Source organism: Streptomyces sp. NPDC088910, from assembly GCF_044749865.1.
Lineage (GTDB): Bacteria > Actinomycetota > Actinomycetes > Streptomycetales > Streptomycetaceae > Actinacidiphila.
In genome coordinates this window covers 1-55,169 of sequence record NZ_JBIVIV010000013.1, presented here as the reverse complement: position 1 = coordinate 55,169, position 55,169 = coordinate 1, and the positions used below count along the sequence as shown (strand labels likewise).

Annotated in this window: 53 protein-coding genes and 5 pseudogenes (1 of these 58 running past the window's edge); 33 read left to right on the top strand and 25 right to left on the bottom strand. The window is 70.2% G+C overall.

Features of this window, described 5'->3' with window-relative positions:
• Both ACIP4Z_RS27090 and ACIP4Z_RS27085 read left to right on the top strand, forming a co-directional pair.
• Positions 1 to 366: the 3' end of a glycosyl hydrolase family 18 protein gene (locus ACIP4Z_RS27090; RefSeq protein WP_401312385.1), read on the top strand. 774 nt of this gene lie to the left of the window's left edge; the window shows 366 of its 1,140 coding nt (coding positions 775-1,140); its start codon lies beyond the left edge, outside the window; the stop codon is at positions 364 to 366.
• Positions 367 to 520: 154 nt separating this feature from the next.
• The gene (locus ACIP4Z_RS27085) at positions 521 to 2,677 is read left to right on the top strand and encodes an ATP-binding protein (protein WP_401312382.1); all 2,157 of its coding nucleotides are present in this window, start codon (positions 521 to 523) and stop codon (positions 2,675 to 2,677) included.
• Between the two features lie 159 nt (positions 2,678 to 2,836).
• On the opposite strand, the gene ACIP4Z_RS27080 is transcribed toward ACIP4Z_RS27085, so the two are convergent.
• Positions 2,837 to 3,619: a CAP domain-containing protein gene (locus ACIP4Z_RS27080; protein ID WP_401312379.1), complete on the bottom strand. Its 783-nt coding sequence runs from the start codon at positions 3,617 to 3,619 to the stop codon at positions 2,837 to 2,839.
• Positions 3,620 to 3,939: 320 nt separating this feature from the next.
• Entirely contained in the window at positions 3,940 to 4,503 is a 564-nt protein-coding gene (locus ACIP4Z_RS27075; RefSeq protein WP_401312376.1) for a hypothetical protein, read from the bottom strand.
• 35 nt (positions 4,504 to 4,538) lie between these two features.
• Between ACIP4Z_RS27075 and ACIP4Z_RS27070 the strand changes: the two genes are divergently transcribed.
• Together ACIP4Z_RS27070 and ACIP4Z_RS27065 are read left to right on the top strand one after the other, a co-directional pair.
• Complete coding sequence (locus ACIP4Z_RS27070) at positions 4,539 to 5,237, top strand: response regulator transcription factor (RefSeq protein ID WP_355348469.1); 699 nt, start codon at positions 4,539 to 4,541, stop codon at positions 5,235 to 5,237.
• Positions 5,234 to 6,601: an ATP-binding protein gene (locus ACIP4Z_RS27065; RefSeq protein ID WP_401312373.1), complete on the top strand. Its 1,368-nt coding sequence runs from the start codon at positions 5,234 to 5,236 to the stop codon at positions 6,599 to 6,601. Before ACIP4Z_RS27070 ends, ACIP4Z_RS27065 begins: the two co-directional genes overlap by 4 nt.
• Before the next feature lie 59 nt (positions 6,602 to 6,660).
• Here the strand turns inward: ACIP4Z_RS27065 and ACIP4Z_RS27060 are convergent, their stop codons facing one another.
• Together ACIP4Z_RS27060 and ACIP4Z_RS27055 are read right to left on the bottom strand one after the other, a co-directional pair.
• A complete protein-coding gene (locus tag ACIP4Z_RS27060) occupies positions 6,661 to 7,815 on the bottom strand; it encodes a cytochrome P450 (protein ID WP_401312370.1) in 1,155 nt (384 codons plus the stop codon).
• Between the two features lie 455 nt (positions 7,816 to 8,270).
• On the bottom strand, positions 8,271 to 9,584 hold the full coding sequence (locus ACIP4Z_RS27055) for a ricin-type beta-trefoil lectin domain protein (RefSeq protein ID WP_401312367.1): 1,314 nt from the start codon (positions 9,582 to 9,584) through the stop codon (positions 8,271 to 8,273).
• A gap of 421 nt (positions 9,585 to 10,005) precedes the next feature.
• On the opposite strand from ACIP4Z_RS27055, the gene ACIP4Z_RS27050 reads away from it, so the two are divergent.
• Entirely contained in the window at positions 10,006 to 12,288 is a 2,283-nt protein-coding gene (locus ACIP4Z_RS27050) for a DUF4139 domain-containing protein (RefSeq protein ID WP_401312364.1), read from the top strand.
• Between the two features lie 3 nt (positions 12,289 to 12,291).
• Complete coding sequence (locus tag ACIP4Z_RS27045; protein WP_401312361.1) at positions 12,292 to 14,010, top strand: mucoidy inhibitor MuiA family protein; 1,719 nt, start codon at positions 12,292 to 12,294, stop codon at positions 14,008 to 14,010.
• A gap of 33 nt (positions 14,011 to 14,043) precedes the next feature.
• Here the strand turns inward: ACIP4Z_RS27045 and ACIP4Z_RS27040 are convergent, their stop codons facing one another.
• Entirely contained in the window at positions 14,044 to 15,219 is a 1,176-nt protein-coding gene (locus ACIP4Z_RS27040) for an epoxide hydrolase family protein (protein WP_401312358.1), read from the bottom strand.
• 249 nt (positions 15,220 to 15,468) lie between these two features.
• On the opposite strand from ACIP4Z_RS27040, the gene ACIP4Z_RS27035 reads away from it, so the two are divergent.
• From ACIP4Z_RS27035 to ACIP4Z_RS27025, 3 genes are all read left to right on the top strand, one after another.
• On the top strand, positions 15,469 to 17,007 hold the full coding sequence (locus ACIP4Z_RS27035; protein WP_401312355.1) for an alkaline phosphatase family protein: 1,539 nt from the start codon (positions 15,469 to 15,471) through the stop codon (positions 17,005 to 17,007).
• Between the two features lie 148 nt (positions 17,008 to 17,155).
• The gene (locus ACIP4Z_RS27030; protein ID WP_401312352.1) at positions 17,156 to 18,037 is read left to right on the top strand and encodes an alpha/beta fold hydrolase; all 882 of its coding nucleotides are present in this window, start codon (positions 17,156 to 17,158) and stop codon (positions 18,035 to 18,037) included.
• A gap of 306 nt (positions 18,038 to 18,343) precedes the next feature.
• Complete coding sequence (locus ACIP4Z_RS27025) at positions 18,344 to 18,727, top strand: PPOX class F420-dependent oxidoreductase (protein WP_355348495.1); 384 nt, start codon at positions 18,344 to 18,346, stop codon at positions 18,725 to 18,727.
• A gap of 36 nt (positions 18,728 to 18,763) precedes the next feature.
• Here the strand turns inward: ACIP4Z_RS27025 and ACIP4Z_RS27020 are convergent, their stop codons facing one another.
• From ACIP4Z_RS27020 to ACIP4Z_RS27010, 3 genes are all read right to left on the bottom strand, one after another.
• The gene (locus ACIP4Z_RS27020) at positions 18,764 to 20,572 is read right to left on the bottom strand and encodes a gamma-glutamyltransferase family protein (RefSeq protein ID WP_401312349.1); all 1,809 of its coding nucleotides are present in this window, start codon (positions 20,570 to 20,572) and stop codon (positions 18,764 to 18,766) included.
• 200 nt (positions 20,573 to 20,772) lie between these two features.
• Positions 20,773 to 21,444 carry a DUF4232 domain-containing protein gene (locus tag ACIP4Z_RS27015; RefSeq protein ID WP_401312346.1) on the bottom strand — a complete coding sequence of 224 codons (672 nt, stop codon included), beginning with the start codon at positions 21,442 to 21,444 and terminating at the stop codon, positions 20,773 to 20,775.
• A 150-nt stretch (positions 21,445 to 21,594) separates the two neighbouring features.
• Complete coding sequence (locus tag ACIP4Z_RS27010; RefSeq protein WP_391050014.1) at positions 21,595 to 22,860, bottom strand: saccharopine dehydrogenase C-terminal domain-containing protein; 1,266 nt, start codon at positions 22,858 to 22,860, stop codon at positions 21,595 to 21,597.
• Between the two features lie 142 nt (positions 22,861 to 23,002).
• Between ACIP4Z_RS27010 and ACIP4Z_RS27005 the strand changes: the two genes are divergently transcribed.
• The 3 genes from ACIP4Z_RS27005 to ACIP4Z_RS26995 all read left to right on the top strand — a co-directional run bounded on the left by ACIP4Z_RS27005 (position 23,003) and on the right by ACIP4Z_RS26995 (position 25,386).
• The gene (locus ACIP4Z_RS27005) at positions 23,003 to 23,710 is read left to right on the top strand and encodes a helix-turn-helix domain-containing protein (protein ID WP_355348507.1); all 708 of its coding nucleotides are present in this window, start codon (positions 23,003 to 23,005) and stop codon (positions 23,708 to 23,710) included.
• Between the two features lie 319 nt (positions 23,711 to 24,029).
• Positions 24,030 to 24,377, top strand: a complete 348-nt coding sequence (locus tag ACIP4Z_RS27000; RefSeq protein WP_188283376.1) for an ATP-binding protein — start codon at positions 24,030 to 24,032, stop codon at positions 24,375 to 24,377.
• A 94-nt stretch (positions 24,378 to 24,471) separates the two neighbouring features.
• The gene (locus tag ACIP4Z_RS26995) at positions 24,472 to 25,386 is read left to right on the top strand and encodes a hypothetical protein (protein ID WP_401312341.1); all 915 of its coding nucleotides are present in this window, start codon (positions 24,472 to 24,474) and stop codon (positions 25,384 to 25,386) included.
• A 75-nt stretch (positions 25,387 to 25,461) separates the two neighbouring features.
• Here ACIP4Z_RS26995 and ACIP4Z_RS26990 read toward each other — a convergent pair whose 3' ends face one another.
• On the bottom strand, positions 25,462 to 26,349 hold the full coding sequence (locus ACIP4Z_RS26990) for a LysR family transcriptional regulator (protein ID WP_401312338.1): 888 nt from the start codon (positions 26,347 to 26,349) through the stop codon (positions 25,462 to 25,464).
• Between the two features lie 88 nt (positions 26,350 to 26,437).
• On the opposite strand from ACIP4Z_RS26990, the gene ACIP4Z_RS26985 reads away from it, so the two are divergent.
• Positions 26,438 to 26,818: a DoxX family protein gene (locus tag ACIP4Z_RS26985; protein ID WP_401312757.1), complete on the top strand. Its 381-nt coding sequence runs from the start codon at positions 26,438 to 26,440 to the stop codon at positions 26,816 to 26,818.
• A gap of 94 nt (positions 26,819 to 26,912) precedes the next feature.
• Here the strand turns inward: ACIP4Z_RS26985 and ACIP4Z_RS26980 are convergent, their stop codons facing one another.
• Both ACIP4Z_RS26980 and ACIP4Z_RS26975 read right to left on the bottom strand, forming a co-directional pair.
• A complete protein-coding gene (locus ACIP4Z_RS26980; protein ID WP_401312335.1) occupies positions 26,913 to 27,548 on the bottom strand; it encodes an NAD(P)-dependent oxidoreductase in 636 nt (211 codons plus the stop codon).
• Positions 27,549 to 27,634: 86 nt separating this feature from the next.
• Positions 27,635 to 27,910 (bottom strand): annotated as a pseudogene (locus ACIP4Z_RS26975) (discoidin domain-containing protein); the annotation flags it as partial.
• Positions 27,911 to 27,994: 84 nt separating this feature from the next.
• On the opposite strand from ACIP4Z_RS26975, the gene ACIP4Z_RS26970 reads away from it, so the two are divergent.
• Positions 27,995 to 29,065 carry an SDR family oxidoreductase gene (locus tag ACIP4Z_RS26970; RefSeq protein WP_401312332.1) on the top strand — a complete coding sequence of 357 codons (1,071 nt, stop codon included), beginning with the start codon at positions 27,995 to 27,997 and terminating at the stop codon, positions 29,063 to 29,065.
• On the opposite strand, the gene ACIP4Z_RS26965 is transcribed toward ACIP4Z_RS26970, so the two are convergent.
• Together ACIP4Z_RS26965 and ACIP4Z_RS26960 are read right to left on the bottom strand one after the other, a co-directional pair.
• Positions 29,056 to 30,084: a helix-turn-helix transcriptional regulator gene (locus ACIP4Z_RS26965; protein ID WP_401312329.1), complete on the bottom strand. Its 1,029-nt coding sequence runs from the start codon at positions 30,082 to 30,084 to the stop codon at positions 29,056 to 29,058. The two genes, ACIP4Z_RS26970 and ACIP4Z_RS26965, sit on opposite strands and share 10 nt — an antisense overlap.
• 40 nt (positions 30,085 to 30,124) lie before the next feature.
• Positions 30,125 to 30,292 (bottom strand): hypothetical protein, encoded by a 168-nt coding sequence (locus ACIP4Z_RS26960; protein WP_355348527.1) that lies wholly within the window; start codon positions 30,290 to 30,292, stop codon positions 30,125 to 30,127.
• Positions 30,293 to 30,839: 547 nt separating this feature from the next.
• Here ACIP4Z_RS26960 and ACIP4Z_RS26955 point away from each other — a divergent pair.
• From ACIP4Z_RS26955 to ACIP4Z_RS26945, 3 genes are all read left to right on the top strand, one after another.
• On the top strand, positions 30,840 to 31,184 hold the full coding sequence (locus ACIP4Z_RS26955; protein ID WP_401312325.1) for a hypothetical protein: 345 nt from the start codon (positions 30,840 to 30,842) through the stop codon (positions 31,182 to 31,184).
• A gap of 217 nt (positions 31,185 to 31,401) precedes the next feature.
• Entirely contained in the window at positions 31,402 to 31,680 is a 279-nt protein-coding gene (locus ACIP4Z_RS26950; protein WP_401312322.1) for a hypothetical protein, read from the top strand.
• Positions 31,681 to 31,746: 66 nt separating this feature from the next.
• Positions 31,747 to 32,514, top strand: a complete 768-nt coding sequence (locus ACIP4Z_RS26945) for an IS5 family transposase (protein WP_401312319.1) — start codon at positions 31,747 to 31,749, stop codon at positions 32,512 to 32,514.
• 10 nt (positions 32,515 to 32,524) lie between these two features.
• On the opposite strand, the gene ACIP4Z_RS26940 is transcribed toward ACIP4Z_RS26945, so the two are convergent.
• A complete protein-coding gene (locus tag ACIP4Z_RS26940) occupies positions 32,525 to 32,692 on the bottom strand; it encodes a hypothetical protein (RefSeq protein WP_401312316.1) in 168 nt (55 codons plus the stop codon).
• 377 nt (positions 32,693 to 33,069) lie between these two features.
• Between ACIP4Z_RS26940 and ACIP4Z_RS26935 the strand changes: the two are divergent.
• Positions 33,070 to 33,258, top strand: a pseudogene (locus tag ACIP4Z_RS26935) (IS701 family transposase); the annotation flags it as partial.
• 535 nt (positions 33,259 to 33,793) lie between these two features.
• Here the strand turns inward: ACIP4Z_RS26935 and ACIP4Z_RS26930 are convergent.
• Both ACIP4Z_RS26930 and ACIP4Z_RS26925 read right to left on the bottom strand, forming a co-directional pair.
• Complete coding sequence (locus tag ACIP4Z_RS26930; RefSeq protein WP_401312313.1) at positions 33,794 to 36,601, bottom strand: RHS repeat domain-containing protein; 2,808 nt, start codon at positions 36,599 to 36,601, stop codon at positions 33,794 to 33,796.
• A 117-nt stretch (positions 36,602 to 36,718) separates the two neighbouring features.
• On the bottom strand, positions 36,719 to 37,033 hold the full coding sequence (locus tag ACIP4Z_RS26925; protein WP_401312311.1) for a hypothetical protein: 315 nt from the start codon (positions 37,031 to 37,033) through the stop codon (positions 36,719 to 36,721).
• A gap of 627 nt (positions 37,034 to 37,660) precedes the next feature.
• Between ACIP4Z_RS26925 and ACIP4Z_RS26920 the strand changes: the two genes are divergently transcribed.
• Both ACIP4Z_RS26920 and ACIP4Z_RS26915 read left to right on the top strand, forming a co-directional pair.
• A complete protein-coding gene (locus ACIP4Z_RS26920) occupies positions 37,661 to 37,873 on the top strand; it encodes a hypothetical protein (RefSeq protein WP_391053013.1) in 213 nt (70 codons plus the stop codon).
• A 105-nt stretch (positions 37,874 to 37,978) separates the two neighbouring features.
• The gene (locus ACIP4Z_RS26915; protein WP_401312308.1) at positions 37,979 to 38,386 is read left to right on the top strand and encodes a hypothetical protein; all 408 of its coding nucleotides are present in this window, start codon (positions 37,979 to 37,981) and stop codon (positions 38,384 to 38,386) included.
• Positions 38,387 to 38,502: 116 nt separating this feature from the next.
• On the opposite strand, the gene ACIP4Z_RS26910 is transcribed toward ACIP4Z_RS26915, so the two are convergent.
• From ACIP4Z_RS26910 to ACIP4Z_RS26895, 4 genes are all read right to left on the bottom strand, one after another.
• Positions 38,503 to 38,934, bottom strand: coding sequence for a hypothetical protein (locus ACIP4Z_RS26910; RefSeq protein WP_355343423.1), 432 nt, complete (start codon positions 38,932 to 38,934; stop codon positions 38,503 to 38,505).
• A gap of 251 nt (positions 38,935 to 39,185) precedes the next feature.
• Positions 39,186 to 39,590 carry a DUF6262 family protein gene (locus tag ACIP4Z_RS26905; protein ID WP_401312305.1) on the bottom strand — a complete coding sequence of 135 codons (405 nt, stop codon included), beginning with the start codon at positions 39,588 to 39,590 and terminating at the stop codon, positions 39,186 to 39,188.
• Complete coding sequence (locus ACIP4Z_RS26900; protein WP_401312302.1) at positions 39,587 to 40,696, bottom strand: tyrosine-type recombinase/integrase; 1,110 nt, start codon at positions 40,694 to 40,696, stop codon at positions 39,587 to 39,589. The genes ACIP4Z_RS26905 and ACIP4Z_RS26900 overlap by 4 nt, the downstream gene beginning before the upstream one ends.
• Before the next feature lie 13 nt (positions 40,697 to 40,709).
• Positions 40,710 to 41,354 (bottom strand): site-specific integrase, encoded by a 645-nt coding sequence (locus ACIP4Z_RS26895; RefSeq protein ID WP_401312299.1) that lies wholly within the window; start codon positions 41,352 to 41,354, stop codon positions 40,710 to 40,712.
• Positions 41,355 to 41,434: 80 nt separating this feature from the next.
• Between ACIP4Z_RS26895 and ACIP4Z_RS26890 the strand changes: the two genes are divergently transcribed.
• Both ACIP4Z_RS26890 and ACIP4Z_RS26885 read left to right on the top strand, forming a co-directional pair.
• On the top strand, positions 41,435 to 41,746 hold the full coding sequence (locus ACIP4Z_RS26890; RefSeq protein WP_401312296.1) for an HNH endonuclease family protein: 312 nt from the start codon (positions 41,435 to 41,437) through the stop codon (positions 41,744 to 41,746).
• A 117-nt stretch (positions 41,747 to 41,863) separates the two neighbouring features.
• Positions 41,864 to 42,151, top strand: coding sequence for a hypothetical protein (locus ACIP4Z_RS26885; protein ID WP_401312293.1), 288 nt, complete (start codon positions 41,864 to 41,866; stop codon positions 42,149 to 42,151).
• Positions 42,152 to 42,260: 109 nt separating this feature from the next.
• Here the strand turns inward: ACIP4Z_RS26885 and ACIP4Z_RS26880 are convergent, their stop codons facing one another.
• Entirely contained in the window at positions 42,261 to 42,434 is a 174-nt protein-coding gene (locus ACIP4Z_RS26880) for a hypothetical protein (RefSeq protein ID WP_401312290.1), read from the bottom strand.
• Positions 42,435 to 43,058: 624 nt separating this feature from the next.
• On the opposite strand from ACIP4Z_RS26880, the gene ACIP4Z_RS26875 reads away from it, so the two are divergent.
• The 8 genes and pseudogenes from ACIP4Z_RS26875 to ACIP4Z_RS26840 all read left to right on the top strand — a co-directional run bounded on the left by ACIP4Z_RS26875 (position 43,059) and on the right by ACIP4Z_RS26840 (position 49,630).
• Complete coding sequence (locus ACIP4Z_RS26875) at positions 43,059 to 44,069, top strand: DUF6192 family protein (RefSeq protein WP_401312287.1); 1,011 nt, start codon at positions 43,059 to 43,061, stop codon at positions 44,067 to 44,069.
• Positions 44,070 to 44,072: 3 nt separating this feature from the next.
• Complete coding sequence (locus ACIP4Z_RS26870) at positions 44,073 to 44,501, top strand: RacP protein (RefSeq protein WP_401312284.1); 429 nt, start codon at positions 44,073 to 44,075, stop codon at positions 44,499 to 44,501.
• A gap of 65 nt (positions 44,502 to 44,566) precedes the next feature.
• A pseudogene (locus ACIP4Z_RS26865) lies at positions 44,567 to 45,367 on the top strand (IS5 family transposase); the annotation flags it as partial.
• A 246-nt stretch (positions 45,368 to 45,613) separates the two neighbouring features.
• Positions 45,614 to 46,077, top strand: a pseudogene (locus ACIP4Z_RS26860) (DUF2199 domain-containing protein).
• A gap of 33 nt (positions 46,078 to 46,110) precedes the next feature.
• On the top strand, positions 46,111 to 46,566 hold the full coding sequence (locus ACIP4Z_RS26855; RefSeq protein WP_391053002.1) for a DUF6228 family protein: 456 nt from the start codon (positions 46,111 to 46,113) through the stop codon (positions 46,564 to 46,566).
• Entirely contained in the window at positions 46,563 to 47,036 is a 474-nt protein-coding gene (locus tag ACIP4Z_RS26850) for a hypothetical protein (protein WP_401312280.1), read from the top strand. The genes ACIP4Z_RS26855 and ACIP4Z_RS26850 overlap by 4 nt, the downstream gene beginning before the upstream one ends.
• Positions 47,037 to 47,400: 364 nt before the next feature.
• Positions 47,401 to 48,864, top strand: a pseudogene (locus ACIP4Z_RS26845) (NF041680 family putative transposase); the annotation flags it as partial.
• A gap of 73 nt (positions 48,865 to 48,937) precedes the next feature.
• Positions 48,938 to 49,630: a class I SAM-dependent methyltransferase gene (locus ACIP4Z_RS26840; protein ID WP_401312277.1), complete on the top strand. Its 693-nt coding sequence runs from the start codon at positions 48,938 to 48,940 to the stop codon at positions 49,628 to 49,630.
• A gap of 1,279 nt (positions 49,631 to 50,909) precedes the next feature.
• On the opposite strand, the gene ACIP4Z_RS26835 is transcribed toward ACIP4Z_RS26840, so the two are convergent.
• Complete coding sequence (locus tag ACIP4Z_RS26835; protein WP_391052776.1) at positions 50,910 to 51,380, bottom strand: VOC family protein; 471 nt, start codon at positions 51,378 to 51,380, stop codon at positions 50,910 to 50,912.
• A 316-nt stretch (positions 51,381 to 51,696) separates the two neighbouring features.
• Here ACIP4Z_RS26835 and ACIP4Z_RS26830 point away from each other — a divergent pair, with 316 nt between their 5' ends.
• From ACIP4Z_RS26830 to ACIP4Z_RS26820, 3 genes are all read left to right on the top strand, one after another.
• Positions 51,697 to 52,452, top strand: a complete 756-nt coding sequence (locus ACIP4Z_RS26830; protein ID WP_401312272.1) for a hypothetical protein — start codon at positions 51,697 to 51,699, stop codon at positions 52,450 to 52,452.
• 90 nt (positions 52,453 to 52,542) lie between these two features.
• Complete coding sequence (locus ACIP4Z_RS26825; protein WP_391052782.1) at positions 52,543 to 52,791, top strand: hypothetical protein; 249 nt, start codon at positions 52,543 to 52,545, stop codon at positions 52,789 to 52,791.
• Positions 52,791 to 53,081: a hypothetical protein gene (locus tag ACIP4Z_RS26820; protein ID WP_391052785.1), complete on the top strand. Its 291-nt coding sequence runs from the start codon at positions 52,791 to 52,793 to the stop codon at positions 53,079 to 53,081. Before ACIP4Z_RS26825 ends, ACIP4Z_RS26820 begins: the two co-directional genes overlap by 1 nt.
• 120 nt (positions 53,082 to 53,201) lie before the next feature.
• Here ACIP4Z_RS26820 and ACIP4Z_RS26815 read toward each other — a convergent pair whose 3' ends face one another.
• From ACIP4Z_RS26815 to ACIP4Z_RS26805, 3 genes are all read right to left on the bottom strand, one after another.
• Positions 53,202 to 54,245 carry a S66 peptidase family protein gene (locus tag ACIP4Z_RS26815; protein WP_401312268.1) on the bottom strand — a complete coding sequence of 348 codons (1,044 nt, stop codon included), beginning with the start codon at positions 54,243 to 54,245 and terminating at the stop codon, positions 53,202 to 53,204.
• A 79-nt stretch (positions 54,246 to 54,324) separates the two neighbouring features.
• Entirely contained in the window at positions 54,325 to 54,909 is a 585-nt protein-coding gene (locus ACIP4Z_RS26810; RefSeq protein WP_391052830.1) for a DUF6262 family protein, read from the bottom strand.
• A complete protein-coding gene (locus ACIP4Z_RS26805) occupies positions 54,899 to 55,069 on the bottom strand; it encodes a hypothetical protein (protein ID WP_401312266.1) in 171 nt (56 codons plus the stop codon). Before ACIP4Z_RS26805 ends, ACIP4Z_RS26810 begins: the two co-directional genes overlap by 11 nt.
• Between the last annotated feature and the right edge of the window lie 100 nt (positions 55,070 to 55,169).

The following is a 55,169-nucleotide window of genomic DNA, read 5'->3' as shown; positions in this document are numbered from 1 at the left end:
CCGCTCGCCTGGCTCAAGCAGGTCACGCGGTACGCGCAGAGCAAGATCCCGGACCCGTCGCGGCTGGTCATCGCCCTGCCCTCGTACGGCATCAGCGCGCCCGACCCGTGCGACCTGGACGCGGTCACCGGCAACATCCAGTTCAGCGACATGAAGCACAGCCCCGGCTTCTCCACCGACCCGAGCACGATCGCCGCCCGTCGCGACGCCTCTTCCGGAGAGATCCGCTGGGTCTCCGGAGGAAAGCTCTACGACTACGTGGACAGCACCGCGCTCAACTCCAAGCTGGCGGTGCTGACCTCACTGGGCGTCACCAAAGTCTCCGTCTGGTCCCTCGGCGGCGGGAATCCCTGGTTCACCGGGTGACTCTCCGTCAGTACGGGTGAAGCGCGCGACCCGCGGGACCGGCCCGAGTCCGGTTCCGCGTACGCCGCCTGACGCGCCCTCATGAGGCACTCGCGCCGAGCTTCACCACGACGGCCCGTTTCCCTCCGCGGTCGGTCGGTGTCAGGCTGTGGCCATGAAGGGGCACATTCCGCAGGAGACAACGAGTTTCGTCGGCCGTACGGCGGAACTCGCGCGGCTGGACATGGCGTTGGCACACCGCCGGCTGATCACCCTCACCGGGCCCGGCGGAGTCGGCAAGACACGGCTCGCGCTGCGGGCGGCGGCGCGCGCGTCGGTCGGCCGCGTCGCCGTGGAAGTCGCCGCGGAACAGGAGCCGGGCGCGGACCGGCGAATCGGTTCTGCGGAAGACACCGACTCCTCCCGCTTCCCCGACGGCACCTGGTGGGCCGACCTCGCCACCCTCGACAGCCCGCACCTGCTGCTCGCCACCGTCAGCGACGCCGTCGACCTCGCCGACCACTCACCGCGGATGCCCGTCGAGGCACTGTGCGAATGGCTCGCCGACAAGCGCCTGTTACTCGTGCTCGACTCCTGCGAGCACCTGATCGAGGCGTGCGCCCACCTCGTCGGAGAACTGCTGACGGCCGCGCCCGGCCTGACCGTACTGGCCACCAGCCGCCGCCCGTTGGCCTCCGCCGTGGAGGAACTGATCGACGTCGCACCGCTGTCGGCAGAAGGACAGGACGCGCTCGCCCTCTTCAACCAGCGCGTCACCGGCCGCCTCGGCCACACCCCGCTCGCGGAACCCGGCGCGGCGGAGGCCGCCGCGACCATCTGCCGCCGCCTCGAAGGGATACCGCTGGCCATCGAACTGGCCGCGGCCCAGGTCGGCCCCGCCACCGTCGCCGACGTCGCCGACCGCCTCGGCTCACGCTTCGACGTCCTGTCCCGCACCGGCTTCGTCTGGCCCCGGCGCCACCAGACACTGCGCACCGCGATCGGCTGGAGCCACGAGCTGTGCACCCCGCAGGAACGGCTGCTCTGGGCCCGGCTCAGCGTCTTTCGCGGCGCCTTCGACCTGGCTGCCGCGGAAGCGGTCGCCACCGGCGGCCCGCTGCGCGCCGCTGACGTCGCGCCGACCCTGGAACGGCTGGTCACCCAGTCGGTGATCATCAGGACGGCCCCCGCCGACGACGCGTCGAGCGGCGCAGGACACCGCGAGCGCTACCGCATGCTCGACACGATCCGCGAGTACGGCGGTGAGTGGCTGCGCGAGCTGGGCGAGTCCGCCGCGACCGCCCGCCGTCACGCCGACTACTTCACCGGCCTCGCCCGCTGGGCGGACGGGAGCTGGTCGAGCCCCGACCAGCTCCTCGGCTACCGGGTGATCGAGGACACCCACCCCGACCTGCGCTCCGCCCTCGACCACTGGCTCGTCCACGACCCGGCGCAGGCCGCCGAACTGGCCGGGCTGCTGGTCTACTTCTGGACCTGCTGCGGCCACCTCAAGGAAGCCCGCTCCTATCTGGAGCGCGCCCTGGAACTGCACACCGCGCAGGACCGGGCCCGCGCCCGCGCGCTCACCGGCCTCGGAGCCACCGTCACCCTCCAAGGGGACTACGCCCTGGCCACCGAGATCAGCGCCGAGGTGGAGGCCGCGGCCGAAGCGGGCGGCGACCAGGAGGAGCGGATCGCCGCCGCCTGCCTCACCGGCCTGCTGGGCCTGCTCATGGGCCAGCCGCGCAAGGCACTGGACGCGGTACGCGCGGCGCTCGGCGGCGCGCCCGGCTTCGCCTTCGACTCCCCGGACCGGCTGCGCTGCAACCTCGTCGAAGTGCTCTCCCTCACCGCCCTCGGGGACTTCGCCGAAGGCCGCGAGCGGGCCCTCGAACTGCGCGAGCACTGCGTACGCACCGGCGAGGAGTGGACCCGCTCCTACCTGGACTACCAGCTCTCCGTCGTCGCCCTCTTCTCCGGCGCCCCCACCGAGGCCATCGGCTACGCCCGCACCATGCTGGAGAGCAAACGCCTCATCGGGGACGCCTTCGGCATCGCGCTCGGCCTCGACCTGCTCGCCGCGGCCCTGGCCGCCGAGGGCCGGGCCGAGCAGGCCGCGTCGGTCTACGGCACCGGCGGCGCCTATTGGCGCAGCGTCGGCCACCCGCAGCGCGGCGCGCCGGAACTCCAACTGGTGCGCGAGCGCTGCGAGGAGACGGCCCGCGCGGCGCTGGGCGACCAGGCGTACGCCGCCGCGTACGCCCAAGGGTCCACCGCCCACGGCCCGACCGCCTTGGCCGCCGCCCTCCAGCCGGACAACCACACCGCGTGAGCGGCCCGTTCACCCCTGCCGGAGACCCGCGAGGGAACGGCGCGGCCGGTCGGACATCCGTCGGCCGGGGCCGGGGGGAGGTCGGCCCCGGCCGACGGGAACGTGCCGCGCTGTGGGGTTCGCGGCACCGGGCGGGAAGGAAGTAGGAGGCGGCGAAGGTCAGTTGGAGAAGTCCTGCGTCATCCAGACCGTGCCGGAACTGTCGCGGTAGACGTCGATGCCGATGTGCGTGTAGCCGCTGCTGAGGATGTTGCGGCGGTGGCCGTCGTCGGGGGCCTTCTCGTCGAGCATCATCTGCGTCAGACCGACCGCGCTCGCGGCGATCGCGGAGGCGGAGGAGCCCACACCGCCGCCCTCGCCGATGTTCTCGCCCGCCGACGTCCAGTGCACCCCGGCGGCCGTCTCGCGGTCACCGAAGGCCGGTTCGCCCGGGCACTGGTGGGACAGGCCGCAGCCGGACGCCATCACCTGATTGTGCGCGGCGGCGCTCTTGTTGAGCCCTTCGAGCAGCGTGTACGGGGCGAGGCCCTCCGCGGCGCGATTGCGGTTGATCAGGTCGAGCACCTGCCGCACGGCGTCCCCGGCGCTCGGCGGGTTCGTCGTGGCGGGCGGTGCGGGAGTCGTCGCCGAGGGGCTGGGCGCCGCCGTCGTGGGCGCGGTGGTCACCGGGGCGCCGGTCGGCGTGGCCGTCGGCTTGGGGCTCGGCCGGCCGGGGCGCGGGCGGTGCGTGGTGGAGATGGTCGCGGCGGGGGCGGTGGGCCGGAAACCGGCCGGCTTGCCGCCGGGCCTGTGCCCGGCCGACGCGCTCGTGTCGCCGGAGCCGGAGCCGGAGCCGGAGTCGCTGTGCCCGGCGGTGGGCGACCCCTGATGCGGCGCCCCGAGGCAGGCGAAGGCGGTGCCGCCACCGAGTACGGCCAGGGCCGCGGCTCCGGTCACCGCCATGCGTATCCGCGGCTTGCGCCTCGCCCTGTGCTGGCCATGGGCGGAGTTACGGGAGTGGGCACGGCGGGACGAACTCATCGCTGGCACCTCGTGGTGGGGGAGACATGTCGTGAGGGGGACCCGCTCACAGGAACGGTCCGGCGGGCACGACCCTAGGCGGCCGGAGCCGTCCGATCAGCCGCCCCAGCCCAACTTCACGTTCCCCTAAGGAAAGCCGCAGATTCCGCTGAGCCCCGCCCCCGGCCGGGCGTCCGCAGGACCGCGGACACCGCTGAGCCCCGCCCCCGGCCGGGCGTCCGCAGGACCGCGGACACCGCGCCTCACCAGGACACCTCGCTGGTGACCTCCTTGGCCTGCGGACGCAGCGTCGCCGTCAGCTCCGAGCGGTGGCGCGCCCCGGTGAAGGTGATGGTGAGGGTGTCCGGCGCGCTCTGCCGGGTGCTCGTGGTGAAGCCGATCGCGGGCACCGCCGAGACCAGGCACACCGCGTCCGCGCCGAACCGTATCGACGCCTGACCGCCCGTCGACTCGAAACTGTGCGTCCCGGCACCTCCTTCGCAGTCCGGCGGCCGGGAGGCGGTCGACGGCGGCGCGGCCGGCGCGGAGGACGGGCTGGTCGCGCTCGCCGTCGGGCGACGGGTCGAGGGGGACGGCGACACCGTGGGCTTGCGGGTCCGCGTCGGCGACTGCCGGGGCGTGGCCGTCGGCGAGCCGATCACCACGGAACTGGGCGAGTTGGTGGCGATCCCGGCCGCCACATCCCGCGCGGACGGCGGCAGCGGCGCCGTCGAACCCACCACGAAGCGCACGGTCAACGACACCGCCGTGACGGTGAGGACCGTGCACGACAGCCAGATCAGGAAATGGCGCAAGGACCGGGGCACCGGGCCATCATGGCCGATCCGTTACGGTGTGCCGCATGGCGAGCGTCCTTGTCGTAGAAGACGATCCCGGCATACGTGCCGAACTGATCGGGATACTCACCCGCGACGGGCACGAAGTCCGCAGCGCCGCCGACGGATTCAGCGGATTGCGCGAGGCGACCAGAACCCCGTTGGACGCGGTGATCCTCGACCTCGGCCTGCCCGACCTCGACGGCGGCGACGCGCTGCGCATGATCCGCGGCATCTCCCGCGTACCGGTCCTGATCGTCACCGCCAGGGACGACGAGGCCGAGATCATCCGGCTCCTCAACGCGGGCGCCGACGACTACCTCGTCAAACCCTTCTCCGGCGGACAGCTCACCGCGCGCCTCGGCGCCGTCCTGCGCCGCTCCGCGGGTCCCGACGGCAGGACCGGCGCCCCCAATCTGCGCGAGCCCGTCACCCTCGGACCGCTGCGCATCGACCCCGGACCCCGCACCGTCCACCTACACGGACACGAAGTCCCGCTGACCCGCCGCGAGTTCGACCTGCTGTCCTTCCTCGCCGCCAACGCCGACACCGTCGTGTCCAAACGGCACATCCTCACCGAGGTCTGGCGCGACCCCTACGTCGAGGACCAGACCATCGATGTCCACCTGTCCTCCCTGCGCCGCAAACTCGGCGAGAGCGCGGCGGCGCCGAGCCTGCTGCGTACGGTGCGCGGCGTCGGCATCAAACTGGTGACCCCGCGGTGAGAGGGACCCTGGCCAGGGTCGCCCTGGCCGTCACCTCGATGGTGGCCCTGTCCTTCCTCATCCCGCTGGGCCTGCTGGTCCGCTCCGAGGCCCGCAACCAGGCGATCACCGCCGCCGAGCAGCGCGCCGCCGCCCTGGCGCCGGTCCTCACGCTCACCGACGACCCGGCCGCCGTACGGCAGGCCGTCTCGGGCCTCGACCCGTCGGGAAACCTGGCGGTCCACCAGCCCGACGGCCGCTCCATCGGCGCGGGCCATGCACCCCACTCCCTGCTGGTGCGCGCACAGGACGACGGCGAGTCACTGGCGCAGGACCTGCCGGGCGGCGGCTGGGTCTACCTCCAGCCGGTCGTGCTGCCGCAGGGCCGGGTCGCCGTCGTCGAGGAATTCGTCCCCGAAGCCGAGCTGAACCGCGGGGTGAACGCGTCGCTGACCGTGATGGCGCTGCTCGCCGTCGGCCTGGTCGTCGGCTCCGTCCTGGTCGCCGACCGCCTCGCCTCCCGCGTCGTACGGTCCTCCCGCAACCTCTCCTGCGCCGCCAACGCGCTCGGCCGCGGCGACCTGGAGTCCCGCGTCGACCCCATGGGGCCGCCGGAACTGCGCGAGGCCGGGCAGGCGTTCAACGCCATGGCCGCACGCATGCTGGAACTCCTCGCCGTCGAGCGGGAATTGGTCGCCGACCTGTCCCACCGTCTCAGGACACCCCTGACCGCCCTCCAGTTGGCCACCGAACGCATGGGTACGGGACCGGACGCCGCCCCCGTGGCCGCCGCGGTCGCGCAACTCGAAACACAACTGCACGCCGTCATCACCGCGGCCCGCACACCGCTGGCCGTCGGACACATGGGCGCGCCCCAACTCGACCGGCCCGAGCAGGTGTTGTGCGCCGCCACGGTGATCGTCCGCCGCCGCGCCGGATTCTGGACGACGCTCGCGGAACAGCAGGGCCGCCCCTGCCTGGTGGAAGTGACCGGCGAGGACGCCCTGATCGACCTGCCGGAGGACGACCTCGCCGCCGTCATCGACGCGCTCGTCGGCAACGTCTTCCGGCACACCGCGCCCGGCACCGCCTTCGCGCTGCGCCTGGTGCGCGCCGCCCAGTCCGTCACCCTCACCGTCGAGGACGCGGGCCCCGGCATCCCGGACCCCGACGACGCCCTCGTCCGCGGCGCCAGCACCGCGTCCACCGGCCTCGGCCTCGACATCGCCCGCCGCGCCGCCGCCGCGACCCGCGGCGCGCTGGACATCGACCGCGGCCCGATGGGCGGCACCCGCGTCGCCGTCCGCTTCGGCCTCGCCTCACCGCCGCCCAAGCGCGGACCGCTGCACCGCAGGCGGGCCCGCCTGCGCAAGTCGCCGGTCTGACGCGGCGGCCACGAAGGAGTCCTGCCCCGCGGCCGAGGGCGTGGGCCGCGGTGGCCGATTCAGCGCTCGGGAGCCGGTACCGCTCGCGCGGTGAGCCGGGTCCAGCCGGCGGGCGGCGCCAGAAGCGTACGGACATGCGGCCTGCGCGTGCGCAGCCGCACCTCGCCCCGGTAGCCGCTCAGGATGAGGTGGCCGAGGTGTTCGAGCGCCCTGACGGCGAAGCCGCTCGCCGGACACATGCCCTCGCCCTTGCCGAACGGCAGGTAGGACCGCCGCTGTTCGTCGGTCGGCCGCTGCCAGCGCGAGGGGCGGAAGTCCAGCGGCGCCTCCCAGACGGCCGCCGACCGGTGGATCGCGTGCGTGCCGATCAGGACGTGCTCGCCCTCGCGGACCTCGGCCCCGGCGATCTCGTGGTCGGCGGCGGCCACTCTCATCAGCCGCCAGGCGGTCGGATACAGGCGCAGCGCTTCCCTGACCAGGTGGTGGACCTGCTCCCGCCGCACCGTCGGGGTGTTGTAGCCGTGCCGGACCCCGAGCAGCACCACCCATTCGAGCGTCACGCCGGTGAAGCCGACCGTGGACAGCACGAGGCGTTGCAGCACCTGCGCGCGATCGGCCGTCGACAGCTCGCCGGGCAGCCCCAGCACGAGGTCGACCAGATCCCGCGCTCCGTCCTCCTGAGCGGACAGCCGCCCGAGCTGTTCGGCGAGCCCGGCCCGGACGGCGGGCACCGTACGGTGCGAGCGTCTCAGCACATGGCCGACGACGTCGTCGGCGACCACACTCGACGTCACATACGTGTCGACGAGCGCGTTGATCGCGGTGTGGCTCCGGTCCGCGATGACGGGGGCGAAGTACCGCCGGACCACCTCGACGCCCCAGCGCTGGTGCCGCAGACGGCCGCGACCGTCACACACCTCGCCGAGAGCCGCGCCGAGGTCGAAGGACGACGCGGGATCGTGCCGGGCCAGGACCCTGAGCAGTTCACGCGAGGCTTCGCCCCTGACCGCCGGGGGCAGGGACTCCGGCCCGAGACGGAAGAACCCGGACTGGGACAGATAGTCGCCCGCCTGCTCGACCAGCACGTCACGGGCCGCGTCGGCGTCGGCCACGAACAGGGTGCCGAAGCGCAGCCGGAACGGCCCGTCACGGCCCGCCGCCTGCTCCTCCCACCGCCGCAGGTCCGGCCACAGACTCTTCCTGTCGAGGAACACGGGTCGCCCGCCTTGTCGGATACGGGACGGAACGCGCGCCGCGTACGGCCGCCCGTCCCGTCCCCGCGCGGAGAAGACGTCAGGCGTTGTGCCCGTACCTGTCGCCGTACTGGTTGCGCCGCGCACGCGCCTCACCGCTGAGCGCGCGAAGGCTCCTGACGATCCATGACATCGTGGCCGTCCTCCTTGTCGGTCCGAGTGGTGCCCGGTCCTGCTGCGGGCGTCAGTCCTGCTGCCCGTAGCCGACGAAGTACCCGTGCCACCGTGCGCGCATCTCGCCGCTGAGCGCCCGAAGGCCGCTGGTCACCCATGACATGGCGTACTCCTTGTCGGTCGGTGCTCCCGGAAGGTGACGGTACTCCCACGAGCGAACCGGGCGAACCGCCGAAACCGGCCAAAGACGGCGCGGGGCGCGCCCGGTGGACCGGGCACGCCCCACGCCGTCGGACCAGGGGTCAGCCGAAGATCCACTTCTGGTTGGCGGCCCCGCCGCACGTCCAGGTCTGCAACCGCGTCCCGTCCGCCGACGCGTTGTCCTTCGCGTCAAGGCACTTGTCCGCGCCCGTGTTCGTCAGGTCGTGGGCGTCGGTGTACTTCCACTGCTGCGCCTTGGTGCCGTTGCACGTGTAGAGCTGCACGACCGCGCCGTCCGCCGTCGAACCGCCGTCCACGTCGAGGCACTTGCCCAGCGCCCGTACCGTCCCGTCGGCGCCGAGCGTCCACTGCTGGGCCACATTGCCGGTGCAGTCGTGGAGCTGGACCGGCGTACGGTCGGCCGACGAGCCGCCCGCCACGTCCACGCACATGCCGCCGATGCCCTTGATCGAGCCGACCCGGTCGGAGCCGCCAGACCCGCCGGACCCGCCGGTGCCGCCGCCCGCCGTCGTGCCGGAGCCGCTGTCCCACTGCGACGCCCGTACGTAGTCGACCGTCATCGTCTGCGGGAAGGACGTCGAACCGTCGGGCGAGCCCGGCCAGTCACCGCCGACCGCCAGGTTGAGGATCAGGAAGAACGGGTGGTCGAACACCCACGTGTTGCCGCCCGCGTCCGACGGCGTACGCGTCTGGTAGACCGTGCCATCCACCGTCCAGGTGATCGCGCTCGGGCTCCAGTCCACACCGAAGGTGTGGAAGTCGTCCGCGAAGGCCGCGCCGCCGGGCAGTGTGTACGGGGACCCGATACCGGCCGCGCCCGAGTAGCCGGGGCCGTGGATCGTGCCGTGGACGGTGCCGGGCTCCCGTCCGATGTTCTCCATGATGTCCAGCTCACCGCTGTGGGGCCAGCCGACGCTGCCGATGTCTCTGCCCAGCATCCAGAACGCCGGCCAGATGCCCTGGCCGCGCGGGATCTTGATGCGGGCCTCGAAGTGACCGTACGCCTGCGTGAAGGTCGAGGCCGTGTTCAGCCGCGCCGAGGTGTACTTACAGGGTCCGTACCAACAGGACAGTCCGGTGTCGGAGTTGGGCCGTGCGGTGATCACCAGGTGCCCGTCGCCGTCGAGAGCGGCGTTGGAGGTGCTGTCGGTGTAGTACTGCAACTCGTTGTTGCCGTTGCCCGAACCACCCTTCTCATGCGTCCACTTGGCGGGGTCGGGCGCGCTGCCCGCGGGGCCGTCGAACTCGTCGGACCAGGTCTGCCGGCCCTCGGCGGCGTCCGCCCTCGACGTGCCGGGACCGGTCGTCGCCACCAGGACGGCGGCCACCAGAGCGGCGGCGACCAGGACGACCAGTCCGCCGAGCGACCATCTGCGTGCGCGGTGTGCAGCCATGGGGTACGTACCTTGTCTGTGGGGGAGATCAGGGTTCGCGTCGGCGGCGGCCGGGCGTACGGCGTCGGGGAGGCGGGGGCCGTGGCCGGGGGAGCGCTCTCACGGGAGCGACGACCGCCGCCGACGGCCCCGATGCTACGCACGGTCACCCTGCCCGCCAACCCGCCCGGACAGCCGCCCGCACGCCCGTGACGTGCCCGAACTGCGAGGACGCCGATCGGCCCGAGGCGCTGATAAGCCGCTCTTAACCGGCCCTTAAGACACGGCGTTCGTGATCGTCCGTCACCGGCCGGACCTCCCGCGCCGCCGGACCGGCACCGACCCTCGGCGTGCCCAGGAGGACTCGGCTAGGGTACGGACGAGTCCGGGCCCCGAGACGTGACGGGCAGACCGGCCGCGGGCCGAGCGTGGGGGAGACAAGGTGGGCGCAGCCGTTCCGAGCGGCACGGATGAGCCGAACGAGCCGTCCGCCGCTGAGTCCGAGGTGACCTCCGTCGTCGTGCACGCCTCCGGAGCGGTCGTTACCCGCCGCGCGCGCGTCACGGTGCCGACCGGAACCGCCGAGACCACCGTCCGCGTCGAGGGCCTGCCGCCCACGCTCTACGAACAGTCGCTGCGCGGCCGGGTGGTGAACGGACCGCACGGGCTGCGCGTGACCGACGTACGGCTGGACGTCGGCGCCACCGTGCACCGGGGCGAGCAACTGCCCTCACTGCGGCTGGATCTGGAGGACGCCGAGGACCAGCAGTCCCGGCTCCAGGACCGCAAGTACCGGCTGGAGAGCGAGATCGAGGAGGTGGCGGCGCTGCGCGCGGAGCCGCCGCAGCCGCGCAGGGGCGACCCGCCCCGCTGGGCGCCCGTCGAGTCCTTCCTCGCCCTGGCCGGATTCGTCGACACCCGACTCGGCGTCCTGCACGAGCGGTTGCGGGCCACCGAGGACCAACTGGCGCGCGCCGACCACGACGTGGACGTCCTGCGGGCGCGACTGCACCAGTCGTCCACCGCCCTGAGCGCCGAGCGCACCGACCCGGCCGTCGGCGCGGTCGTGACGCTGGCCTCCGAGGTGACCGACGCGACCGACGTACCGGACGCGTCGGCCGACGAACCGGACGCGCCCGAAACCCGCGAGGACACCTTCCTGACCGACGAGGCCGGGACACCCGCCGACGCCCCGGCCGAGATCGACATCGAGGTCGAGTACCACGTCCCCGGCGCCACCTGGGTCCCCACCTACCAACTCCGCCTGGACGGCACCAGCGGCGCGGGCACGCTCGTCCTGCGCGCCTGCGTCGCCCAGCGCACCGGCGAGGACTGGTCGGGCGTACGTCTCGGGCTGTCCACCGCGGACCTGCTGCGCCGCTCCGACCTGCCCGAACTGCGGTCGCTGCGGATCGGCCGCGCCCAGCAGGAACCGCAGACCCCCGGATGGCGCGAACCGCCGCTAGGGCTCGCCGAGTTGTTCACCGGCTATGACGGCGCCGCCGCGGCGCACCCCGCCGCGTCGCGCGGTCCGGCCCGGCCGTCGGGCCCGGGCGCCCCCAGGTCCATGAACGCGTGGCTCGGCGGCGTCGAGGACGACCTGGAAGAGGCCGACTTCTCGCCGGACCTGGCGGCGGGCGGCGCGTACGGACCCGCGGAGCCCGGCGGCGCGGCCGAGGCCGTCGGCTACGGCGGTTCGTTCGGCGGCCCGGTGCCCGCACCGGGAGCGGCGCCGCCCCCGGCTCCGCTCCCCGCCGCGGCGCCCATGTCCCAGGCGCACGCCGAGCCCGCGACGGACCGCGCACGCGGCAGGTCGGCGCCCGTCGCCCGCAGCGCCCGGCGCAAAACCGCCGCGCCGCCCGTACCGCCGCCGTCCACCGCGCCGTCCGTGGACATGCTCGACTACGGCCGCCTGACCGTCGCAGGGCCCGACGCGGGCGCCGAGCGCGGCACGCTGCGACCGGAAGCCGCCCCGATCGCCACCGTGGTCACCGAGTACCGGCGCAGGGCCGAGACCGTCGGCCGCCTCCCGCGGCCCGCGCACGCGGTCGACGTACGGACCTCGGCCGGCTCCTTCGACTACCGCTTCGACACCGCCGCGCCCGCGGACGTGGTGTCCGACGGCGCGTGGCACATCGTGCCGGTCAGCGAGGTGCCGGTCGTGACGGAGTCGCTGCACGTGTGCGTCCCCGCGGTGGACACGGCCGTCTTCGGCACCGTCCTGGTCACCAACACCTCCCCGCACGCGCTGCTCGCCGGTCCGGCCGACGTCATGGTGGACGGCGACTTCGTCCTCACCGCGGCCCTGCCGACCCTCGCCCCCGGACAGCGGCAGGCGGTCGGCGTCGGCGTGGCCGAGAGCGTCCAGGTGGCCCGCCGCACCCACATGCGCGAGTCCACCGCGGGACTGCGCGGCGGCACGACCGTCCTCGACCACACCGTGGAGATCGAGGTCGCCAACCGCCTGCCGTACCCCGTCGTCGTCGAGGTCCGCGAGCGCGTACCGGTGTCGACCGACAAGGACGTCCGTATCGAGGAGCACCGGGCGCGACCGGCCTGGACGGAACCCGAGGAACCGCTCACGGGCCAGGACGGCTCGTACGTCCGCGGAGCGCGCGTGTGGCGCGTGGAGTTGGCACCCGGCCGGACCACGACGCTCACCGGAGGGTTCGAGGTCCGCCTCCCCGCGGGCAAGTCGGTCGTCGGCGGAAACCGGAGGAAGTGAACCGTGACCACCCCGGAGACCCTGACCGACGGGACCGGCGCGCCCGGCGCCGATGACCCGCCCGCCGAGCCGGACGCGCTCTTCCTCCCGGTCACCACCGTGACCTGCCTGGAGGACCGCGCCCAGGTCGAACGCACCGGCACCGCGCGGCTCACCGCGGGCGTCCAGCGCCTGCGGATCGGCCCGGTCACCCCGCTGACCGTCGACCGCTCCCTGCGCGCCGAGATCTCCGCGCACACCGAGGGGGACGACGACACGGACCTCGGCGCGGACGGTCCGCGCGTGTTCGACGCCCGCGTCATCCGCACCTACACCCCCGCGCCTCCCGGCGGGCCGGGCCCCGACGCGTCCGAGCTGCGCCGCGAAGTCGACTCCCTGGAACGGGAGATGCGCGAGGTCGGACAGCTGCGGCAGCGCCTGGAGAGCGCGCTGGCCGTGGTCCACCAGGCCAAGGCCGATCTGCACCGCGACATCGTGCAGGGCGCGGGAGCGGGCGCCGCCGACCCCGAGCGCTGGGCCGACCGCCTGGAGCGCGTGGACGAGGACGCCGAGACCCGGATCGGCGAACTCCACCGGCTGCGCCGCCGCGAGCACGACCTGAACGAGGAACTGCGCACGGCGCGTACGGCGTTGGCGGCCACCGAGACCGAACCCCCGGTGCTCACTGCCTTCGTGGAACTCGTCGTGGAGGCGCCCGAGGCCGGTTCCGCGCGGATCCGCGTCGTGAGCCTCGTCCCGTGCGCGCTGTGGCGCCCCGCCTACCGCGCGACGCTCGCCGCCGACCGCGACAGCGTCACCCTGGAGACCGACGCCTTCGTGTGGCAGGACACCGGCGAGGACTGGAACGGCGTACGGCTGTCCCTGTCCACCGCGCGCCCGACGCTCGCCGCGGCCCCGCCGGAGCTGACCGAGGACGTCCTGACCCTCAGGGAACGCACCGTCGAGGAGCGCCGGACCGTCGAGGTGGACCTGCGCGAGGAGGACGTCACGACCGTGGGCGGCGACTCGACCGCCGACACCGCGGGCGGCGCGGGACCGCTGCCCGGCCTGCACGACGGCGGCGCGGTCCGCGTCCTGCACGCGCCCCGCCCCGTCACCGTCCCCTCCGACCGGCGCCCGCACCGCGTCCACCTGTCGGCCTTCACCGCCACGTGCCGCACCGAGGAGACCTGCGCCCCCGAACTGTCGCCCCTGGTCGTGACCACCGCGCGGTTCCCCAACGCCGCGGGCCACGTCCTGCTGGCCGGCCCCGTCGACCTGGTGCGCGACAGCGGCTACACCGGCCGGGCCACGATGCCCTTCGCCGGTACGGGCGAGGACGTACGCCTGTCCTTCGGCAGCCAGGACACCTTCCGGGTCGTCCGCCACACCGAGGAGCAGCGCGACACCACCGGTCTCGCCGGGATCAACCAGCGCACCGTGATCACCCGTCAGGTGCGGCTCTTCGTCTCCCGCCTGGACCAGCCGAGCGCCGAGCACCCCGGCGACACCGACCGGCCGGGCGCCGACCTCACCCGCGAGGTCGTGATCCGCGAACGCGTCCCCGTCTCCGAGGTCTCGGCCGTCGAGGTCCGCACCCTGCCCGACCGCTGCCGCCCGGCGCCCGACGAGACCGACGACGACGGCATCGTCCGCTACGTCCAGCGCCTGGATCCCGGCGAGCGCCGCGAGATCACCCTCGTCTACGAGATCAGCGCGTCGAGCGCGGTGACCGGTCTGTGACGCGGCCCTGACGCCCTTACGCAGGACCGCCGTTCAGCCCGCCGCCGCCCGGTAGGGGCGGAAGAATTCGCGCAACTCCCGCGCGTACAGCTCGGGTTCCTCGAACGCCGCGAAGTGGCCGCCGCGCGCGGGCTCGGTGACGCGTACGGCGTTGGCCGTACGCTCGAGCCAGGCCCGCGGCGGGCGGGCGATGTCGCCGGGGAAGAGCGAGAAGCCGGAGGGCACTTCGACGCGGCGGGTGAGCTGGGCCGACGGGATCGCGGAATTCGCGTGGTACATCCGCATCGACGAGGCGATCGTCCCGGTGAGCCAGTAGATCGTCACGTTGGTGAGGATCTCGTCCTTGGTGAAGCTCCGCTCGATGTCGCCGCCGCAGTCGCTCCACGCCCGCAGTTTCTCCACGATCCACGCGGCCAGCCCCGCGGGCGAGTCCTGGAGCCCGACGGCCGCGGTCTGCGGCTTCGTACGGTGCATGGCGGCGTATCCGCCCTCGGCCGCGCCCCAGGCGGCGGTCTGCTGGAACCAGGCGCTCTCCTCGGGTGTGAGCTCCGCCGGATCGCCCGCGAAGACGGGCAGGCCGCCGTCGGTGCGGTGGACGGCCACCACCCGGTCGGGGTGGTCGAGCCCGAGATAGCGGCTCACATGGCTGCCGATGTCCCCGCCCGCCGCGCCGAACCGCGCGTAGCCGAGGACGTCCATCAGCTCCGCCCACAGGCCGCTGACGGCGACGGAGTCGAGCGGCCGTCCCGCGGCGGGGCGGTCGGAGTACCCGTAGCCCGGCATGTCGGGCACGACCACGTCGAAGGCGTCGGCCCGGTCGGCGCCGTGCGCGGCCGGATCGGTGAGGAGCGGGACGACCTTCGCGTACCGCCAGAAGGAGTCCGGCCAGCCGTGGCTGAGGACCAGCGGCAGGACGGGCCCCGTGGGCGCGACGGCGCGGGCGTGGACGAAGTGGATGCCGAGCCCGCCGATCGGGGCCCGGAACCGGGGGAGCCGGGCCAGCGCCGCCTCCTGCGCCCGCCAGTCGAAGCCGTCCGCCCAGTAGGCGACCAGTTCGCGGAGGTAGTCCAGGTCGGTTCCGAGCGACCATCCCGCGTCCTCGGGCGCGTCCGGCCAGCGCGTCGCGCGCAGCCGGGTCCGCAGGTCGTCGAGCGCGGCGGCGTCGGCCCGCGGGGCGAAGGGTTCGGGGCGGGGCGGGGCATCGGGCATGGGACGCATGTTAACGCCGCGTACCCCGGCGGCCCCGGAACGGGGGAGCGTGGCGAATCCGGACGTCGGCCACTGGTAGCCGACCGTTCAACAGGTCGTCTCCCGCAGGGGTCTGGCCTCCGCCCACGCGTCACGGAAAGATAACAGGTATGGACCGAACGGCCTCGATGTTCCGGGGTGTTCGGTCCCACTGGTGCTCTCCCGCACCGCCCGTCTCCGCCACCTCCGCCATGTCGAACGGAGCAACAGATGTCCGACCACGGGATCTCCCGCCGCAGCGTCCTCGCGGCCACCGCCGCCGTCGGCGCGACCGTCGCCGTCAGCGGCGTCACCGCCGCGACCCCGGCCGCCGCCGCGGCCCCCACGCTGCCGAACGGCACCAGCAAGGACAAGGTCCTCGTCGTGGGCATGGACGGCCTGCGCCACGACAGGATCGACGCGGCCACCGCCCCCCACCTCAAGTCCCTGATGGCGAACGGCACCTACGGCACCAGCCTGCTCTACGCGAGCCCGATGGCGGCCACCGTCTCCGGCGCCGGCTGGTCGACCATCGCCACCGGCGTGTGGCCGGACAAGCACGGCGTGAAGGACAACACCTTCGCGGGCAAGAACTACGGCGCCTACCCGGGCTTCATCAAGCGCATCGCGTCCGTGAAACCGGCCCTGTCCACCTACGTGGCCGTCGACTGGAAGCCGCTCGACGCGCAGGGCACCTTCACCGACGGCGCGGACGGCAAGGTCGTCTACGACGGCGACACAGCCGACTACACCGTCACCGACGCCCAGATCGTCGCCGACTCCGAATCCGTCCTGCGCGATCAGAACCCGGATGTCGCCTTCGTCTACTTCGGCAACACCGACGAGGTCGGACACGCCTCGGGCGCCGCCAGCCAGGCGTACCTCAAGGCCATCGCCACCCAGGACGGCTACCTCGGCCGCCTGCTCGCCGCGGTCAAGGCCCGTCCCACCTACGCGAGCGAGCGCTGGACGGTCATCGTCGCCACCGACCACGGACACCTGGACGCGGGCGGCCACGGCGGCTCCACCATCGAGGAGCGGCGCACCTTCGTGCTGGCCCAGGGACCCGGCATCGCGGCGGGCCTGCGGCCCATCGACACCCGCCTGGTCGACGTGGCCGCCACGGTCTTCAAGCAGCTCGGCATCGTCCCCGCCGCCTCCTGGGGCCTGGACGGCAAGCCCATTCAGGAGCGCTCGACCGATCCCTTCGACACGCTGACGCTCTCACCGCGCACCGACGAGACCGGCATCCCCGCCGGGGTCCTGGGCTATACGCACACCACGCCCAGCGGCTGGTCGATCATCAACTCCGCGATGGGCACCGGCGGTGTCACCGAGTGGCGCGGCTGGTCCTTCGCCACCGACGAGTTCTGGTCCCGCGCCCAGGCCGACCAGTCGCGTGAACTCAACGTCCGCTCGCGCGGGGTCTTCGCGGTCGCCGACTCCGACGAGTGGGCCGACAAGTCCTTCTCCGGCACGTTCGACTCGACGCTCGTCACCCCCGCCCACGCGGTCACCGCGGGCTCCAAGGTGACCCTCGACTACGTCACGCACTACCTCCAGGAAGGCAGCCAGAAGGCCGAGATCCTCGCCTCCTGGAACGGCGGCACCCCGACGGTCGTCAAGACCTACACCGCCGACACGGTCGCCAAGGTGGAGTCCCTCACCCTGACCGCGCCCGCGGGCGCCTCCAGTGTCAGCTTCCGCTTCCACTACACCGGTTCCAACAACTGGTACTGGGTGATCGACGCGGTCAAGATCACCGCCTAGCCGCCCGATGTCCGGGCAGGGGGCGCCGCCACCGGCATCCGCGCCCCCTGCCCGCCCGGCCCGGCACCTGAAAGTGCGGGAGAAGACGCAGGTCAGCCCTGGCCGAAAGCCGGATGCGAGGCGATCGGCCGAATGGCAGACTCCGCACATGCCCCATGCAGACGTCGCGCCCGGAGTGTCCCTCGCCTACGAGACCTTCGGCGACCCCGCCGATCCCGCCGTCCTGCTCGTGATGGGCTTCGGCGCCCAGATGATCTCCTGGCACGAGGACTTCTGCCGCGCGCTCGCGGACCGTGGCCGCCACGTCATCCGGTACGACAACCGCGACTGCGGGCTGTCCACCTCCTTCGACGCCCACCCCGTCGACATGGGCCGGTTCATCGCCGCGGTCAGCTCGGGGGACATCGCCTCCGCCCTGGCCATGGTCCCCTACACGCTCCAGGACATGGCCGACGACGGCCTCGGCCTGCTCACCGCGCTCGGCATCGACCGGGCCCATGTCTTCGGCTCCTCGATGGGCGGCATGATCGCCCAGACGATGGCCATCCACCGGCCGTCGCGGGTGTTGACCCTGACCTCGATGATGTCCTCGACCGGCGAGTCCGAATACGGTCGGCCGACCCCCGAGGCGCAGGCGGTGCTCTTCGCCCCGAAACCGGCCGACCGCGAAGGCTATGTCGCCGCGGCGGAAAGGGAGTTGGTGTGGGCCTCCCGGCGCTACGGCGACGCCGACGCCCTGCGCGACCTGGCCGCCCGCAGCTATGACCGCGCCTATCACCCCTCCGGCGTCGGCCGGCAGCTCGGCGCGATGATCCTCGGCGGCTCACGCGCGGACGCACTCCGGAAGCTCAAGGTGCCGACCCTCGTCATCCACGGCCTGGACGACACCCTGATCAGCCCCAGCGGCGGGGAGCGCACCGCGGAGTTGGTGCCAGGGGCCGAACTCGTCCTGATCCCCGATATGGGCCACGACCGCCCCCGTGAGCTGTGGCCCGAGATCATCGGCCTCGTGGCGGAGCACACCGCCTGAGCGATGACCGCGCCGCGGTCGCGCAGCGTCCGTCAGGTCGCGGAGCCCCGGCGGACCGGCCTCGCCCCCGGCGGCCGTACGGGCGCCGCTCCAGGACGCCCTCGTCGACGAGGCGGTTCAGCCGCTCGGCAGGCGCCTCGCGCGGGATGCCGAGGGCCCGCGGACCTGGCAGGGTTCTCAGTGTGCACGCGTGTCGGTCCACGGATACGTCCCCGGACGCGGCCCTGGGCGGCCGTCCGCGTACACCACCAGAGCCGCCGACCCGTTCACCGGCGCACCCGCACAAGCCATCAGGAGCTGACCACGATGCTCGACCCCGACGTCCGCCGCGTCCTCGACGGCACCTCACTCGCCCACATCGCGACCGTCCTGCCCGACGGCGCCCCGCACACCGTCCCCGTCTGGATCGGCACCCACGGCGACCGCGTCACGATCTTCACCGGCCCGCGGTCCCGCAAAGCCCGCAATCTGCGCCGCGACCCGCGCGTGGCGCTCTCCCTCACCCCGGCCGACAACCCCTTCCAGCCGGTCGTCATCCGCGGCAAGGTCGTCGAATGGCTGGAGGGCGACGCCGTCTGGGAGATCATCGACCGGATGGCGACGAAGTACACCGGCGGCCCCTACTCGCGCGACAACGAGCTCGTCGTCGCGCTCATCGAGCCCGAGCACCAGAGCGTGGGCATGGGCTGAGGATTCCGCAGGGCCGCGCGCCGCCGTCCGGACGCGTCAACGTCCCACGGCGTAGCCCTGCATGCCGCGCGGATTCGCGGCGGCCGACAGCACGCCCGTCTCCGGATCGCGCGCGACGGCGGAGATCCGCCCCTCCGACCAGGCGTCGCCGACGCTCACCGCGTGCCCCCGGCGGCGCAGTTCGGCCACGACATCGGGACCCGTCCGCTCCTCGACGGTGAGGCTGCCCGGCGCCATGGCCCGCGGGTAGAAGGAGCCGGTGAAGCTGTCGGTGTGCCAGTTCGGCGCGTCGACGGCGCCTTGCAGGTCGTAGCCTCCGCGCACCCGGTCGCGGAGCGCCACGGCGAGGAAGAAGTGCACCTGCCACTGGTCCTGCTGGTCGCCGCCGGGGGTGCCGAAGGCGAGGACGGGCACCCCGTCCCGCAGCGCCAGCGACGGACTGAGCGTCGTGCGCGGCCTGCGGCCGGGGGACAGGGAGTTGGGCAGACCCTCCTCGACCCAGGTCATCTGGAGCCGCGTGCCGAGCGGGAAGCCCAGCTCCGGTATCACCGGATTCGACTGGAGCCACCCCCCGCTGGGCGTCGCCGAGATCATGTTGCCCCAGCGGTCCACGACATCGATATGACAGGTGTCGCCGCGCGTGCCGCCGTCGACCGCGACCGTCGGCTCGCCCGCCCCGGCCCCGGCCGGCGCCACCCGCGCACCCGCGCCCTGCCCCGCGGCGGTCGCGTACGCGCTCAGCTTCGGCGTCCGACCCTCGGGGCCGCCGGGCCGCAGTTCGTACGAGGCCCGGTCACCGATGAGTGGGCGGCGGCCGGTGTTGTACGCGGTGGACAGCAGCGCGTCGAGCGGGACGTCCGACGCGTCGCCGTACCACGCCTCGCGGTCGGCCATGGCGAGCTTCGTGCCCTCGACCAGCCGGTGGACATACGCGGCGGACCCGTACGCGGGCAGGTCGGCGGCGCGCGACGGCAGCAGGGCGAGCTGCTGGAGGAAGGCCGGGCCCTGACTCCACGGACCCGCCTTGCAGACCGTCCAGCCGTCCCACTCATACGTGGCGGGCTCCTCGTACGACGCGGACCAGCCCGCCAGATCGGCGGCCGTGAGGGTCCCGGTGTGCCGCTCGCCGCTGGTGTCCATGGTCGGACGGGCGGCCTGGGCGACGATCGCCTCGGCGACGAAGCCCTCCCGCCAGATCCGGCGCGCGGCCTCGATCTGCGCGACCCGGTCCCCGCCGCCGTCCGCTTCCGCCTCGGCGATCAGCCGCCGCCAGGTCGCGGCGAGCGCCGGATTGCGCCACAGCTCGCCGGGACGCGGCGCCTCGCCGCCCGGCAGATACAGCTCCGCGGACGTCGTCCACTCCGTCTCGAACAGCTCACGCACCGTCTCGACGGTCGCCGTGACCCGCTCGACCGGCGGATGACCGTCCGCCGCGTACCCGATCGCGTAACGCAGCACCTCGGCGAGGGACGCGGTGCCGTAGTCGCGCAGCAACGTCATCCAGGCGTCGAACGCGCCGGGCACGGCGGCGGCCAGCGGCCCGGTACCGGGCACCAGGTCCAGGTCGAGCGAGCGGTAGTGGGCGACGGTCGCGCCCGCGGGCGCCACCCCCTGCCCGCACAGCACCCGTACCTCCCCCTCGGCGGGCCCGACGATGATCGGCACCTCGCCGCCGGGACCGTTGAGGTGCGGCTCCACGACGTGCAGCACGAAAGCACCGGCCACGGCGGCGTCGTACGCGTTGCCGCCGCCCTCCAGTACGGCCATCGCGCTCTGGGAGGCGAGCCAGTGGGTGGAGGCCACCATGCCGAAGGTGCCTTGGAGGGTCGGCCTGGTCGTGAACATGCGCTGCGCCTCTCTCGGGTCGGACAACTCCCGTCAAGGCGCGTCCCGTTGCCCGCGTCGAGGGCCGTCCGCCGCCATGACCTGGCACATCACGGTGCCGCGTCCTTGCACGCAGGCTAGCGACCGGGAAGCGGCGGGTCCGCGGCGGTCCACCATCCGGGCCCGCGCGGGCCCTTGACGGTGCGTCAGGCGACCGGCCGTCAGCGCCGCACGGCGCCTATGGTCAGCGGATGGATGCCCGTACCGGCGCAGTGCTCGGTCTTGTCGGCGAGGAACAGCGCCGCCTTCTGGTTCGGCGGATAGATCCGCAGCCCCTCGACCTTCGTCAGCTTGCACTGGTCGGCGCTGTAACCGCCCTGACCGTTGCTGTCGTGCAGCTCCGCGTACGCGGTCGCCTTCGGCGCCAGCGAGACGGTGCCGTGCGAACCGCCGTCACGGTCGGCCGCGGGACCGGCCTGCGCCCCGGCCGTCCTGACGTACGAGACGCCCGGATAGCCCGTCAGCGTGCACGCCGTGCTGCCGGTGTTGGTGAAGACGACCTTCGCGTGGTACTGCCCGGCGCCGACCTCGGCGTCCTTCAGCGCCACGCTGAGGTGGTCGCTGGCGCACGCGCTCGGCCCCGCCGCCTCGGCCGACGCGCCGCCGGAGCCGTCCGCCGACGACGTGGGCGTACCGCCCGGCGCGCTCTGCGTACCGTCGTCCGTCGTGGACGGCGCACCGGCGGACGGGGAGTCGGACGGCGCCGCGCTGACCGAGACGGACGAGCCCGCCGGAGCGGCGGACCCGCCGTCGTCCGAACAAGCCGTCAAGGTCAGGGCCGCCGTGGCCAGAGCCGCGGCGGGCACCATCACGCGTACGGACAGGCTGCGCATCGTGGGACCTCCGTGCGTCCTGGGGCCGGAAGACCGACCCCGTCGTACTCAATCACCGTGTGATGCCACGCCTGCCCCTGTCCTCCCTGGCTACACAGGCGCCCCAGGTCCGGGGGCACCTCGGGGCATCCGCCCCGAGGGCGGCGGTGGCTACGCGTTCGGCGCCGGGGCCGCGTCCCGATCCTGCGCGTTCCCGGCCTGTTCGCGCATCGCCCACGGGGACCCGTACGCGACGAGCAGGTCGAGGAAGGGCCGCGCGTCGAACGCCTCGGGGCCGAGGACACCACTGCCGCTCCAGGTGCCGTCGGCGAGGAGTTCGAGGGCGATCACCGGATTGATCGCCGTCTGCCAGACGACGGCCTGGGAACCGTACTCCCGCATCGACCACTGGTTGTCGACCACGTGGTAGAGGTAGACCTCGCGCGGGCGGCCGTCCTTGGTGCCCTTCACCCAGGTGCCCGCGCAGGTCTTGCCGTGCATCCGGTCGCCGAGCGCGGCCGGGTCCGGCAGCACGGCGGCGACGACGTCCCTGGGGGAGACCCGGGCCGGACCCCGGTCGGTGGCGACGGTGACCGGGTCCGTACGGTCCAGGCCCAGGTCGTGGAGGGTCTGGAGCTTGTCGATGAAGTCCTGGCCGAGACCGTATTTGAACGTCACCCGGCGGGCGTCGACCCAGCGCGGGATCAGCAGCACCTCCTCGTGCTCGACGTTCACGCACTCCACCGGGCCGATGCCCTCGGGGAAATCGAAGATCTCAGGCTGGCTGAACGGCGCCGTGGTGTACCAGCCGCGGTCCTTCTCCCACACCACCGGCGGGTTCAGACACTCCTCGATGGTGGTCCAGATGCTGAACGACGGCGCGAAGTCGTAGCCGTCCACCGTGAGATTCGCGCCGTCGCGCACCCCGATCTCGTCGATGCCGTCGAAGAGGTGGTCGGCGGCGTAGCGGGCGAAGACATCGGACATGCCCGGCTCCACGCCCATGCCGACCAGTGCCAGCAGCCCGTCCTCCTCCCACGCCTTCGCCTGCGCGAACTGGTCGTCGCCGAGCTTCGTGCCGCACTCCTCGTGGGGCCGCCGCGCGTGCGGCACCGACAGCGACATCGCCATGTCCATATACGTCGCCCCGGCCCGGTGCGCGGCCTGGAACAACGGCATGACGAAACGCGGGTCGGTCGCGTTGAGCAGCACGTCGCACCGCCGCTCCCGCAGCAGATCCTCCACGGAGAGCTGGTCGGAGGCGTCGATCCTGGCCGTGCTGAACCGGTCCGCCGCCTCGCCCAGTGCCGCGACGGCCGCCTCGGCCCGGCCCGGGTCGTAGTCGGCGACGACCATGTGCTCGAAGAAACCGCGTCGGGCGGCGATCCGGGTGATGGCGCTTCCGACGCCTCCGGCTCCGATGAGCAGTACACGCATGGCGGGGTTCCTTCCGCTGGTCGAGTGGGTGAGCGGGTGAGCGGTGCGGCCGGGGCCCTCGCACGGGGGGTGCTCGCGCCGTGGAGTGATGGAACCGCCGGCGGCGCCGTAAGGTCAATGCCGTTGGCGTAAGCTCCCGGCCGTGGCCAAGAAGGTGGTGGACGGAGCCGCGCGGCAACGACGTCGGCCGACGCGGCAGGGCGAGGTGCTCAGCCACGAACTGATCGTGGAGACCGCCCTGCGCATGCTGGCGGAACACGGCGCGCAGGGGCTGACCGCGCGGCGGCTCGGCCTGGCACTCGGCGCCGACCCCAGCTCCCTCTACCGCTACTTCCGGGGCATGGACGCCCTCGTCCTGGCCATCGCCGACGAACTGATGGGCCGGGCCCTGGCGGGCTGGACGCCCACCGGCCAGTGGCGGCGCGATCTGCGCGACCTGGGCCTGCGGATCCACCGCGCGTATCTCGCCCACCCGCAGGCGGCGGTGCTGACCGCCAGCCGGGTCAGCGGGGGGAAGCGCGAACTGGCCGCGGACGAGGCCATCCTGGGCATCCTGCACCGCGCCGGATTCACCGGCCCCGGCCTCGTACGCGTCTACCACGTCTTCATCGACGGCTGCCTGGCCTTCGCCGCCCTGGACGCGGCCTCGCTGGCGCTGCCCGCCGCCGCCCGCGCGGCCGACGAGGAGATCTGGCAGGACACGTACGCGGCCCTGTCGCCCCGCACCCACCCGCACATCGCCGCGACCGCGCCCCTGCTCGCCGCCCGGATGACCCGCAGCGCCTATCCCGACGCCCTGGACATGCTCATCGCGCAGGCCGCCCGCGAACTGCCCCCGGCCACGCGCTGACCGACCCGGCGTCCTTCCCCGGATCCGGTCCCTTACCCCTGTATCGAAAGAACGCGGTAGACCGGTCCGAGCCGGGCAAGCGACCTGAGGAAGCAAACCGCCGGACAATCTGGTTCAGGAGCGTCACATGTACATAGGTATCGGAACCATCGTTCTCATCGTCGTCGTCGTACTCGTCGTCATGATGCTGCGGCGCGGCTGACCTCAGGTCGCACGCGCCGCGGGATCTCCTCCAGAGGTGATTCACGTGAGCGATCCGTCCGATGGCGGGGCACCGGCGGCAACGCCGGTGGCCCACGCCGTGACTGTTTCCCGGCCCATGAGCGCGGCGGAAGCACGCGTCGCCGCCTCGGAGTTCGCGGACACCCTCCACCCTCCGCTGGCCGTACGGACCCTGCAGAATCTGACCCTCGTGGTCTCCGAGCTGGCCGCCAACGCCCTCCGGCACGCCGGAGCGGTACGCGAACTGCGTCTGAGCGCCGCCGCGAACACCCTTCGCGTGGCGATCGACGACCCCAGCGACACCCCGCCGCAAGGCCGCGCGCCCGACTGGAACGGCGCCAGAGGCGGCTTCGGCTGGATGATGATCCAACGGCTGGCCCACTCACTGGCGGTGACCCGCCGCCCCGGAGGCGGCAAGACCGTCCTGGTCACGCTGGCCCGATAGGGCCGCCGGGACCTCGCGCCCGCACCCCGCACGCCCGTGACCCGACCGGCATCCCGGTGGGGTTCGGGCGTGGCCCCCGGGGCAGACGGGCGGCATGGAGACCGCTGACCAGCCCGTACACCCCGCAGGACGACGGAGCGCCCGGCCGGGCGTCCTCATCGCCGTACTGGTGATCGCCCTCGCCGTGACCGCCGCTCTGGTCCTCACCGGACACGGCCGCGACCACGGCGGAGCCGGAGCCGGTGGCCCGGCGGACAAGGGCGCGCCCGGCGCGGGAAGCGCTGACCAAGGAAGTGCCGACCAGGGAAGCGCCGGATTCGGCAGCACCGATCCCGACGCCACGGCCCGTCTGCACGCCGACGCCGCCGACTTGTTGGTCCTCGAAGGAGTCTCGGGTCGCGTGCGGATCACCGCCGACGCGAGCGCCCACACGGTCTCGGGCACGTATCACCGCCCCGACGGCGGTACGGCGCGGGTGCGCGGTGTCGTCGACGACGCGGCGGGCCTGCGCACCCTCACTCTGGTCTGCGGTACGGACACCGGTGACGACGGCGGTGACGACGACGGCGGCGACGTCGGGGGCGACGTCGGGGGCGACACGGCGGGCTCGTGCGACGGCGATCTGACCCTCACCGTCCCCGAGAAGACCGGCCTGCGGCTGCGGCAGACCTCGGGCGAGACGCTGCTCGAAGGACTCGGCGGCCGACTCACCGTCAATGTCGCCTCCGACCGCCTCACCGCCCACGCGCTGCACGCCTCCCACGCCGACTTCGCGGTGACCTCCAGCAGCGCCGACCTCGGCTTCAGCGCGCCGCCGGACACCCTCGCCGTGGTGACGACCTCCGCCTCGACCGCCGTACGCCTCCCGGTCCCGTCGGGCGACGCCTACGCCGTGACCACGGCCGCCACCTCCGCCGACGTCCAGGTGAAGGTCCCGAACCGGGACGGCGCCGCCCACCGGGTCGCCCTGACCGTGCACTCGGGATCGCTGGCCGTCCTGCCCGCCTGACGTCAGGTCAGATCCCTGAACGGCGTTCGGCGGTAAGGCCCTTGAGGCGCCGTACCGCCGTCCACGAAGCGTTCCTCACGGCCGGTCGGTGCAGCAGCTGACGAAGTCCCGGACCACGGGATTGGCGTCGTCGGCCGGTGCCCAGGCCACGCCGACCTCGCTGTCGCTGACGCCGCTCACCGGGCGGTAGGCGATACCGGGCCTTGCGTAGAAGCGGGCGGCGGACGCGGGTGCGAGAGCGACGCCGTAACCGTTGGCGATGGCGCTGAGCCAGTCGTCGGGCAGATCCGTGACGGCGCCGATCCGTACCGGACGGCCCTCGCGCTCCCCGGCGGCCAGCCATTCCTCCCGCCACCGGCCGGTCTCCGCCGGAGCGGCCACGAACGGCTCGTCCCACAGGTCCCGGAACGCGATCGTCTCCCGCGCGGCCAGTGGATGCGCCTCGGGCAGCGCGACCCAGCGCGGCTCGGTGAACAGCGGCACCACCCGCAGCGCCTCCTGGCCCGGGAACGGCAGCCGTACCAGCGCGACGTCGACGTCCCCGTCGGCGAGCCCGGCGGTCGGATTCGCCCAGGACGCCTGCCGCATCTCCACCCGCCACCGCGGACGGCGACGCGTGAACTCCGCGATGATGTGCGGAGTCGCCTCATTGGCCGCGCTGGCGAGGAAGCCGACCCGCAGCAGCCGCAGGCCCCGGCGCTCCGCGCTCCTGGTCTCCGTCAGCACGCGGTCCCAGTCCGCCAGCAGCGCGGGCGCGCGCTGCGCCAGCAGACGGCCCGCGTCCGTGGGTGTCATGCCGGTACGGGACCGGGTGAACAGCCGCACCCCGAGTTGACTCTCCAACTGCTTGATCTGCTTGGTGAGCGCGGGCTGCGACACGAAGAGCCGCTCCGCGGCGCGGGTGAGGGTCCCCTCTTCCGCGACGGCGACGAAGTAGCGCAGCAGCCGGGTGTCCACATCCATGCCCCCAGGTTATAGGTGCAGGTATTGGACGGGAAAGTTGAGTGTCACGAGGCTGGTGGTCGCGGGCGCCCGCACCTTCTTCGAGCCCATGACGTTTCCGACCCCGAGGACATGCATCGTGTTCACCGCGTATGTGATCATCACCGTCGTCACCATCCTGGCCAACGCGGGCATCGCCGTCGCGGACCTCGCCCGCGCCGAGTTCGTCCTGGCGAACTCGGCGGAGGTGGGCGTCCCGCAGAGCTGGCACATCTGGCTGGCCTCGCTCAAGGCCGCCGGCGCCGCCGGTCTCCTCCTCGGACTCCTGGGCGTCCGGCCCGTCGGTGTCGCCGCCGCCGCGGGACTCGTCGTCTTCTTCGTGGGCGCTGTCCTCACCCATGTGCGTGCCCGTGTGCTCTACAACATCGCGTTCCCCGGCGGCTATCTGGCCCTGGCGGTCGCGTCCCTCGCGCTCACTGTCGCCTACTAGCGGGTCGGCGGCCCGGAATCCGTTCCTTTGCGCGGGCCCGTGCCGCGCTCACCGGCGCGCGTGCGGTCCGGCCCCGACGCAGCTGTGGAGCGGGTCAGTTGGCGAGCTGGACAGTGGTGTGGAGGTGGGCCGGGTAGGCGGCCTCGCGGAGCATGAAGTGGGCGACGTCGGCGCGGGAGATACGGGGGATGCCGCGCAACGGGAGGCGTTCGCCGGTTCGGTAGCGGCCGGTGAGGGGTCCGCCGACGAGCATCACGGGATAGACCAGGGTCCAGTCCAGGCCGCTGGCGCGCAGGATCTCCTCTCCGGCCGCCTTGTCGGCGAACATCGGTCCGAGGGCCTTGTAGACGGCCCAGTACACCGCCGGCGCCTGGTCGGCGGTGTCGCCGACGCCGTGTGCGGACAGGTGGACGATCCGGTTGACTCCGGTGTCGCGCATGGCCCGCACGATCCGCGGGATCGCGGTGACGGTCAGGGTGGGCGAGGTCAGGCCGTGCCAGGTGGTGGGGCTGCCGAACGTGGTCAGGACCGCGTCCTGCCCTTCGACGGCGGCGCGCACCGCGTCCTGGTCCCCGGTTACTTCCCCGGTCGCGACGCGGAGCCGGGGCCGGGGTTCCGGCGGGGTGGCCCGAGGGCGGACGAAGGCGGTCATCTCGTGGCCCGCGGCCAGTCCCTGGGCGAGGAGCTGCCGCCCGGTCCTGCCGTTGGCCCCGAACACGAGGAGCTTCACGTCGGCCTCCCGGACCGGTGTGCGAGGGCGCGGTCCGCGGTGGTCCCGCGGACCGTCACCCGGCCTGTGCGCATTGTCGCCCGCGGCTACCCGGTATAGACCTCAAGACTCACCACATGGGGCGCCGCCGGGCCCTGCGCGGTGTATCCGACATAGCGGGCGGTCACCGGTGTCGCGGTGACCGTCGAGGTGGCGGGGCCCGACGCGGCGACGGGGTCGCCGAAGGGCGTCCAGGCGGCGCCGTCGGATGAGACGTCGATCCGGTACGCGGTCGTGGCACCGGACGCCTGGACCACTGTGCGTCCGACGCGCGTGACCTTGCCCAGGTCGACGGTGAGCGCGGCTCCGGGTGCCGTTGACCGGGCCGGATGCCAGGGGTGTCAGGGCTGTGGGTTTGGCGCTGTTGGACCTGTCGTCGTCGCGGTTTCTGTGACCGCCGGGAAAGGGTGACGGGGGTTGTCACCTTTGGGGTGGAGGTTGGGGGGATGGACAAGAACACGAACATTCAGGATCCCGGCCGGAACGTCTCTCCCGCCGGTTCTCCCGCCGTCTCTTCCACGGTCTCTTCCGCCGTCTCTTCTGCTGGTTCTTCCGCAGGTTCCTTGGACGGGAGGATCGCTCTGGTGGCGGGGGCCACGCGTGGTGCGGGGCGGGCGTTGGCCGTTGAGCTGGGCCGTGCGGGTGCGGTGGTGTATGTGACGGGCCGTACGACGCGCGGGCGCGTCAGCGAGGTCGGCCGGGCGACGGAGACGATCGAGGAGACGGCGGAGCTGGTGACGGCGGCGGGGGGTACGGGCGTGGCTGTTCCCACTGATCATCTGGTGGTGGAGCAGGTCCGTGCTCTTGCGGCGCGGATCGGGCGTGAGCGGGGGCGGCTGGACATCCTCGTGAACGATCTGTGGGGCGGTGAGCATCTGCTGACCGGTTCGGTGTTCGGGAAGAAGAGCTGGGAGACGCCGCTGGAGGACGGTCTGCGGATTCTGGAGCTGGGGGTGCGCTCGCACGTGATCACCGCGGCGTTGGCGCTGCCGTTGCTGGTGCGGTCGGCGGAGCCTTTGCTGGTGGAGGTGACGGATGGCACGGCGGTGTCGAACCGTCGTTACCGGGAGAATCTCTTCTACGACCTGGCGAAGAACGCCCCGATCCGGATGGCGTTCGGGCTGGGTGAGGAACTGGCGGAGTTCGGCGGTACGGCGGTTGCGGTGTCGCCGGGTTTTCTGCGGTCGGAGCAGATGCTGGCGCACTTCGGCGTGTCGGAGGAGAACTGGCGTGACGCTGTCCTGACGGAGCCGGATTTCGCGGTCGCGGAGTCGCCGTACTATCTCGCGCGGGCGGTGGCGGCCCTGGCGGCTGATCCGGAGAGGTCGGCGCGGTGGAACGGCACGTCGACGTCGAGCGGGGAGTTGGCGAGGGTTTACGGTGTGCGGGACGTCGACGGCAGCCAGCCGGACGGGTGGGGGTATTTCGAGGATGTGCGGTACGGGGGGAAGGCCGGTACGGCGGACGACTACCGCTGATCCGGCGGCGGCGGGCCGTAGAGGTCGCTGAGGGCCTGCGCGTGGTCGCGAAAGCGGGCGCGCAGGCCCTGCGGGGCCAGCACCTCGGCGTCGGCGCCCAGTTGGGTGAGCTGGGTGAAGGCGACCTCTTCGCTTTCGGCGGGCAGGCGGAGCGTGACGCGGCCCGCGGTGTCGGGGGTGCCGGCGCGGGCGAGCGCCTCACCGGTCGCGGCGGGGTCGGTGACGGCGGGCAGGCGGTCCAGTCCCCGGGGGGTCAGGCGGACGGTGACGGTGGTGCGCAGCAGTGCCCGGGCGAATTCCGCGGCCCTGGCCCGCCAGTGCTCGGCGAGGTCGAAGGCGGGGTCGCGGGTGAAGGGCTCGCCGGCGCCGGGGGACAGGGCGGTGATCCGGTCGGCGCGGTAGGTCCGCCACCGGTCTTCGTGTTCTGCCGGTGGGCCGGGGACGCGGCCCACGACGTACCAGACCCCGGCTTTGAGGACGAGGCCGTACGGTTCCAGGTGCCGCGTCACGGTGGCGGGCGGTGTTCCGTCGCGTCCCGGCCGTGTGTAGGTGAGTTCGACGGTCCGGTCGGACCATACGGCGCGGGCGAGTTCGGGCAGCAGCGTGCAGGCCGACGGTTCGCGGAACCAGGCCGGTGCGTCGAGGTGGAAGCGGTGCGCTGAGGACTCGGCCGCCGCGCGCAGCGACGGCAGCAGGGTCGCGGACAGTTTCAGCCGTGCGGTGTCCGCGGCGTCGGACAGTCCGAGGTCCCGCAGGGCCGAGGGCAGTCCGGTGAGGTAGAGCGTCTCGGCTTCCCCGGGACCGAGCGTGGTCAGCCGGGTCCGGTACCCCGGTGCCAGCCGGTATCCACCCGCCCGCCCCCGCTCCGACCGTACGGGGACTCCCGCCTCCTGCAGCGCCTGTACGTCCCTGATCACCGTCCGCTCGCTGACCCCCAGTTCCCGGCCGATCGCGGCGGCGGTCATACCGGGACTCGACTGGACAAGCAGGGCCATACGGATCAGCCGGGCAGCGCGCATCCCCCCATGATCCCGCACCCGTCGGCGCGGCGGTGAGGGGTCAGCCTTTGCAGCCGGGGTCGGGAAGTATGACGGGTGCGGCGTCGCGGGTGGTGACGAACGCGCGGTAGCCGGGTGCGCCCGCGACGCATTTGGTGGCGATGTTGGCGTAGTGGTCGGGGAAGTTGGTGACGTCGGCGGGCGCGTTGTCACCCTTGTGGTTCGCCACGGGTGAGTCCCCGGTCCCGCGTTTGTCGCTTGCGCACCCGGACAGAGCGGCCAGGGCGATGGCCAGCGATGCCCCCGCGATCACACATCTCGTCATACGACCTCTCACCGGCATCCCCATCATCCTCGTCTCTGCCCGCAGGGTCTCCCGCGGGTGCGGATGCCCTGAAGGACACTCCGCGCCCGGCCGTGGTTCCCTAACCCCGGCTCGCGCGGTTGGCGTGTGGGTGAGGTGTCCGGCTTGCTGTGATGGCGAGGAAGACGGTCCCAAGGCGGTCGGCGAAGACCTCGCCGACAACGTCGGCGCGGGGTGCAACGGAGGCCGGGGAGCACGGCCAGGAGCGGTGTCCGGCCCGGATTGGGCGAGGGCCGTTGCACCCCCACTGCGGGGTGGTACCTCAACTGTCTCCACTGCGGGTAGTACCCCTGATCCCTCCGAGGACAAGCTCGCCAGCGGGAAGCACACGTCGTCTCACCAGAAGAAGGCCAAGCGCGGGCCATGTAAGCACAACCACGTCGGCCAACGGTTCGCGCTGGCCGGAGAGCTGATGCGGCGTCTGCCATGGCCGCGGGCCGCCGACCAGGCCCGGATCGCGTGGGCGGTCAACGAGGTCTCCGACGCGGTCTGGACCGCCGATGATGTCCTGGCAGCCCTGGACCTGCGCCAGGAACCGCCCGGGGGCGTACGGCGTGCGTCCGGGTTCCTCGCCGCCGGGCCGCGCGGCATGGCCACCATGCCCGGCTGGACCACCCGCCAGCAGCGCGCCGTACAGGTCGACCACCGCAACGCCGCCCGTCGACGCCCCCGAGAGCCGCAGCACACAGCTTCGCAACCAGCAAGAACGCAGCGAGAGCACCTGACAGAAGCCGCGCAGCGCCGCCGCATGGCGTGACGCCGACCAGCTGCTCGAGCAGGCCCTGACACCCGAGCCCCCGCCAGCTCCGACATCGAGGGGCTGCCGGAGCTTGCGGGCCCGCAGGGCACGACCGCGACAGAGATCCGGCAGATGCGCCGGACAGCGGCCGCGGAACGCATCTACGGCACCGGCCTGCTCCACCGCGCGCGGCAGCTGACCGGCACCGACCCCCACCAGCACACCGCGGCCGCCGGTGAGCAGCGACGGCCGCACCGCGGTGTTCGACACCGACGACTGCGGCAACCTCGTCAAGACCACCGACACCCGCACGACGAAGGTGGTCACATCCGGAGGCGCAAGTGTCACCTACACCTTCGACGGTGACGGCAACCAGCGCTCCCGCGTTGACGCCACCGGCACCACCACGTACGCGATGGACAAGCTCAACCGCGAGACCCTGCGAACCCTGACCGACGGCTCCACCACACTGAGCCTTTTCCAACCTGCCGGTGGGCGCGTGGAGTTGGGGTGACGACGTGGCGAAGCCCCTGGTAGATGGGTTTTCGACCAAGAAATCCGTCTCCACCAGAGGCTTCGTGTGCTTGTCTACCCGTCGGGCGTCGACGTGTCCAGTTCTGCCCTGCGCTTCCTGTCCGCCGAGCTCCGTCAGCGCCGCCGGGAGCTCGGCACCCGCTGGCGGCGCCTGAGTGACGGCCGCCAGGCCCTGCTCACTCTCGTCCATCTCCGCAACGGCCATCCGTATGCCCAGCTCGCGGCCGGGTTCGAAATCGGGACCACGACGGCATACCGCTACGTCACCGAGGCCGTGGACCTCCTGGCCGCCCTCGCACCCACCCTGGCCGATGCCGTGCGCGCCGCGTCGACGAAGGCGTTCGTCCTCCTGGACGGCACGTTCCTGCCCATCGACCGCATCGCCGCGGACCGGCCCTTCTACTCCGGGAAGCACAACAAACACGGCATGAACGTGCAGGTCCTCACCGATCCGTCCGGCCGACTGCTGTGGGCCTCACCGGCCCTGCCCGGCGCCGTCCACGACATCCGAGCAGCCCGCGAACACGGCATCATCGACGCCCTCGCCCAGGCCGACATCCCCTGCCGGGCCGACAAGGGCTACCGCGGCGCCGGCGGAACCGTCCGCATCCCGTACCGGGGACGATGGGAGACCCTCTCCGCCGGTCAGCAGGCGGTGAACCGGTCCCACGCGAAAATCCGCGCCCTCGTCGAGCAGGCCATGGCGACCCTCAAGAACTGGCGACTCCTGCGCAAACTCCGGTGCTCCACCGCCCGGATCACCAGCCTCATCCAAGCCGTCCTCACCCTGCATCTGACCAGCTCAAACCCATGATGGAAAAGGCTCACTCACGCCGCGGACCGCGCAGCATGAGATAGGTCAGCGTTCCGGCGGCTGCGAGCGTAACGATTCCCACGCAGATGAATGCCACTCCGCCTGTGCCCTCCTCGTTGCTTCCCTGGATGATAAGGGATACGGCAGCAATGAACGTGATGATGATGAAGATCACCATTCGCCGCGCCATATTCGGACCCGATTTTCCCATTCGGCGCTCTTTCGGCATGGTGGGTGACATTGCTATCGAAACCGCCGACGCACCAGGGGCTGCTCTGGAATCCGCGGTTGGAGTAAAGCTACTCTTTTTTGGGTCCTCGAATAATCAGAAAATGCATCACAAGGGCACAAGCAAGAGCGACGATCCCTGCTGCTAGGATTACGGCATTTCCGTTTACCCTCTGAGTGATGCCAGCGATTCCCAGTGCTGCGCAAACAATTACGAATATTACCAGCGTTCGTGTTGCGTCTTTGCTCATTTTTCCCGTTTTCTATTATTGGCGAGAAAGCCAGTACGGAGTCCCCGGACGGTTGGCCAGATCACCTGCTGGGTGCGCCTTCCTCGCCGTCGTCCGCGCGGACGACGGCGACCGCCACCCCGCACCCGACACCCGCACCCCGCTCACCTGCAACGAACAACCCGTCTACGGCACGGACCACCGGCTCGGCTGGTCCGACTGGCGACGTCACCACCAGGCCCGCTCCCAGACCAGCCGCTACCGACGACAAGCAACTCAGACTTGAAGATCACGAACTACGACTGGAGTATTAACCCCGATGTTGCGAGACCAGCCTCGTACCCGAGTTGCAGTGTCGCGCTACTTTTCATTTTTGAACCTGAAGATGAAGAATATTGCGCCTGCTACGACGGCGCACACGCAGGTAATTGCGATATCCGTTCCGGTGCTACTGGGCAGGCTCGTCCCTCCGGCGGCGAATTTTATTGTCGTCATTGTGACTCCTGCCGCTTGTATTGGATTCCATGCTTACTCGTGTCGGGCCCATCGGGGGCCATTTTGCTTTTGCCTTCGGTATCGGACGAATCCGATACCTAGGAGTGGGGCGATCAATACAGGGAGTGTGCCGCCCCAGGCCGAAGCCGCGCTTTTTCCGCTGGCGGTCATTATGAATCCAACGATCACGTAGAAGCCTAAGAAAGCCGTAGCGAGGTACAGTCAGCCGTGAGCGGAGTTTTTCTCGATTTTATCGGAAATGAATATCACCTCTCGAAGGGAGCTGGGGGGCGCTCCTGGAGAGAGCGCTCCCCCAGCGATCTAATTCACGACAGAGCTACCTGCACTGAATATGATGCGGCCACACCGAACGCATAGCAGCCTACGGTGGAAAGTCCGGCGGATTCAGGGGCTGTTGCTGCCTCACATACGGCACCGGCCACCACTCCGGCGCTGATGCTGGCGAACCCAGACGCCGCTCCTGAAATGTCTCCGCTCAGCAGGCTAGTGCCTGCCTGCAGCCAGTCATGAGCGTCGAGCCCTTTTGCGAGGCCACTAGTCACCGACGACAGTCCGAATTGCCCTGTGGGATCGGTGTTGTTGATGGGGTCGTCGCCGGCGTAGGCGTAGCGGTTTCCCTGGGCTGGGTCGGCGAGGAAAGAGTGTGCGTCTTGGGTGGTGAAGCGGCCGGTGGTGGGGTTGTACCAGCGCTGGCCGTATTTGATCCAGCCGGTGGTGCGGTTGTAGGTGCCGCCGACGTAGCGGTAGGGGTTCTGGGCTGCGGCGGAGCCGGTGGCGGTGGTGGTCTGGTAGGCGCCGTAGGGGTCGTACTGGTAGACGGTGGAGGTGACCGTGGACTGGTTGATGAATTCCACGGGGGATCCGAAGCCGTCGGTGATGTAGTACGCCTCGGTGCCGGTGGTGGTGCGCAGGACCAGGGGCTGGCCGGTGGTGGGGTCGTGGTCGATGTAGGCGGTGCCGGCGTCGAGTGTGACCTGTTCGATGACGGGCTGGCCGTTGCCGTCGGGGCGGCCGTAGACGTTGTCGCCGGTGTCGGTGGTCTGGTGGGTCAGTTCGGTCTGGCTGGTGCCGGCGTAGGTGCCGGTTCCGGCCGGTGTGGTGGCGGCGGTCATCTGTCCGGCGCCGTTGTAGGTGACTGAGGACAGGGAGGGGGTTTTCGTGAGGTTCCCGGCGGCGTCGTAGGTGTAGCCGCTGGTGGTGATCTGGTTGGCGGCGTTGTGGGTGAGGGCGGTCGTCCCGGTGGCGGTGGTGCGGTTGCCGCGTATGTCGTAGCCGTAGCTGTACGTGGTCCCACCTCCCGAAGTCGCCACCGACGTCAGCCGGTTGCCCGGGTCGTATCCGTAGGTCGTCGTTTTCCCCGTCAGGTTGTCCTTAGACCACTGGAGAAGGCTGCGGTCGTCGGCGGTGGCGGTGGAGCAGGTGGTGCCGGGTGTGCCGTTGGTGGCGCGGCAGTAGGTGACGTCGAACTGGCGGGTGGGCGAGGTGGCGGGGCCCTGGTCGGCCCAGACTCGGGAGGGGCGGCCGGAGGCGTCGAAGCCCTGGTGGACGTGAGCCTTGTAGATGGTGTGGTTGGCGTCGGTGCCGTACCAGGTGTCGGTGCGGCGGCCGTGGTCGTCGTAGGCGAAGCGGATCTTGGTGGAGGCCGGCGCTGCGGTGACGAGCTGGGTGAGGAGGTTCGCGTCGTCGTAGCTGTAGGTGGCGGTGCCGCGGGCGTCGGCGACAGTAGTCAGGTTCCCTGACTTGTCGTATCCGTAGGTGAGGGTGCCGCCGCCGGAGGTGGCGGTGCGGGTGGCCAGGTGCCCGAGGTCGTCATAGGCGTAGGTGGTGGTGATGTTCCGGCCGTCCTTGGCCGTGGCGAGCCTGCCGTAGCTGTCGTACGTATAGCTCTGGGCGCCGAGGGATCCGCCGGTCACCGGGGTGACGGAGGTGGTCTGGTGGGTGGCGGAGTCGTAGCCGTAGGTGGCGCTGTCGCTGTTGCCCGGGTCGGTGGAGGTGGCGACGGTGCCGTCGCTGTTGTAAGTGACCTTGGCGTTGGCGGCGTTGGCGTCAGTGGTATGGTCGCGCTGCCCGGCACCGGAGTAGTGGTAGGAGCTGCTGTTCGACTGCGCGTCGGTGGACGCCGAGGGCAGGTACTTCGTCCCGGCAGCGGTGTTGCCGTAGAGCGCGGACTGCGACGAACCCGTGGGGGAAGTCGTCTTGGTCAGCGACTCGCCGCCGTTGGCGTCGTACTCGTTCGACGAGGTCGATGCCTCGCTGCCGGACCCGATGGTGCTGGTGGAGGTGTCGAAGTTCGCGGTGTACGTCTTCGACCGGACGTTGCCGTCCGCGTCGGTCGCCTTCAGCACGTGTGCTGTGTCGTCGGTGGTCAGGTCGTAGGTGGTGTGCGGCACCGAGGCGACCGGCTGGGCCTGGTTGGTGTCGGGCGCGTCCAGCAGGGTCTGCGTCGCCGAGGGGTAGGACAGCCGGGTCACCGAGTCGCCGGGCGCACCGGCGGCGGTGTTGTGCTGGGAGACCGAGGCCACTCCGCGGCCGCCGTACGCGAACTCCGTGATGCCGCCGCCGGGGTTGGTGATCGACGTCAGCTTGTGCGCGGTGTAGCCGAAGGACGTGGTGCGGTTGAGGGTGTCCTTGACCGAGGCCAGGTCGCCGCTGCTGTTGACGGTGTAGGTGACGGTGCGGACCGAGCCGTCCGAGGCGGTCTGCTTCAGCGTCGTCACATGACCCGACGCATTGGCGTACACACCGGTCCGCTGCGTGGTGGTGCCCCGCGTCGCCACAATCGAGCCAGGCAGTGCGCCGGAGTAGCCGAGCGTGGTGGCGTTGCCGTTGCGGTCGGTGATCTTCGTGAGTTTTCCGGAGGAGTCGAACGTCTGCTTGGTCTGGCTGGCGTGGTCGGTCAGCGTGTAGGTGCCGTCGCTGTTCTTGACCAGGTCCGCCTTGAACCCGCCCGGCGCCGTGAAGCCGGTGCCGATGGACACGAACAGACCCGTCACCCCGGCCCGGCCCCGGTAGGTCACCGACCCTTCCTCGTGCACGGTCAGCGAGATGTCGTACGGGGTGAGCAGCCACCCGTACCCCGCGGCGGCCGAGGTCGAGGTGAACCCGGATCCCACCGACTCGCTGTTGTAGGAAGCCCCGAGGCCGACATCCCCGTTGATGCCGGGCAGCGTCAGGTCGCTGTGGACACCAGCAGATTGCCCGACGCGACATCCACCTGTGCGGAGACGTGATCACCGGCCGGGAACGACAGCCGCGTCGCCCCCGGCCGCCAGCATCGGCGAGACGTGCGTGTCCTGAAGCGTCGTCAACGCCGAGCACGTCGTGCCCTGGCACGCCTGCACCTGCCAGTCGAACTGCGTACCGAACGGCATCGACACCGGCAGCGTCAGCCGGGCGACCGAGCCCGAAGCGACCGTCACCGTACCGCCGTTGACCAGATCCCACGCCCCGCCCGCGGCATACGTCCCCGCGAAGAACTTCGCCGTGACCTGCCCGCCCGACGAGCTCGACACCTTCGCCGTCAGCACCGGCTTCATACTGTCCACCAGCGCAACAGCCTGCGTCGGAACATCCGGGGCCGCCGCCACTGCCGGCGCCCCCGACGCGATGACCACCCCCGTGGTCACCACACCAACAACCGCTCCCCAGCGGCCGAACACACATCTACGCACCCGCAGCCCACCCCCATCAGAATCAGCGCTCCGCCGTCCGGCGGCACGCCTGAGACATCCTGAGGCAGGCCACGTACGGAACGTTGCCGTCCGGCAACTGATTGCGGAGCGTGACGTCGGTGGCGTTCGGTCATCTCGGGAACATTCCGGCGGTCTGCCAGTAATCCACGGGGCAACAGGGATCCTGCCGGTGGAGTCCCGGACATCGGGACTCATTGACCCAGGATTGAGCCGAGCAACGAGGAGGAGTGACCTTCCTCATGACATGACCCGCGTCATCCGGGGAAAGAAGCGCAGCCATCGGGGCGCCCCCACGGGCATCGAGTCCTCACCGCAGCCGGGCCGACATCGCGGGGCGGCCGAAAGATCCGTGTTATGGCCGGTACCGTCCTGCCGACCACGGGCCAGTGGCCGGGCCACAGGTGCGGCTGCGGGTCAGCGCCACGGCGTGGGCGGGCCTGGACCGCGGGCACGGGATCCTGCGCGGGCGCCGGGCCCCGGGTGACTGCCGCCGGGACCGGCATCCACCCGGGCCGCGCCGTCGAGGTGTGGCTGCCCGGACCGGACGGACGCGCCGTCCAGGAGTTCGACAGCGAGGTGTTCGACCTCTTGGACGGCGGCCTGCTCAGGACCGGACACCCCGCCACCACGCCGCGCCGCGGTCGACACCTGGACGGCCGGACCGGGGGTGCATCGGCGGTCACCGCGGTCTGACTTTCCGGCGCCTGACGGATCGAAGGGGGCGGCTCCTGGTTGGCGACGTGCCCGGCAGGGGTGACGGTGCCCGGTGCGGGACGGGTTGTCCGGTACGAAGCGGTCATGATCCTTTCTTCGATGCGGCGTACGGTCTTCGCCTCCGGTGCCGCTCTGGCCGTCCTGACCTTGCCGCTCGCGGGCCCGGCTGCCGCGGCTTCCGTGCCCACATCCGGCACGGCGGGGGAGACGGTTTCCCTTCCGGCGAGCCAGGCGCTGGCGGCGCTTCCGGTCCGGGCGGAGGACCGCACCGGGTACGAGCGCAGCAAGTTCCGGCACTGGATCGACGCCGACGGCGACGGGTGCTCGACCCGGCAGGAGGTGCTGAAACGGGACGCGCTCACAGCCCCGGTCCAGGGCCCGCGCTGCGCGCTGACCGGCGGCACCTGGCTCAGCCCGTACGACGACATGTACATCGACGACGCGAGCAAGCTCGACATCGACCACCTGGTATCTGCACCTACGGCGAGCTGAGAACGCGATGTCCCAGGTACAGCTGTCGACGGCATGGCGCCCACAGAACTCGCCGCAGGCACGCGCCTTTCCGCTCCTCCTGACACTGGAGCTGTGAGCGCTGACGCCCAGGTTGGCTACCAGTGCTCAGTAATGGTGCCGTCAGCGTTGATCTCCTCGCGTACCGTCGCGGCGTGCCGCTTCCAGACCGGCATCTCCGCTTCCGCAGTCGCACGAAGCCAGTCTGTGAAAGAGGCATGGCTGCGGAAGGGAACGTCGCCGTTCATGCCCTCGGAGTAGGACCAGACCTCGGGGTCTGGCCCGGTGCCGCGCATGAACTCGAACTGGTAACCCTGATGCATGGTGAAGACGCGGTCAGTTGGTTCGAAGTGGAAGGGGGAGTCGTTCTCCTCGAGCAGCTCGCGGGCCGCCTCTCCCAGTCCAAGAACGCGGGAGTAGTAGACGTCTTCCCCACGCATGAATCGACCTGCGCCACCGCCGATCAGCGAGAGGAACTCTCGGTAGGCATCTGCCATCGGAACCTGCTGGTCACGCTCGACCGCCAGCACGGCCTCTGCCGGCAGGCCCCGGATCTGCTCGGGGCGGGCCGTGGTCCCATCGGTGATGGCGTGGACGACAGCGCGAACCCGCTGCGCCGCTGTAAGCCTTCCAGGTTCGTCCCACGCGGTCGGCCATCGCTCCGTCGGAGAAGGTACGGCTGAGCTCTCTTCCCGGCGTCGCTTCCACCACATCTGGCACCTCATGCCCTTTGACGACTCGGTCACAGGCTGTCTACCAGAGCGCGAGGTGCCTGGGTCCGTCAGGCCTCGTAGTGGGCCAGGCGCCTGCGCAGGTCCAGATTCTCACCTTGGGCCACCTCCAAAGCCTTGCGAAGCCGGTCAACCTCTGCCCGATGATCCTGCTGTTGGCGTGTGAGGCGCGCGCTCAGCGCCCGCACCGCAGCTGAGGTTGACCGATCTTCCAAGGGTTCTGTTGGCCTCGTCAGAGTCTGCCCGGCCTTGTCGCGGTGCCGTTCGATCTGGGCGCGTAGGTCCGGGCTTCGATACAGGAAGTCGGTGCTCACCTCGGCCTCCCGGGCCACGGCGGTGAAGCTGATGGGCCTTCCCGCCTTGGCCAGCTGGGCGAGGGCGGCGCGGGCCCGCTTCTCGGTTTCCTCGGTCCGGGCACGGATGGCTTGGCGGAGATGTTCGGGCAGCGGTGTCATGCGGTCGGCTCCTGCGGTGGGGTGGTGGCCGGCAGTTCGGGGCGGTCGGCCGCACCGGCTCCGCGTACCGCCCGCAGTTGCCCGTCCTCGTGGACGCTGACCTGGTCCAGGGCGACGAGAACCTTGGTCAGTGCGCGGGTCTCGGACAGGCGACCGGCGAGCCAGATGTTGTCCTCACCCATCGGCTCGCCGTGGCGAACGGTGAACTGGGTCTGACGCCGGGTGATCAGCGCCTCCGACTGTTGAAGCTGGTGTTGGAGTTCCTCGCGATGGCTGGCATCGGTGACGAACTTGTCGCAGCTCAGGCAGGCGTTTCCCTTCGAACAGACTTGCCGGGGCGGCAACATGCACCAGCCGTTCGGCAGAACCCGGTCAGCGCGCTGGTCCAGGTGCAGGAGGTCGTAGAGGTCGCTCGGATCGACCTCGGCGGTCCGGCCGTCGGCCGTCACCTTCTTGTAGCGCAAGAACTCGCGCTCGGCCGTCACCGCCAGGGTCTTGGCGTAGTGCATGGTCATGGTCGGAGTGATGTGGCCCAGGTAGCGCATGACGACGTGGATCGGCACCCCGGCGTTGATCAGGTCGGTCGCCCGGGTGTGCCGGGAGGTGTGGGTCTTGGACACCTTGACGGGGCGGCCGACACTGTCGGTGATGGCCAGCTCCTCGGTCAGCACGCCAAGTCGACTGTGGAACGTCGCCGAAGCGTAGGGCCTCTTCCCGAGCCGGTTGTTCTTGGTCTGCAGGAAGAGATACGGCGGGTCCGTTCCCTCTGGGGCGCCCTGCGCGGCGATGAACTCGCGGGCCCACTTCTGCTGGAGACGGCCCCGGTACAGGTTGCAGAAAATGTAGGCATCATCCCAATCGTCGAGTTCGACGTCGGCGCCGGCCTCGCACAGCGCCCACACCCAGTCCCCGTACAGCCGGTCCAGGGATGAGCCGACGAAGACGCGTCGGTAGCCGCTCTTGGCCCGCAGACCGTGCGGATGGTCCTCGCGGTGCACCACTTCGACCTGGGCGGTGGTACCCGTGCCGGTCTTCCAGTCCCGGTGCCGCAGCCCCAACGCCTCGCCCAGCCGCAGACCGGTCTCCTCCAGCAGCGTCCACAGCAACCGGTACCGCAACTCACCCGACCAGGCACCGACAAACCGGATCCCACAACGCCTCCGACTCGCGCAGTGACGCCATCTGCCCTGGCAGAAGAACAGGGACGGGCTTCACCCGGACCCGGACCTTCACGACACTCGAATGCCGGCCCTGCTTGCGGGCCACATGCTCCAGGAACGGCAGATAGTTGCCCGGCCTGGCATGTACCGTCTCGTACAGACGGCCCGCGACCTCGACCCCACGTGCGGCCTGGTAGCGGTAGAAGCCCAGCACCGCCCGGACCCGACTCGCCACCGTCGCATCGGCCGCCCTCTCCGCGGCGCGCAGCGGGACGACGGCCTCCGCGACCCCACCGCGACGCAACTGCCCTACGAACGTGCCGAGTTCGGTCACGCCGACCGTGTCCCATCCCTGCGAGCGCTGCTCCAGGAACGACCACCACAGCGCCAGGCCCCGGGCATAACTCCTGATCGTGTTCGGTGACCGGTCCGTCCCCCGCAGGTACTCCAGATACTGCTCAGCCGGCTCCGCGACCCGGAAGTCACCCGCGACCACCGTCCACGTCGGCCCGGCCCCGGTCGCCACCCGTTGGGTGCTCGCCACCACATCCCCCTGCCTGTCATCACTGTCAGCGGCAAATAGCCGCTGCACCGGATAACGCAACGCTCACAGAAAGGAAACCGGGCAATCGCCCTCTGTCACGGATGTCAGCGGCAGGCACGTGAGGGGGCGGATAACACCTGGTGCCGCTCGCCGAAGCCTGGGACAGCGGTGCCTCGGCCTGGACGCCCAAGGAACGACAGGACTACGCGAACGACTTGGGGGACCCGCGGGATCTGGTCGCGGTCTCCGCGAAATCCAATCGGTCCAAGGCCGACAGGGACCCGTCGCAGTGGCTGCCGCCGGCCGCCGGTTACCGCTGCACCTACGTCACCGACTGGATCGCCGACAAGACCCGGTGGGGCCTGGACATCGACACCGCCGAACAGGAAGCGCTCGCCCGCACCCTCGCCGACTGCCCTGACACTGTCATCACCGTGACCACAGCCCGGTGACCGCCGGTCTCTGGCCGCTGCCCTGCTTGAGGATTCGGCGGCTGGTCCTCCGGGCGGCGTAGCAGGCCGTGCCCTCCCGGTTCGGCGGTCGTTGGCCCGGCCATGAAAAAGATGATCATGCGCGGGGCGCTGACGGCCGCGGCGGTGGCTTTGGCCGCCACGGCCGGTGCCACTCCCGCCTTCGCGGACAACGACAGCAACTTCGGCAGCGGCGTGAACGCCGCGAACAACTGGAACTTCACCGCCGCCGCGGTGTGCCTCCAGGAAGTCGCGGTCGTCCCGGTGCTGGGCGACTACGTCAGCGACCACGCCAACAACTGCTCGAACGGCAACGTCATCGACCACACCGCGAGAGCCGTGCAGGGAGTGGAAGGAGATGTGACCAGCGACCTGACCGGCCACTGACACTGATCCGTTTCCGCCGGGCCTGGTGCGCAGCTGGGATCCGTCGGCCACCGTTCCCCTCACCTGACAGCAGTCCGTGAGGGGAACGGCGTGGTCGCCAGCGTGCCGACTACCGGCGGGCGTTCGGCCGGCGGTGGGTGCGGCGGCCGCGCGTGGGCTGGAGTTCGCGCAGGGCGGCGCGGATCTGTGGTGCGGTCGGTGCGGGGCGGCCGTGTGCGGCGAGGCCGTCGAGGAGGTTGTCGACCAGCCGCGTCAGGTGGTCGATCCTCGGCTTGCGCCTCATGGTCGTCTCCTTCGGTCGGGGTAGCGGGGGCCGGTTGCTGCCCCCGTCCATGGGCCGCCCGTGACAACCGGCGGCGCTTCCCGATGGCGATGAGTGCCTGTTTTCGATCCCGGGTTTTGAGTAGCTTTGTGCCCTAGGCTTGTTGGGTGTCCGAGGACGCCGGGCAGGCTGTGGAGCGGGTGTGTGAGGGGTGTGGGGTTCGGCTGCGATCGGACGCTCCGCCTCGGACGAGGTTCTGCTCAACGTCGTGTCGTTCCAGGCAATGGCGTCGCGACCTGCGGTTGCGCAAGCGGGTGGCTGCGGAACTGGGTGGTGCCGGCCGGGCTGTGTGTCCCGAGTGCGGAGCCGCTTGGGTCGTGGGGGTGGACCGCCGTTCGAATGCGGTCTACTGCTCGCGGCGGTGCGTCACGAGGGCCTGGCGGGCCCGGAAGGAATCGTTCGGCGAACGGTCACAGTGACCGCAACGCGAACGCATCCGGGCCGCATGTTCGGTCGGAACCCGGTCATTTACGGTCATTAGTTGTGATCTTCGTATTTCCGGTCTGACGCTCGATCGGAGAAGCGGGCCGGGTCATGCCACGGCCGCGGGGCCGTGCGCCGGCCCCGCGGTGGGTGGTGAAGGCCATGCCCGAAGAGATCAACGACGCCGACACGGTCGGCAGCGTCAGCGCGACACGGTATGCGGAGATCGTCGCTGACTTGCGGAAACAACTGGAGACAGCCGGTCGCATCCAATTCGCGGTCGGTGACTGCGCGCTCGAAGTCGAGCCGATGCGCGAGTTCGGCGGCCAGGAGCGAAGCGATTCACTGTTCACGGTCAAGGACTCGCTGTTCCGCCTGTCCGAGGACATCGGGCTGTCCTACGCGACGGTGGACAAGGCCCGGCGGACGGCGTCGAGGTGGCCGAAGGACCGCCGGGTGTCAGGGGTGTCCTTCACCGTCCACCAGATCCTGGCGTCCATCGCCGACGACGAGGAACGATTCGCCACCATCCTCACCCTGCCCGAGGGCAAATCCCGCTGGACGCCTGACCAGGCCAACCGCAGGGTCGGCCGACAGGTCGTCAAGCCCGTAACTCCGCAGGAGAAGGTCAGCGCGATCCACACTCTGGCCACCGACGAGGAGGTCGCCGCGACCGTCACCAGCGACCTGCTGCGCCGCCCGACGGTGGTCGCGCAGGTCAAGCAGGAGGACAAGGTCCGGGTCGTGGAAGAGCTGACCCGCGACGACCACGTCGCCGCGAAGGTCACCACCGGCCTGCTGCGGCGCCCGGATGTCGCGTTCCGCGCGATGTCGGACGACACCGCCCGCCACCAGGTCAACCACGCCCAGGTCGAGCGGGGCCGCCAGGCCCGCGAGCACTTCGAGGACACCAGCCCAATCGCCCCGGCGGTGAAGAACATGGACCGGACAGTGGAGTTCCTGGACCTGGTCACCGCCTGCCACGCGTTCGTCGCCGCAGCCGACCGGGTCGTCCCCGGAATGCGCGACCGGCAGCTCGGCGACGACGAACGCGTCATCATGCACGAGAACGTCGCCCGCGTGAGGGCGACGCTGGACTGGATCGAGACCGCGGTCGACACCGGCAAGGTCGACGTCGACGGCGAGCTGGCCAAGCTCCTGCAGGGTGAATAACCGATGCCCCGTGCCTCCGCGCGCAGGTCGCCGGCGGCCCAGCGGCACGCCGACACCGTCCGGTTCGTGCTCTTCGAAGCACGGCCGGCCGGTCTGACCTTTCCCCAGTTGGTCAGATCCAGCGAGCTGTCACCCAGCCAGACCCGATCCGGCCTGGCCTGTCTGCGCGACATCATCACCGAACGCGGCTGGCCACCGCTGATCTGGACCCTCAAGGACGGCTACAAGTTCTGCGCCGACCCCTCCGAGCTCCAGGCATACGAGGTCGCGGTCATCCGCGGCAAGCTCACCGAGATCCGCCGGTTCATCACCGGCACCGTCGCCCCGCACGCCGTCCTCCAGCCCAAGGGCCGGTGGATCAAGCACCTGAACACCCAGCTCAACTCGGTGGAGTCCACGCTCGACGTTATCGCCGACTTCACCGACGCATGACCGGCCCGGACCGCAGTCTGCCTGGGGGCACGGCGGTCCGGACCCCTGACCTGGAGGAGGGATCGTTGCCGCGGCCACGCTGCTACCCCTCCGACACCTGGGACGACGAGTGGGCGCTGATCGAACCGCTGCTGCCTACGCCGGCCTGGGAGACCGCGACCGGCGGGCGCCCGGAGAAGCACCCGCGCCGGGAGATCGTGGACGCGATCCGCTACGTCGTCGACACCGGATGCAAGTGGCGGGCCCTGCCCAAGGACTTCCCTCCCTGGCGGACCTGCTACGGCTTCATGGCCCGCTGGGCCGCCGCCGGCGTCATCGGCCAGATCCGTGACGAGCTCCGCAAGCGGATCCGCCGCGAGATGGGCAAGGCACCGGGGGCGGTGGCCACCGTCATCGACTCCCAGTCGATCAAGGCCGCCGAAACCGTCGGCAAGGACTCCCGCGGCTACGACGGCGGCAAGAAGGTCAACGGCCGCAAGCGGCACCTGGTCGTGGACACTAAGGGCCTGCCCCTGTTCGTCATGGTCACCCCGGCCGACATGACCGACCGCAACGCAGCGAAGGAAGTCCTGTTCCGGCTGCGGCTGATGCACCCCGAGATCACCATCGTCTGGGCCGACTCCGCCTACGCCGGACAACTCGTGACCTGGGCCAAGACCTACCTCAACCTGACGATCAAGACCGTCAGCCGCCCGAAGAACACCCCCGGCTTCGTCGTCCTGCCCCGCCGCTGGGTAGTCGAACGCTCCCACGCCTAGGTCATGCACGCCCGCCGGCACGCACGCGACTACGAACGCCTCATTCAGCACTCCGAGTCGTTGATCACCTGGGCCGCGATCACCCTGATGACCAGGCGCATCACCCGCCGAAGCTCCCGCAGGAGCGGACAGCCCGCCTCCCGCGAAGCCCACCGAGACTGATCACTGCGGCACTGACGGTCAGCAGACCCACCAAGAGGCCACCGGGCCCTCTAGCAGGTCCAATTGTCGCACCGGCACGCCGACTCCATAGGCGGCTCTGGCCGGACGGGCCAGATCACTAGGCTTCCTGCCATGGCCAACGATCTCGGATTCACCTGCTCGTGCTGCGGCGAGCACCACTTGGAGCTGCCGATGAACTACACGGCGCCCGCCCCCTACGTCTGGGATCCGACCTTCGCCGACGCCCCCGACTGCCTGCTCTCCCCGGACCAGTGCGTCATCAAAGCACAGCACTACTTCGTCAAGGGCATGATCGACATACCGGTCACCGACAGCGACGATGTGTTCTCCTGGGGCGTCTGGATCTCCCTCAGCCGCGAGAACTTCTCCCACGCGACGGACCTGTGGGACACACCAGGACGCGAGTCCGCGAATCCGTACTTCGGATGGCTGGCCACCGAGTTGCCCCTCTACTCGCCCAGCACCATCAACCTGAAGACCCACGTCCACACACGGCCTGTCGGTGAGCGCCCTACATCGAACTCGAACCCACCGACCATCCCCTGGCCATCGAGCAGCGCACCGGCATCACCCTGAAGCGCGTCCGCGAGATAGCCGAAGCCGTACTGCACCCCACCGACTCTGAATCCGGATGACTTGCGATCTGACGCTGGCCTAGCGTTCCACCCATGACCTCCCTGGACAGCGACACCGACGACAAGCCCGGCATCACCATTCGCTGCCAGGACAACCCGGCCGTCGGCGTGAAGTTCTGCGATCGGTTCAGCTTCGACGAAGACTCCGTGCACTATGCCGTCGAGCTGTGGGCTCCTGGTCTTGCCGCTCGTGTCAACGAGGTCGTGGCCTGGACTTGGGACAGCGATCTCGTCCCGTTCCTGGAGGAACTGGCCAGAGACTACCGAGGCTGGAACGGCGAGCGGGCCTGGCAGACCAACGACCAGGACTTGGCAGTAACGGCGGTCTTCCGTTCCGGAGGCCACGTCGGGCTGACCTGGACACTGCGCCCCTGGCCGAAGGCCGCCGGCGGCTGGACCGCCTCGGTGACCACATGGTTGGAAGCCGGCGAGCAGATGACCTCGCTGGCGTCCGACATCCAGCAATTCCTCGACGGCGCACAGCCGTGACCGCCGATCTGCGCGTCACCTGGACTCTGGACGGGCACGGTTGGGCCGACTGCGTCGTCGAGGCCCCTCAGACGAGGGGCGAACTCACCTCGTCCTACATCACCGGCACTCCTGAGGATCTCCTAACGGCGGTGGCCCGCCTGGTTGCCGGAGAGACCGAGACCCGCGCTCAGTTCGAGTCCGAGCCAACCGCCTACCGATGGGTCTTCTACCGCGAGGACGATGACGTTTGGATCCGGGTGCTGGAACTGCCCAACGGGAGCGACCACGACAACAGAGGGACCGAGGTCTGGTCCGGCCAGACCGACATCGACCGGCTCGCCCGAGCCATGATCCGCTGCTTCGACGAGGTGGCGCGGACCTACGGCGAGAGCGGCTACCGCGGGAAGTGGGGAGAGCACTTCCCCAGAGCCGAGCTCAAAGCCCTCAGGCGGCTCTGGCACTCTCGTGAACGCCCCGAAGACGTATGAGCTGGACACCGCTCACTGCTCAGGTTGAGTGAGACGAACGGCCCCGCCCTGTCTCACTCAACCTGAACTATCCCAGGCCGGGGTGGCCCACCTCTACGGAGACTGGTCAACGCCGACAGCCGCAACCCGCAACAGCGAGGCGATCCCCGCAAGTTCGAATTCTGACCTGGGAAAACGCCAAGGTTCCAACGATGTTCCTGTCATGAACGACTCACAAACAGGCACTTAACTTGTTTTTTAACGACCGTGTCGGTTCGGCGAGTTGAGGGCCTTCTGACCAGCGAGGGCCGGGACGACAGCAGTGCGGCCTTGGTGTGATCATGTGCGTTGTCGAGACGCTGTTGATCATGCCAAGGCCGCGAGGGTGAGTCTGCTGCACGACGCTGTACGCGTCGAGTCCCTGACCGTGTTGTCCCGGTTCCGGACCGACTTCTATGACTGTCTGACCGCCTGCGCGGACGCGCTGTTCGAGCTGGCAGACGCCGTGCTGTGCACGGACGGGCCGGTGCGGTCGCTGGTCGACGTCGCTCTGGCGCCGGAGCACCGCCGGGGTCACGGTTCCCTCTACGCGGGCCTGAACCGCGGCGGGCTCGATGTCGGCCGACTGCGGCGGGTTCTGGCCGGGGTGCCGCTGCCGCGGGCGGCCGACGGGCGGCTGGTCCTGGCCGTGGACGTCTCGCCGTGGCTTCGACCCGACGCCGGGACCGTGCCGGACCGCTCGTTCTGCCACACCTACGGCCGCGGCAACGCCAAGCACCAGATGATGACCGGCTGGCCGTACTCGGTCGTCGTCGCGCTGGAGAGTGGCCGCACTTCCTGGTCCGCGATCCTGGATGCGGTCCGGCTCGCTGCGGGCGCGGATCTGGCGGCGGTCACCGCCCGCCAGGTCCGTGAGGTGATCGAACGGCTCGTCGCGGCGGGCCAGTGGACCGAGGGTGATCCGGACATCCTGATTGTGCTGGACGCAGGCTACGACGCGCCGCGCATCGCCTACCTGCTGTCCGGTCTGCCGGTCGAGGTCCTGGGCCGGACCCGTTCGGACCGGGTGATGCGGCGCCCGGCGCCCTCGCGGGAGGAGTTCTACCGGGCCCACCCGAAGGGCGGGCGGCTACCCAAGCACGGCGGAGAGTTCGTCTTCGGCGACCCCGCCACCTGGGGCCAGGAACAGACCGTCACGGTCACCGACACCCGCCTCTACGGCAAGGCCACCGCCCAGGCGTGGGACCGGCTGCACCCCAGGTTGACCCAGCGGGCCGCCTGGCTCGACCACGACGGCCCGCTGCTGGTCATCGAGGGCACCGTCATCCGCCTGGCCGTCGAACACCTGTCCTCCGGCGGGGTGAACAAGCCGGTCTGGCTCTGGTGGTCACGCACCGGCGCCACCCCTGCCGACATCGACCGCTGCTGGCAGGCGTTCCTGCGACGCTTCGACATCGAGCACACCTTCCGCATGCTCAAACAGACCCTCGGCTGGACCCGGCCCCGACTCCGCGACTCGGCCGCCGCAGATCGCTGGACCTGGCTGATCATCGCCGCCCACACCCAACTCCGCCTCGCCCGCCCCCTCGCCACCGACGTGCGGCGGCCCTGGGAGAAACCGGCGCCACCGCACAAACTCACGCCCGCTCGCGTCCGGCGCGGGTTCCGGAACCTCCGCACGAGAACGGGTTCGCCGGCCGGTGCACCGAAACCCACCACACCCGGCCCCGGACGCCCGCCGGGCTCGAAGAACCGCCGGCCGGTAGCACGGCACGACGTCGGACGTGTCCTGGCCACCGGTGAGGCATATGCCCGCCCGGCCCACCACCAAAAAGGAACTAAGCCGCGCCGCCAGCCGGACTACGCTCCCGCCGGTGACCACACATCCGAACAACGAAGCCGCCGTCCAGCAGTGGAACACCATGCCCCGCGAGGCAATGGAGGCGATGGAGCCGGACGGCGACTTCGCCAAACGCCATCTGATCAACCCGGTGCTGCTGCGCATGCTCGGTGACGTGCGGGGCCGACGCGTCCTGGATGCCGGATGCGGCCAGGGCTACTTCAGCCGCATGCTGGCCACTCGCGGCGCCCACGTCGCCGGCGTCGAGCCCACCGACGCGATGTTCACCTACAACCAGGAGAAGGAGCTTGCCCTCCAGCAGGGCATCCACTACATCCAAGCCGACCTGACCCGGCTACCAGACCTGGGCAGCGGGTACGACGCCGTCGTCTGCAGCATGGTGCTGCCCGCCATCCCCGACTGGAAGCCCGCCATGCGAGCTTGCGTGCAAGCCCTGCGACCTGGCGGGCTGTTCCTGTTCTCGGTCAACCACCCCGCCTTCGAGCAACTGCTCGCCACCTGGCGCAAACATGGGGAGTACCGCCTGCGCCGGTACCTGGAGGAGTACGAGATCCGCCTCACCCACGCAACCGACTTCCACCGGCCGATCTCGGCCTACCTCAACGAACTGGCCGCGCTCGGATGCCGACTGCGCGAGATCGCCGAGCCGGGCCTCGAACCCGACATCGCGCGGGAGACAGCGGACACCGAACCCGGCATCGAGAGCTACGTCCACCTCCCCAACTTCTTGATCGTCGCAGCCGAGCATCCATGAGGGCGGAGGTTAAACGACAAGCTAAAGCAGTAAACAGGCTCGTTCACCTGGCCGCTGTCCGCAGGGCATCGGCCGGACCGTACGGGCATAACGACTGACCAACACCCAGCCCGCACACCGCCCGCCAGCAGCGGCGCGGGGGCAGATCCACGAGGGCCTGGAGCGGGCGGAGTTCACCCGGAAGCGATGTAACGCCCCTCCCACCTCGGGGCACCGCAACGGCGCTGCACCTCATACGCACAGCGCCGCGTTCCTGGGTAGCAACTTAGCCGGGCTACTTCTCTGTTCGCCCTCCACTCCCAGACCCGGGCAAGCGTCCGGGAGGCCATAAACAGAGCGCTGCGTGAGCAGGGGGCTCGCGCGAGACCCCTGCTCACCGAACGTTGGTGGTCAAGGTTTCGATAGTCCAAATTCCAACAAGAACACATCGGAAGATGCAAAAAATCAAGCCAAGCACGGGGAACGATAAATTGATGCAACCACCATGAAGAGGCAGGTTGGCGGATGAAACGGAGGCAGTTGTTCCGAATCGTCATCTAGCCAAATGACGCCTTCACCTTGTGTGATCGAGTCGCTTGTCACTAACTTCTTCCGAGTCATACACGCCCCGCCGCACAGAGGGTTAATTCAGCAGGCGGAGACAAGGAGAAGAATGATTTCGACTCGCACCATCCTCAAGGGAAGCGTCGCCCTGCTTTTGGCGGTCCCGCTCACAGGACTCGCCACAAATGCTTCCGCAACTTCGACGCCGGGCACCAAGATCTCAACTGAGATAGTTGGCCCGCAGGTTAATATCGGATGCGACGCTTACATCGAAGACCCGTTCTTCGTTGTAAGCGGCGGCCCTCTCTACGGGTCGAGTTGGATCACCAAATGCACTAGTCCCGCCCCGGATGCGTGCCGTGTGACAACTGACCTGGAAAAGGTCTTTCCCACGGGCACGATAGCAACCGTGGCCCACGGAGATTCGGGGTGGGGCCCCTGCACCCCGAACAAGAAGATCAACACAAAACCTTACGGGTGCCCGAGCGGCCGGGGTAACGCAAGTTACCAGGTACTTTCTACCCTGACGATCCAGGTTGGCGCTCAAGTCGCCGGAACTCCTCACTACGGAAACAAGGTCACCAGGCCCTGCGAGTGAGACGTTCTCAACGGCCGTCACGGAGCTGAGAGAGGGGTGCGGCTTGGAGATACGGGCAAGTTCCGCCCGGCCGCACCCCAACAGCCGTTCACGCAATCTACGGCATGACCCGTCAATAATCTTAGAAATCCTCGGTCCTCACGGAATGGTGATCCTGGCGGAGTAGGAAACACCGGAAATCTGAGGCTCCACGCCTTCCCAGAATTGATCTTCGGACTTCCGACTCCCTGACATTCTTGATTCTGCTTCTTTTACTTCGTGGTCGCCGGATTCGACAAAGAACTCGTTCCCCTCCGGATCCGACATGGTGACCTGGCCGATCCCCCATCCCTGGTGAACTTTTTCGATGACGGTGGCGCCTAAACCGGTAAGACGTCTGACTTCGTCAGAAAGCGTCCCTGTGTCCGGAGCGAGCCGGAGAAGAAACGGGCCCCGTGTAGGTCGATCACCACTGACTTCGGTGAAAAAAAGGGCGCACCCATCTCCTGTGCCGGGAAGTTTGATCAGGCAATTCTCTTTTTGAACCTCGGAGAGGCCAAGCGCGGCGCGCCAGAATTTAGCTTGCATCAGTGGACTGCTACATTCCACTACGATATGACGGATCGACATGGAACCAAACATATCCCAGTGCTGCGGTGACGAGCGGGCACCGGAGGAAAGCCCTGGCCAGGTGGGGGGCTGACGGCAGAGCAGCACGACCTGCGCCTCCGACCTCTGCCGTTGAGTCGACTGAGCGATGCCGAGACCGGACACCGTGAGGTGGTGCCCGATGTGAGTCTTATGTTCTCTAAGTAGCTATTTGAAGTTTTCATGGCTATTTTTCAGAGTGAAATGGTCGGCGCCGGGATTTTCGGAAGAGCCGGGTCGACCACCCCGCGCCCCGCAGGGGCGACATCCGTTCTTCGGCCACGGCAGAATCGGCGGGGTGAGTTCTTCTCCCGCGCAGCCGGTTGTTGACGTCGACGACCCCACAACCTGGCCCGCGCCTTTCGCCGACGTCGTGCGTCGGCTCGCGGACGACGCGCACCTCGATGACGTGACCCTTTCGGTGGATCTCGACCTGTACGACGAGGAGGACCAGGCGCGCCGGCTGCTGAGCGGGTGCCTGGTCCGGGCGCGGCACTGCACGCGGTTGCTCGACTACGAGGACGACGCCGTCCGTGCCCAGGGACTGCGGCTCCTGACCGTCGACCTCGTCAACGAGCGGCTGGACCAGGCGTACGAGCGCGGGCTGTTCACCGCCGAAGAACACACCCTCATCCGGGAGAAGAACTGCCTCACCCCCCAGCCCAGCCGGTGGGGGAGACGAGCTGATCAGGTGTGTTTCACCCTGTCCGAGGCCGCGATGGTGCACAACGTCGACAGCGGCGAGCGGCTGCTGACCTTCTGGGGCGGCGAGGCGATCTACTGGCTGTACTGCGAGACCCACCCGGAGATCGGACGGAAGCTGCGCACCATGGGCAGGCCGACGATCGTCACCGCGCTGCTGGACCTGTCCGACCCGGGGAAGCACCGTATCTATAAGTCGCTGATCAACACCTTCGTCGGGAAGGCGCTGGGCAACGAGGAGGTCGATGCCGACGTTCTGTACTTCGAGCCCGTCCCACCCGAGCGCATCGAGTCCGTCGTGCACCCCGGGGATCCCAAGTACGACCGCTTCCCCGCACTCCGACGCACCTGACGATCCGCTTCGGCCAGCGGTATACCAACTCGTCCCGGTGACAAGGCATACGGCGCTACCGTGGACGGACCAAAGCTTCTGGAGTCGAAGATGAGCGAGCTTGAACACGACGAAGCCGCCCCGACACCGGCGCCCGGCCGGGAGGCGCTGACACCGGACGGCGCGGAGGCGCTGCGCGCGTACGCGGCCCGCACCCGTGAGGACGCCGACCGCCTGGCCGCCGTCCTTGAGGACATCGCGCTCAACGGTCTGCCCGACCCCGCGACCTGCACACCGTGGGAAGAGCTGCGGGAACGCAAGCTCGCGCAGCTCCACGCCGCGCGCGGCCACGTCGCCTGATGCCGCGCCACTCCCGTCCGCGGGCGAGGATCACGTTCTCCGAGTCGGCGGAGAAGCAGATCGAGGCCCTGACCGACGAAGCCGAGCTGCTCGCCCTGGACCGCGCCCTGGCGGTGCTGTCCGTCGACCCCGACGCCGGCACCCCGATCCCCGGCTCGCATCCGGGTCTGCGCGACTACCGCGACGACGTCGACGACGTCCGCGTCGTCTACTTCGTCACCGCGCTGCGGACCATCATTATCTGGGGTTGCGCAGGTCTTTATGCAGTTCACAGGCATGCGATGGTGTGATGCACGTTAGGTACGGCCTGCTGGCAGAGCGATTGAGTGCGCGTCTCACCGGGATGTCCGCGATCTTGATCAGTGCCTGGAACGCCCAAGAAGTGCGTTCCGCAGAACCCAGCGGATGGATCAGTAGGTGACACTGATTCGACGTGCTGGGCCGTCGACTCGGATACGACCGCCGTAGGGGATGACGATCTGCGGGTCTGTGTGGCCCAGGTCGACGTCGAACACCGTCATCGTGTCGGGGGCGTACTGGCTGAGTGCCCGCAGGACGGCTTCGCGCTGTTGCTGCCGGAAGTCCGTTCGCTCCTGGACGGTCAGCCGTTGTTCGAATGACCAGCTCTTGGCCCGGCCCATCAGTAGCGCCGGGAACTGGCGGAGGAGTCCGCGTTCGCCCATGTTGCGCAGAATTCGGTAGACCTCCTCTGCTCCCGGCATTTCTTCGGATGTCTCCAGGAAGAGGACGTTGCCGGAGTAGGTGTCGGCCTGTTGTATTTCGCGGTTGGCCATCAGCAACCAGGACAGGATCTCCAGGTTGCCGCCCCAACTGCTCCCTTCGATTACCCGGTCAGCGTTGTTCCAGGTCCATCCCCCGGCGGGTTCCATCTCCGGTTCGGCTTCGAACGTCTGCGGGTCCTCCCAGGAGCGGTTGACGTCTCCGGAAGCTTTGGAGGGCGTGAGCTCGTACTCGCCCGACGTGAACAGGGCCGCCCGGAGGGATTCTTCGGTCAGCGGGTGCATAGCGCCGGGCCGTCCGAGCTCGACCATTACCGAACCACCGTGGTAGCCGACGATGCCTAGGTTCCGGAGGAAAATCAGCAGGTTGGTGTTGTCGCTGTAGCCGAAGAAGGGCTTGGGGTTGGCGCGGAGAAGACCGCGGTCGAGGTGCGGGAGCACGCTGATCTGGTCGTCGCCGCCGATGCTGGAGATCACTGCTTTGACCTGGGGGTCGGCGAAGGCCGCGTGGATATCGGCGGCGCGTTCTTGTGGGGTCGCGCCCATCTGGCGAGTCGTGGGGTACTCCACCGTCTCCAGCCCGAAGTCATGCTGGAGCCTGCGTAGTCCCAGTTCGTAGGGCATGGGCAGGAGCCCGGGCAGGCCGGACGAGGGGGAGAGGACCGCAACGCGATCTCCAGGGTGGGGCTTGGCGGGGTATCGGAGGGTCGTCATCGGGTGATCGTAGTCGTCAACGGCTCCGCCGCCGCAGGGCTTTTCTCGGGGTGCCATCGGCTGGCCGTGACGCACTGGATCAGGGACGATTCTCGTTGCGGATCATGCGGCGGAGGCTGGTGCGGGCGGCGGCGAGGTCATCTTCGAGCTCGGCGACCCGCTGCTGCAGTTCCGCATTCTGAGTGGTCGCTTGCCGTTCTGCCGTGGACAACCGGAGGTTCTCCTCCGCGAGCTCGTTCACGCGGTCGACCAGGTCGTGGTTGCCGAGCTGTTCGACCTGCTGTCCCAGATGGGTGCGGGCTTGTTGCCGCAGCTGGCCGTTCTCGGTCCGGAGCCGCTTGATCTCCTGTCGAGCGAGAAGCAGATCGGTCTGCTCGCTGGTGGTGGAGACCTTCCGCCCGCTCTGCTGGTCCTGGTGGCCTTGGGCACCCTGGCGGGCCCGTGCCTGATCGATGCGTTCACGCAGGCCAGGGGCATAGACGAGCCAGCTGGAGACGCCGGCTTCCCGGGCGACCGCGGCAAAAGTGACGGGGCGCTTGTCCCGGAGCATGTCCTGGACAGCCTTCAGGACGCGTCCCCGCTTGTCTGCACTGTCCCGCTGACGTGCGGCTTTGAGGACCTCAGCAGGTGTCCGAGAAGACTTCTGGGATGTCTCAGCAGGAATCTGAGGCCTCCTCGCGGATCACGGTCAGCGGCAGCAGCTTGTGGTCCCGAGTGGCCCGGACCTTCCGCAGGATCGAGCTGGCCTCCTCGATCTCCTCGCGCTCGTCCTGGGGGAGCTTGCAGAGCCGGTCGCGCATCGTGTCGGCGACGGTCGTGAACACGGTGATCTTATGGCGTGCCGATGATCATGGTTTTTTTGATCTTGGTTGTGCTGGGGTTGTGCAGTTGTTTCGGGTGGATGAGCGGGGGCGGGGTGTGGCC

What these genes read in the sequence shown, in the direction of transcription:
- ACIP4Z_RS27085 (WP_401312382.1), top strand. Translation starts at nt 521, where the DNA reads ATGAAGGGGCACATTCCGCAGGAGACAACGAGTTTCGTCGGCCGTACG.
- ACIP4Z_RS27080 (WP_401312379.1), bottom strand. Translation starts at nt 3,619, where the DNA reads ATGGCGGTGACCGGAGCCGCGGCCCTGGCCGTACTCGGTGGCGGCACC.
- ACIP4Z_RS27070 (WP_355348469.1), top strand. Translation starts at nt 4,539, where the DNA reads ATGGCGAGCGTCCTTGTCGTAGAAGACGATCCCGGCATACGTGCCGAA.
- ACIP4Z_RS27055 (WP_401312367.1), bottom strand. Translation starts at nt 9,584, where the DNA reads ATGGCTGCACACCGCGCACGCAGATGGTCGCTCGGCGGACTGGTCGTC.
- ACIP4Z_RS27040 (WP_401312358.1), bottom strand. Translation starts at nt 15,219, where the DNA reads ATGCCCGATGCCCCGCCCCGCCCCGAACCCTTCGCCCCGCGGGCCGAC.
- ACIP4Z_RS27035 (WP_401312355.1), top strand. Translation starts at nt 15,469, where the DNA reads ATGTCCGACCACGGGATCTCCCGCCGCAGCGTCCTCGCGGCCACCGCC.
- ACIP4Z_RS27030 (WP_401312352.1), top strand. Translation starts at nt 17,156, where the DNA reads ATGCCCCATGCAGACGTCGCGCCCGGAGTGTCCCTCGCCTACGAGACC.
- ACIP4Z_RS27025 (WP_355348495.1), top strand. Translation starts at nt 18,344, where the DNA reads ATGCTCGACCCCGACGTCCGCCGCGTCCTCGACGGCACCTCACTCGCC.
- ACIP4Z_RS27020 (WP_401312349.1), bottom strand. Translation starts at nt 20,572, where the DNA reads ATGTTCACGACCAGGCCGACCCTCCAAGGCACCTTCGGCATGGTGGCC.
- ACIP4Z_RS27015 (WP_401312346.1), bottom strand. Translation starts at nt 21,444, where the DNA reads ATGCGCAGCCTGTCCGTACGCGTGATGGTGCCCGCCGCGGCTCTGGCC.
- ACIP4Z_RS27010 (WP_391050014.1), bottom strand. Translation starts at nt 22,860, where the DNA reads ATGCGTGTACTGCTCATCGGAGCCGGAGGCGTCGGAAGCGCCATCACC.
- ACIP4Z_RS27000 (WP_188283376.1), top strand. Translation starts at nt 24,030, where the DNA reads ATGAGCGCGGCGGAAGCACGCGTCGCCGCCTCGGAGTTCGCGGACACC.
- ACIP4Z_RS26995 (WP_401312341.1), top strand. Translation starts at nt 24,472, where the DNA reads ATGGAGACCGCTGACCAGCCCGTACACCCCGCAGGACGACGGAGCGCC.
- ACIP4Z_RS26990 (WP_401312338.1), bottom strand. Translation starts at nt 26,349, where the DNA reads ATGGATGTGGACACCCGGCTGCTGCGCTACTTCGTCGCCGTCGCGGAA.
- ACIP4Z_RS26985 (WP_401312757.1), top strand. Translation starts at nt 26,438, where the DNA reads ATGACGTTTCCGACCCCGAGGACATGCATCGTGTTCACCGCGTATGTG.
- ACIP4Z_RS26965 (WP_401312329.1), bottom strand. Translation starts at nt 30,084, where the DNA reads ATGCGCGCTGCCCGGCTGATCCGTATGGCCCTGCTTGTCCAGTCGAGT.
- ACIP4Z_RS26955 (WP_401312325.1), top strand. Translation starts at nt 30,840, where the DNA reads ATGCGGCGTCTGCCATGGCCGCGGGCCGCCGACCAGGCCCGGATCGCG.
- ACIP4Z_RS26940 (WP_401312316.1), bottom strand. Translation starts at nt 32,692, where the DNA reads ATGGTGATCTTCATCATCATCACGTTCATTGCTGCCGTATCCCTTATC.
- ACIP4Z_RS26915 (WP_401312308.1), top strand. Translation starts at nt 37,979, where the DNA reads ATGATCCTTTCTTCGATGCGGCGTACGGTCTTCGCCTCCGGTGCCGCT.
- ACIP4Z_RS26905 (WP_401312305.1), bottom strand. Translation starts at nt 39,590, where the DNA reads ATGACACCGCTGCCCGAACATCTCCGCCAAGCCATCCGTGCCCGGACC.
- ACIP4Z_RS26885 (WP_401312293.1), top strand. Translation starts at nt 41,864, where the DNA reads ATGCGCGGGGCGCTGACGGCCGCGGCGGTGGCTTTGGCCGCCACGGCC.
- ACIP4Z_RS26880 (WP_401312290.1), bottom strand. Translation starts at nt 42,434, where the DNA reads ATGAGGCGCAAGCCGAGGATCGACCACCTGACGCGGCTGGTCGACAAC.
- ACIP4Z_RS26875 (WP_401312287.1), top strand. Translation starts at nt 43,059, where the DNA reads ATGCCCGAAGAGATCAACGACGCCGACACGGTCGGCAGCGTCAGCGCG.
- ACIP4Z_RS26870 (WP_401312284.1), top strand. Translation starts at nt 44,073, where the DNA reads ATGCCCCGTGCCTCCGCGCGCAGGTCGCCGGCGGCCCAGCGGCACGCC.
- ACIP4Z_RS26855 (WP_391053002.1), top strand. Translation starts at nt 46,111, where the DNA reads ATGACCTCCCTGGACAGCGACACCGACGACAAGCCCGGCATCACCATT.
- ACIP4Z_RS26840 (WP_401312277.1), top strand. Translation starts at nt 48,938, where the DNA reads ATGCCCCGCGAGGCAATGGAGGCGATGGAGCCGGACGGCGACTTCGCC.
- ACIP4Z_RS26835 (WP_391052776.1), bottom strand. Translation starts at nt 51,380, where the DNA reads ATGTCGATCCGTCATATCGTAGTGGAATGTAGCAGTCCACTGATGCAA.
- ACIP4Z_RS26825 (WP_391052782.1), top strand. Translation starts at nt 52,543, where the DNA reads ATGAGCGAGCTTGAACACGACGAAGCCGCCCCGACACCGGCGCCCGGC.
- ACIP4Z_RS26820 (WP_391052785.1), top strand. Translation starts at nt 52,791, where the DNA reads ATGCCGCGCCACTCCCGTCCGCGGGCGAGGATCACGTTCTCCGAGTCG.
- ACIP4Z_RS26815 (WP_401312268.1), bottom strand. Translation starts at nt 54,245, where the DNA reads ATGACGACCCTCCGATACCCCGCCAAGCCCCACCCTGGAGATCGCGTT.